The 57,305-nt window shown below is 46.5% G+C and carries 60 protein-coding genes and 1 pseudogene (1 of these 61 running past the window's edge); 24 read left to right on the forward strand and 37 right to left on the reverse strand.

Annotation, left to right across the window (positions count from 1 at the left end; genetic code table 11):
- Positions 1-111: 111 nt before the first annotated feature.
- Positions 112-660, forward strand: a complete 549-nt coding sequence (locus tag L3V31_RS19805) for a gamma carbonic anhydrase family protein (RefSeq protein WP_237318633.1) — start codon at positions 112-114, stop codon at positions 658-660.
- 16 nt (positions 661-676) lie between these two features.
- On the opposite strand, the gene L3V31_RS19810 is transcribed toward L3V31_RS19805, so the two are convergent.
- The 4 genes from L3V31_RS19810 to L3V31_RS19825 all read right to left on the reverse strand — a co-directional run bounded on the left by L3V31_RS19810 (position 677) and on the right by L3V31_RS19825 (position 3,403).
- Positions 677-940 (reverse strand): DUF1488 domain-containing protein, encoded by a 264-nt coding sequence (locus L3V31_RS19810; protein WP_237318635.1) that lies wholly within the window; start codon positions 938-940, stop codon positions 677-679.
- 3 nt (positions 941-943) lie between these two features.
- Positions 944-1,777, reverse strand: coding sequence for a shikimate dehydrogenase (gene aroE, locus L3V31_RS19815; RefSeq protein ID WP_237318637.1), 834 nt, complete (start codon positions 1,775-1,777; stop codon positions 944-946).
- A 102-nt stretch (positions 1,778-1,879) separates the two neighbouring features.
- Positions 1,880-2,797, reverse strand: coding sequence for an oxygen-dependent coproporphyrinogen oxidase (hemF, locus tag L3V31_RS19820; RefSeq protein WP_237318640.1), 918 nt, complete (start codon positions 2,795-2,797; stop codon positions 1,880-1,882).
- Between the two features lie 48 nt (positions 2,798-2,845).
- Positions 2,846-3,403: an L-threonylcarbamoyladenylate synthase gene (locus L3V31_RS19825; RefSeq protein WP_237318642.1), complete on the reverse strand. Its 558-nt coding sequence runs from the start codon at positions 3,401-3,403 to the stop codon at positions 2,846-2,848.
- A gap of 205 nt (positions 3,404-3,608) precedes the next feature.
- Between L3V31_RS19825 and purE the strand changes: the two genes are divergently transcribed.
- Together purE and L3V31_RS19835 are read left to right on the forward strand one after the other, a co-directional pair.
- The gene (gene purE / locus L3V31_RS19830; RefSeq protein WP_237318644.1) at positions 3,609-4,094 is read left to right on the forward strand and encodes a 5-(carboxyamino)imidazole ribonucleotide mutase; all 486 of its coding nucleotides are present in this window, start codon (positions 3,609-3,611) and stop codon (positions 4,092-4,094) included.
- A 4-nt stretch (positions 4,095-4,098) separates the two neighbouring features.
- Entirely contained in the window at positions 4,099-5,232 is a 1,134-nt protein-coding gene (locus L3V31_RS19835; protein ID WP_237318646.1) for a 5-(carboxyamino)imidazole ribonucleotide synthase, read from the forward strand.
- 61 nt (positions 5,233-5,293) lie between these two features.
- Here L3V31_RS19835 and L3V31_RS19840 read toward each other — a convergent pair whose 3' ends face one another.
- The 4 genes from L3V31_RS19840 to L3V31_RS19855 form a co-directional block, all read right to left on the reverse strand.
- The gene (locus L3V31_RS19840; RefSeq protein ID WP_237318648.1) at positions 5,294-5,863 is read right to left on the reverse strand and encodes a topoisomerase DNA-binding C4 zinc finger domain-containing protein; all 570 of its coding nucleotides are present in this window, start codon (positions 5,861-5,863) and stop codon (positions 5,294-5,296) included.
- 82 nt (positions 5,864-5,945) lie between these two features.
- The gene (locus L3V31_RS19845) at positions 5,946-6,425 is read right to left on the reverse strand and encodes a DUF494 family protein (RefSeq protein ID WP_275949734.1); all 480 of its coding nucleotides are present in this window, start codon (positions 6,423-6,425) and stop codon (positions 5,946-5,948) included.
- Between the two features lie 2 nt (positions 6,426-6,427).
- Positions 6,428-7,537, reverse strand: coding sequence for a DNA-processing protein DprA (gene dprA, locus L3V31_RS19850; RefSeq protein WP_237318650.1), 1,110 nt, complete (start codon positions 7,535-7,537; stop codon positions 6,428-6,430).
- Complete coding sequence (locus L3V31_RS19855) at positions 7,521-8,615, reverse strand: LysM peptidoglycan-binding domain-containing protein (protein ID WP_237318652.1); 1,095 nt, start codon at positions 8,613-8,615, stop codon at positions 7,521-7,523. Before L3V31_RS19855 ends, dprA begins: the two co-directional genes overlap by 17 nt.
- Before the next feature lie 138 nt (positions 8,616-8,753).
- Between L3V31_RS19855 and def the strand changes: the two genes are divergently transcribed.
- From def to L3V31_RS19885, 6 genes are all read left to right on the forward strand, one after another.
- Positions 8,754-9,272, forward strand: a complete 519-nt coding sequence (gene def / locus L3V31_RS19860) for a peptide deformylase (RefSeq protein ID WP_237318654.1) — start codon at positions 8,754-8,756, stop codon at positions 9,270-9,272.
- A gap of 34 nt (positions 9,273-9,306) precedes the next feature.
- Entirely contained in the window at positions 9,307-10,254 is a 948-nt protein-coding gene (gene fmt, locus L3V31_RS19865) for a methionyl-tRNA formyltransferase (protein ID WP_237318656.1), read from the forward strand.
- A gap of 83 nt (positions 10,255-10,337) precedes the next feature.
- Positions 10,338-11,621 carry a 16S rRNA (cytosine(967)-C(5))-methyltransferase RsmB gene (gene rsmB / locus L3V31_RS19870; protein ID WP_237318658.1) on the forward strand — a complete coding sequence of 428 codons (1,284 nt, stop codon included), beginning with the start codon at positions 10,338-10,340 and terminating at the stop codon, positions 11,619-11,621.
- A 62-nt stretch (positions 11,622-11,683) separates the two neighbouring features.
- Positions 11,684-13,060, forward strand: coding sequence for a Trk system potassium transporter TrkA (gene trkA, locus L3V31_RS19875; protein ID WP_237318660.1), 1,377 nt, complete (start codon positions 11,684-11,686; stop codon positions 13,058-13,060).
- A 9-nt stretch (positions 13,061-13,069) separates the two neighbouring features.
- The gene (locus L3V31_RS19880) at positions 13,070-14,515 is read left to right on the forward strand and encodes a TrkH family potassium uptake protein (protein WP_237318661.1); all 1,446 of its coding nucleotides are present in this window, start codon (positions 13,070-13,072) and stop codon (positions 14,513-14,515) included.
- Between the two features lie 25 nt (positions 14,516-14,540).
- A complete protein-coding gene (locus L3V31_RS19885; protein WP_237318663.1) occupies positions 14,541-15,134 on the forward strand; it encodes a DUF3157 family protein in 594 nt (197 codons plus the stop codon).
- A 36-nt stretch (positions 15,135-15,170) separates the two neighbouring features.
- Here the strand turns inward: L3V31_RS19885 and L3V31_RS19890 are convergent, their stop codons facing one another.
- Both L3V31_RS19890 and L3V31_RS19895 read right to left on the reverse strand, forming a co-directional pair.
- Positions 15,171-15,824 carry a hemolysin III family protein gene (locus L3V31_RS19890; RefSeq protein WP_237318665.1) on the reverse strand — a complete coding sequence of 218 codons (654 nt, stop codon included), beginning with the start codon at positions 15,822-15,824 and terminating at the stop codon, positions 15,171-15,173.
- 65 nt (positions 15,825-15,889) lie between these two features.
- Positions 15,890-16,702 carry a sporulation protein gene (locus tag L3V31_RS19895; RefSeq protein WP_237318667.1) on the reverse strand — a complete coding sequence of 271 codons (813 nt, stop codon included), beginning with the start codon at positions 16,700-16,702 and terminating at the stop codon, positions 15,890-15,892.
- Positions 16,703-16,999: 297 nt separating this feature from the next.
- Between L3V31_RS19895 and L3V31_RS19900 the strand changes: the two genes are divergently transcribed.
- The 5 genes from L3V31_RS19900 to L3V31_RS19920 all read left to right on the forward strand — a co-directional run bounded on the left by L3V31_RS19900 (position 17,000) and on the right by L3V31_RS19920 (position 20,962).
- The gene (locus L3V31_RS19900) at positions 17,000-17,167 is read left to right on the forward strand and encodes a hypothetical protein (protein ID WP_237318669.1); all 168 of its coding nucleotides are present in this window, start codon (positions 17,000-17,002) and stop codon (positions 17,165-17,167) included.
- Between the two features lie 151 nt (positions 17,168-17,318).
- Positions 17,319-17,585 (forward strand): YihD family protein, encoded by a 267-nt coding sequence (locus tag L3V31_RS19905; RefSeq protein WP_237318671.1) that lies wholly within the window; start codon positions 17,319-17,321, stop codon positions 17,583-17,585.
- 278 nt (positions 17,586-17,863) lie between these two features.
- Positions 17,864-19,285, forward strand: a complete 1,422-nt coding sequence (gene ccoG, locus L3V31_RS19910; RefSeq protein ID WP_237318673.1) for a cytochrome c oxidase accessory protein CcoG — start codon at positions 17,864-17,866, stop codon at positions 19,283-19,285.
- Positions 19,286-19,339: 54 nt separating this feature from the next.
- Positions 19,340-20,326, forward strand: a complete 987-nt coding sequence (locus L3V31_RS19915; RefSeq protein ID WP_237318764.1) for a serine/threonine protein kinase — start codon at positions 19,340-19,342, stop codon at positions 20,324-20,326.
- A 33-nt stretch (positions 20,327-20,359) separates the two neighbouring features.
- Complete coding sequence (locus L3V31_RS19920; protein WP_237318674.1) at positions 20,360-20,962, forward strand: thiol:disulfide interchange protein DsbA/DsbL; 603 nt, start codon at positions 20,360-20,362, stop codon at positions 20,960-20,962.
- A gap of 54 nt (positions 20,963-21,016) precedes the next feature.
- Here L3V31_RS19920 and L3V31_RS19925 read toward each other — a convergent pair.
- A pseudogene (locus tag L3V31_RS19925) lies at positions 21,017-21,124 on the reverse strand (acyltransferase); the annotation flags it as partial.
- Positions 21,125-21,240: 116 nt separating this feature from the next.
- Here L3V31_RS19925 and L3V31_RS19930 point away from each other — a divergent pair.
- On the forward strand, positions 21,241-22,197 hold the full coding sequence (locus tag L3V31_RS19930) for a DUF2860 domain-containing protein (protein ID WP_237318677.1): 957 nt from the start codon (positions 21,241-21,243) through the stop codon (positions 22,195-22,197).
- A gap of 49 nt (positions 22,198-22,246) precedes the next feature.
- Here L3V31_RS19930 and L3V31_RS19935 read toward each other — a convergent pair whose 3' ends face one another.
- The gene (locus L3V31_RS19935) at positions 22,247-23,770 is read right to left on the reverse strand and encodes a YifB family Mg chelatase-like AAA ATPase (RefSeq protein ID WP_237318678.1); all 1,524 of its coding nucleotides are present in this window, start codon (positions 23,768-23,770) and stop codon (positions 22,247-22,249) included.
- A gap of 466 nt (positions 23,771-24,236) precedes the next feature.
- On the opposite strand from L3V31_RS19935, the gene ilvG reads away from it, so the two are divergent.
- From ilvG to ilvA, 4 genes are all read left to right on the forward strand, one after another.
- Positions 24,237-25,883 carry an acetolactate synthase 2 catalytic subunit gene (gene ilvG / locus L3V31_RS19940; RefSeq protein ID WP_237318680.1) on the forward strand — a complete coding sequence of 549 codons (1,647 nt, stop codon included), beginning with the start codon at positions 24,237-24,239 and terminating at the stop codon, positions 25,881-25,883.
- A gap of 11 nt (positions 25,884-25,894) precedes the next feature.
- Positions 25,895-26,179, forward strand: a complete 285-nt coding sequence (gene ilvM / locus L3V31_RS19945) for an acetolactate synthase 2 small subunit (protein WP_237318682.1) — start codon at positions 25,895-25,897, stop codon at positions 26,177-26,179.
- Between the two features lie 214 nt (positions 26,180-26,393).
- Positions 26,394-28,235, forward strand: a complete 1,842-nt coding sequence (gene ilvD, locus L3V31_RS19950) for a dihydroxy-acid dehydratase (protein WP_237318683.1) — start codon at positions 26,394-26,396, stop codon at positions 28,233-28,235.
- Between the two features lie 5 nt (positions 28,236-28,240).
- Complete coding sequence (gene ilvA / locus L3V31_RS19955) at positions 28,241-29,785, forward strand: threonine ammonia-lyase, biosynthetic (RefSeq protein ID WP_237318685.1); 1,545 nt, start codon at positions 28,241-28,243, stop codon at positions 29,783-29,785.
- A 40-nt stretch (positions 29,786-29,825) separates the two neighbouring features.
- Here ilvA and punR read toward each other — a convergent pair whose 3' ends face one another.
- Entirely contained in the window at positions 29,826-30,728 is a 903-nt protein-coding gene (punR, locus tag L3V31_RS19960; RefSeq protein WP_237318687.1) for a DNA-binding transcriptional activator PunR, read from the reverse strand.
- A 153-nt stretch (positions 30,729-30,881) separates the two neighbouring features.
- Here punR and punC point away from each other — a divergent pair, with 153 nt between their 5' ends.
- Positions 30,882-32,087, forward strand: coding sequence for a purine nucleoside transporter PunC (gene punC / locus L3V31_RS19965; protein WP_237318689.1), 1,206 nt, complete (start codon positions 30,882-30,884; stop codon positions 32,085-32,087).
- 59 nt (positions 32,088-32,146) lie between these two features.
- On the opposite strand, the gene L3V31_RS19970 is transcribed toward punC, so the two are convergent.
- Positions 32,147-32,923, reverse strand: coding sequence for a transporter substrate-binding domain-containing protein (locus L3V31_RS19970; protein ID WP_237318690.1), 777 nt, complete (start codon positions 32,921-32,923; stop codon positions 32,147-32,149).
- A gap of 115 nt (positions 32,924-33,038) precedes the next feature.
- On the opposite strand from L3V31_RS19970, the gene L3V31_RS19975 reads away from it, so the two are divergent.
- Positions 33,039-33,782, forward strand: a complete 744-nt coding sequence (locus L3V31_RS19975) for an amino acid ABC transporter permease (protein ID WP_237318692.1) — start codon at positions 33,039-33,041, stop codon at positions 33,780-33,782.
- A 99-nt stretch (positions 33,783-33,881) separates the two neighbouring features.
- Here the strand turns inward: L3V31_RS19975 and glmU are convergent, their stop codons facing one another.
- The 23 genes from glmU to L3V31_RS20090 form a co-directional block, all read right to left on the reverse strand.
- A complete protein-coding gene (glmU, locus tag L3V31_RS19980) occupies positions 33,882-35,243 on the reverse strand; it encodes a bifunctional UDP-N-acetylglucosamine diphosphorylase/glucosamine-1-phosphate N-acetyltransferase GlmU (protein ID WP_237318694.1) in 1,362 nt (453 codons plus the stop codon).
- Positions 35,244-35,392: 149 nt separating this feature from the next.
- Positions 35,393-35,815, reverse strand: coding sequence for a F0F1 ATP synthase subunit epsilon (locus L3V31_RS19985; RefSeq protein ID WP_014233411.1), 423 nt, complete (start codon positions 35,813-35,815; stop codon positions 35,393-35,395).
- An 18-nt stretch (positions 35,816-35,833) separates the two neighbouring features.
- Positions 35,834-37,237: a F0F1 ATP synthase subunit beta gene (gene atpD, locus L3V31_RS19990; RefSeq protein WP_237318696.1), complete on the reverse strand. Its 1,404-nt coding sequence runs from the start codon at positions 37,235-37,237 to the stop codon at positions 35,834-35,836.
- Positions 37,238-37,272: 35 nt separating this feature from the next.
- Positions 37,273-38,139: a F0F1 ATP synthase subunit gamma gene (gene atpG, locus L3V31_RS19995; RefSeq protein WP_237318698.1), complete on the reverse strand. Its 867-nt coding sequence runs from the start codon at positions 38,137-38,139 to the stop codon at positions 37,273-37,275.
- Positions 38,140-38,183: 44 nt separating this feature from the next.
- Positions 38,184-39,725 carry a F0F1 ATP synthase subunit alpha gene (gene atpA / locus L3V31_RS20000; protein WP_237318700.1) on the reverse strand — a complete coding sequence of 514 codons (1,542 nt, stop codon included), beginning with the start codon at positions 39,723-39,725 and terminating at the stop codon, positions 38,184-38,186.
- A gap of 13 nt (positions 39,726-39,738) precedes the next feature.
- Positions 39,739-40,272 carry a F0F1 ATP synthase subunit delta gene (gene atpH / locus L3V31_RS20005; protein ID WP_237318702.1) on the reverse strand — a complete coding sequence of 178 codons (534 nt, stop codon included), beginning with the start codon at positions 40,270-40,272 and terminating at the stop codon, positions 39,739-39,741.
- Between the two features lie 14 nt (positions 40,273-40,286).
- The gene (atpF, locus tag L3V31_RS20010; RefSeq protein ID WP_237318704.1) at positions 40,287-40,757 is read right to left on the reverse strand and encodes a F0F1 ATP synthase subunit B; all 471 of its coding nucleotides are present in this window, start codon (positions 40,755-40,757) and stop codon (positions 40,287-40,289) included.
- A 71-nt stretch (positions 40,758-40,828) separates the two neighbouring features.
- Entirely contained in the window at positions 40,829-41,083 is a 255-nt protein-coding gene (atpE, locus tag L3V31_RS20015) for a F0F1 ATP synthase subunit C (RefSeq protein WP_002540812.1), read from the reverse strand.
- 55 nt (positions 41,084-41,138) lie between these two features.
- Complete coding sequence (gene atpB / locus L3V31_RS20020) at positions 41,139-41,948, reverse strand: F0F1 ATP synthase subunit A (RefSeq protein WP_237318706.1); 810 nt, start codon at positions 41,946-41,948, stop codon at positions 41,139-41,141.
- A gap of 8 nt (positions 41,949-41,956) precedes the next feature.
- Complete coding sequence (locus L3V31_RS20025; protein ID WP_237318708.1) at positions 41,957-42,346, reverse strand: F0F1 ATP synthase subunit I; 390 nt, start codon at positions 42,344-42,346, stop codon at positions 41,957-41,959.
- A 189-nt stretch (positions 42,347-42,535) separates the two neighbouring features.
- Positions 42,536-43,417, reverse strand: a complete 882-nt coding sequence (locus tag L3V31_RS20030; protein WP_237318710.1) for a ParB/RepB/Spo0J family partition protein — start codon at positions 43,415-43,417, stop codon at positions 42,536-42,538.
- 24 nt (positions 43,418-43,441) lie between these two features.
- Positions 43,442-44,215, reverse strand: coding sequence for a ParA family protein (locus tag L3V31_RS20035; RefSeq protein WP_237318712.1), 774 nt, complete (start codon positions 44,213-44,215; stop codon positions 43,442-43,444).
- A 12-nt stretch (positions 44,216-44,227) separates the two neighbouring features.
- Entirely contained in the window at positions 44,228-44,863 is a 636-nt protein-coding gene (rsmG, locus tag L3V31_RS20040) for a 16S rRNA (guanine(527)-N(7))-methyltransferase RsmG (protein WP_237318714.1), read from the reverse strand.
- On the reverse strand, positions 44,863-46,758 hold the full coding sequence (mnmG, locus tag L3V31_RS20045; protein WP_237318715.1) for a tRNA uridine-5-carboxymethylaminomethyl(34) synthesis enzyme MnmG: 1,896 nt from the start codon (positions 46,756-46,758) through the stop codon (positions 44,863-44,865). Before mnmG ends, rsmG begins: the two co-directional genes overlap by 1 nt.
- Positions 46,759-47,235: 477 nt before the next feature.
- Positions 47,236-47,670 carry an FMN-binding protein MioC gene (gene mioC / locus L3V31_RS20050; protein ID WP_237318717.1) on the reverse strand — a complete coding sequence of 145 codons (435 nt, stop codon included), beginning with the start codon at positions 47,668-47,670 and terminating at the stop codon, positions 47,236-47,238.
- 96 nt (positions 47,671-47,766) lie between these two features.
- A complete protein-coding gene (gene mnmE / locus L3V31_RS20055) occupies positions 47,767-49,128 on the reverse strand; it encodes a tRNA uridine-5-carboxymethylaminomethyl(34) synthesis GTPase MnmE (RefSeq protein WP_237318719.1) in 1,362 nt (453 codons plus the stop codon).
- Positions 49,129-49,258: 130 nt separating this feature from the next.
- On the reverse strand, positions 49,259-50,881 hold the full coding sequence (gene yidC, locus L3V31_RS20060) for a membrane protein insertase YidC (protein ID WP_237318721.1): 1,623 nt from the start codon (positions 50,879-50,881) through the stop codon (positions 49,259-49,261).
- Positions 50,882-50,883: 2 nt separating this feature from the next.
- A complete protein-coding gene (gene yidD / locus L3V31_RS20065; protein WP_005378822.1) occupies positions 50,884-51,141 on the reverse strand; it encodes a membrane protein insertion efficiency factor YidD in 258 nt (85 codons plus the stop codon).
- The gene (rnpA, locus tag L3V31_RS20070) at positions 51,108-51,431 is read right to left on the reverse strand and encodes a ribonuclease P protein component (protein WP_020333575.1); all 324 of its coding nucleotides are present in this window, start codon (positions 51,429-51,431) and stop codon (positions 51,108-51,110) included. Before rnpA ends, yidD begins: the two co-directional genes overlap by 34 nt.
- 46 nt (positions 51,432-51,477) lie before the next feature.
- On the reverse strand, positions 51,478-51,612 hold the full coding sequence (gene rpmH / locus L3V31_RS20075; RefSeq protein ID WP_005378825.1) for a 50S ribosomal protein L34: 135 nt from the start codon (positions 51,610-51,612) through the stop codon (positions 51,478-51,480).
- Positions 51,613-51,853: 241 nt separating this feature from the next.
- Positions 51,854-52,591, reverse strand: coding sequence for an amino acid ABC transporter ATP-binding protein (locus L3V31_RS20080; protein WP_237318723.1), 738 nt, complete (start codon positions 52,589-52,591; stop codon positions 51,854-51,856).
- Complete coding sequence (locus L3V31_RS20085; RefSeq protein WP_237318725.1) at positions 52,588-53,259, reverse strand: amino acid ABC transporter permease; 672 nt, start codon at positions 53,257-53,259, stop codon at positions 52,588-52,590. Before L3V31_RS20085 ends, L3V31_RS20080 begins: the two co-directional genes overlap by 4 nt.
- Positions 53,260-53,371: 112 nt before the next feature.
- Entirely contained in the window at positions 53,372-54,118 is a 747-nt protein-coding gene (locus L3V31_RS20090) for an amino acid ABC transporter substrate-binding protein (protein WP_237318727.1), read from the reverse strand.
- Positions 54,119-54,542: 424 nt separating this feature from the next.
- On the opposite strand from L3V31_RS20090, the gene dnaA reads away from it, so the two are divergent.
- From dnaA to recF, 3 genes are all read left to right on the forward strand, one after another.
- Positions 54,543-55,949: a chromosomal replication initiator protein DnaA gene (gene dnaA, locus L3V31_RS20095; protein ID WP_237318729.1), complete on the forward strand. Its 1,407-nt coding sequence runs from the start codon at positions 54,543-54,545 to the stop codon at positions 55,947-55,949.
- Positions 55,950-56,012: 63 nt separating this feature from the next.
- Positions 56,013-57,113, forward strand: a complete 1,101-nt coding sequence (gene dnaN / locus L3V31_RS20100; RefSeq protein WP_237318731.1) for a DNA polymerase III subunit beta — start codon at positions 56,013-56,015, stop codon at positions 57,111-57,113.
- 8 nt (positions 57,114-57,121) lie between these two features.
- On the forward strand, positions 57,122-57,305 hold the 5' portion of the coding sequence (recF, locus tag L3V31_RS20105; protein WP_237318733.1) for a DNA replication/repair protein RecF. It continues 896 nt past the right edge of the window; only the first 184 of its 1,080 coding nucleotides appear in the window; it begins with the start codon at positions 57,122-57,124; its stop codon lies off the right edge, out of view.

The following is a 57,305-nucleotide window of genomic DNA, read 5'->3' on the forward strand; positions in this document are numbered from 1 at the left end:
CAGGTTTTTTTTGATTTATTTATCGTTTGAGTGTTTTTTATTCTAAAAGGCGAGTTTTTACTACTCTTCTACCCCTAGATACCCTTTAATCGCCCACAATAAGGAGAAAAGATGAGTTCAATAAGAAGTTATAAAGGTATGAAGCCTCAGCTTGGTGAGCGAGTTTACGTCGATTCAACATCTGTTTTAGTCGGAGACATCATCATTGGGCACGACTCTAGCGTTTGGCCATTGGTTGCTGCGCGCGGAGATGTCAATCATATCCACATCGGTGAGCGAACAAATATCCAAGATGGTAGCGTGCTGCACGTTACACACAAAAATCAGGAAAACCCAAACGGCTATCCTTTGATTATTGGTAATGATGTCACTGTAGGTCACAAAGTCATGCTGCATGGATGTGAGATTCACGATCGCGTATTGGTGGGAATGGGAGCAATAGTTCTTGATGGCGCGATAATTCAATCTGAAGTGATGATTGGCGCTGGCAGCTTGGTACCACCAGGGAAAGTATTAGAAAGCGGTTATCTCTATGTTGGCAGCCCGGTAAAACAAGCACGCCCTCTGTCAGAAAAAGAGCGCGCCTTTTTACAAAAGTCTTCAGATAACTACGTACAGAACAAAAACGACTACTTAAATGAAGTCGAAATCATTCGTTAGTGATTCGATAACCTAATCATTCAATAACAATGTGGCCTTCTTCATCGAAGGCTTCATCTTCTATGAGTTCTTCGGCAATTTCCTCCAGGTCAAACCGTAAGGCTATAAATGCCTCTACCGCTTGTTGTTCACCTTCTACGTCCGAACCGCTCATTTTTGCTAACTTCTGCTTTGTTACATAGCATTCGATCAGTGCGCCTGACTGCTGCGCAGGAAAGTTGACTGATTGTAATGACTCATTCCAGGACTGGATATCTGGAAATAAAATGGACTGATTCATCGATTACTGACCTTCAAGGTTTTTTCTAAGCTCACGTAAAATCTGTTTGGCGCTAGGACGCAAGCCTCGCCATAACATAAAGCTTTCAGACGCTTGACCTACCAACATTCCCAGTCCGTCGTAGGAATGAACAGCACCATGCTCTTTAGCCCATTGGTTAAACTTAGTATCACCGCAGCCATACATCATGTCATAACTAGTACTGTTAGGCGCAAATATTGCTGACGATATTTCAGGAAGTGCTCCACTCAGCGAGGCAGAAGTTGAGTTGATAATGACATCGTATTCTTGAGTCACTCTATTCATCTCTTTCGCAGTCACTGGTCCATAAGCCGAAAACAACTCCGCCAATTCTTCAGCTTTAGAAAATGTACGGTTGGTAATAGTCAAAGAAGCAGGTTTTTGATCGAGTAACGGAAGGATTACGCCACGAGAAGCGCCACCGGCTCCGATGATAAGGATACGAGCGCCTTCTAAAACCACTTGATGCTGAAGTAAATCTTGTACTAGACCGGCACCGTCCGTGTTGTCACCGATGATATCACCATCATCAAGCTTCTTAAGTGTATTTACTGCTCCGGCAAGCTGGGCACGCTCAGTCAAACGAGTAGCAAATTGATACGCCTGCTCTTTAAAAGGCAAAGTAACATTACATCCTTTGCCACCTTCAGCAAAAAACTCGTTCACGGCGTCAATAAACCCGTCAACTGGGGCGCTTTCGGCTGTGTAAGTCAGTGATTGATTCGTTTGGCGAGCAAAGAGTGTGTGAATAAATGGCGACTTACTGTGCCCGATGGGATTACCAAACACGGCATAGCGATCAACTTGCTGAGTCATTTCCTTACCTTTATTCCTTACCTTAATATAGAGAAAAACAGGGCCATCTGATTACAGATGACCCTATCACTATCTTTCTATATAGAAAAGGAGATTCCGCGCTTACCAGTCACGTGGTTTTAGGTATCGCTCGTAAAGCTCAGCTTCAGGGGTTCCTGCTTCAGGTTGATAGCTGTACTCCCAGCGTGCTAATGGCGGCATCGACATAAGAATTGACTCGGTACGTCCGCCACTTTGCAAACCAAACAAAGTGCCACGGTCGTATACTAAGTTAAACTCAACATAGCGGCCACGACGGTACAGCTGAAACTCTCGCTCTCGCTCTCCAAACTCAATATCTTTGCGTCGCTCAACGATAGGTAGATACGCCAGACAGAAGCCTTCACCCACTGCCTTGATGTAATCGAAACACTTGTCGAACTCCCAGTGGTTCAAATCATCAAAGAACAAGCCACCAACACCACGAGTCTCGTTTCGGTGTGGGAGGAAGAAATATTTATCGCACCACGCTTTGTGCTCGGCATAAACTTCATCACCAAACGGTGCGCAGATAGTCTTCGCGGTATCGTGCCAAGACTGGCAATCTTCTTCGAAAGGATAGAACGGCGTTAAGTCGAAGCCACCACCGAACCACCAAATCGGGTCTTCTCCATCTTTTTCTGCAATAAAGAAACGTACATTGGCGTGAGAAGTCGGGACATAAGGGTTTTTAGGGTGAATAACCAAAGAGACCCCCATCGCCTCAAAGCGGCGACCCGCTAACTCAGGACGATGAGCTGTCGCTGACGCAGGCATTTCTTTCCCTTCTACATGAGAGAAGTTCACGCCACCCTGCTCAAAAACGTGGCCATCACGCAAAACACGTGAACGACCACCGCCACCAAGGCGCTCTCGCGGCTCACGATGCCACGCATCTTCGACAAAGACGGCCTTTCCATCTTCTTGTTCTAACTGCTGACAAATGGAATCCTGAAGTGACATCAGGAACTGCTTTACGGCATGCTTATCGATTGCTGACATACGTTATTACCTATTATCTGGTACCTATTTGAAGGCTGGTAGGCAGGTTTAGCCCTGTCTTAATATTTGCGAGGTTTTGGCGTCACGAATTTCACTTGGCTTATCACGACCACTGGTTTCACCGCGAAGAATAGCCACCAGCTGATCACCCAACTGTAGCTCTACTTCTTCCGTCGTCATGCACGGCGGCAAGCCTGAAAGGTTCGCGCTGGTAGAGGTTAACGGCTTTCCAAATGCATTACACATCTTTTGCACCAAAGGATGATCCGTTACACGAACTGCAATTGAATCAAACTGCCCTGAAACCCAATTAGATACTTTATCGCTCGCTGGCATGATCCAAGTGTATGGGCCAGGCCAAGTTGCATGAACGTTATCTAACTGCTCTTGAGTCAGCTGAGATTCGTCGATATAAGGTAATAACTGCTCGTAGCTGGCGGCGATAAGGATAAGTCCCTTCTCCACCGGACGCTGCTTCAGTTCCAGCAATTTTTGGATTGCTTCTGGGTTATCTGGATCACACCCAACACCAAAAACACCTTCTGTTGGATAGGCAATCACTTCGCCTTGCTGTAGTGCATTGAGCACCTGTTCAAAGTTATCCACCGATTACTTCCTGATTGTCTGACAGTATTATTTTCTCTGTACCTAAGTGTACAAAGATTCATTCTCAGAGACTAAAGCAATTTTTTTATAAAATGTATCAATAGCATTCACCAAGGCGCGCAAACGTTTGCTTGAGATAAAAATCCCCGTATAATGCGCACAAATTTATCAGCTCACCTAATTTTGCAGCTTGAAGGAGTTTGAGATGAAAGTCGGTATCATCATGGGTTCTAAATCAGATTGGCCAACCATGAAACTAGCAGCGGACATGCTGGATCAATTTGGCGTGTCTTACGAAACAAAAGTGGTGTCAGCTCACCGTACTCCTCAACTATTGGCTGATTACGCAAGCAGTGCGAAAGAGCGCGGCATCAAAGTAATCATCGCAGGTGCGGGCGGCGCTGCTCACCTACCAGGTATGGCTGCGGCATTCACCAGCTTGCCAGTACTTGGCGTTCCTGTTCAGTCACGAGCACTGAAAGGAATTGACTCTCTACTGTCTATTGTACAAATGCCAAAAGGTATCGCAGTCGGTACGTTAGCGATTGGTGAAGCAGGTGCAGCAAACGCTGGAATCCTAGCAGCACAGATTCTGGGTACTCACGATGAAATCATCATGGCGAAAGTGGAAGCATTCCGCAACGAGCAGACGGAAACGGTACTTGCTAACCCAAACCCAGCTGAGGATTAATCGGATGCACGTACTGGTTCTAGGAGCTGGTCAGTTGGCTCGTATGATGTCTCTGGCTGGTGCGCCACTGAATATTCAAATCTCTGCTTACGATGTGGGTAGCGGCGATATCGTTCACCCTCTTACTCAACATGTGCTTGGTCATGGTCTGGAAAATGCCATTGAGCAAGTCGATGTCATCACAGCAGAATTCGAACATATCCCTCATGATGTGCTCGACATCTGTGAAGAGAGTGGAAAGTTCCTTCCGAGTACAGAAGCGATCAAGGCAGGCGGTGACCGTCGTCTTGAAAAAGCCCTACTCGATAAAGCTGGCGTGCGTAATGCGAAATACTACGTGATTGAAACACGTGAAGATTTTGACCGTGCGATTGAACACGTTGGTATGCCGATGGTACTTAAAAGTGCATTAGGCGGTTACGATGGTAAGGGTCAATGGCGCTTGAAAGAAGCTTCTCAGGTAGACGCTATCTGGGTGGAAATGGCCGAGTGCATCGCAGCAACACCAACCCAAGCTATAGTAGCTGAAGAGTTTGTTCCATTTAACTGTGAAGTATCTTTAGTTGGTGCTCGTGGTAAAGATGGCAGCGTTGAAGTTTATCCACTGGCAGAGAACGTGCACACTGATGGTGTACTGAGCCTTTCTACCGCCATTGATGAACCTGAACTTCAAACGCAAGCCAAGCAGATGTTTACTGCGGTTGCAGACAGCCTAGATTATGTTGGTGTATTGGCTTTAGAATTCTTCAATGTTGATGGCTCTTTATTAGTGAATGAAATCGCTCCACGTGTTCATAACTCAGGTCACTGGACACAGCAAGGTGCGGAAACCTGTCAGTTTGAAAACCATTTGCGTGCGGTTTGTGGTATGCCGCTGGGCAGCACGAAACTGGTTCGTGAAACTTCAATGATTAATATTCTCGGTGAAGACACGTTACCAGAAGCGCTATTAGCGATGGATGGTTGCCATATTCACTGGTATGGCAAAGAGAAACGTGCAGGACGTAAAATGGGCCACATTAATGTGTGTGGAGACTACCCTGGCGAACTGCATCGCAGAGTATGTGCATTAGCTAATGTACTGGATGCACAAGCGTTTCCTGCCGTGCATGACTTTGCCAAGCAATCTCAGCGTTAGAATCCAGCAGAAAAACAACAAAGGGTCGCATTATGCGACCCTTTTTAATTTGTAGTTCTGTTTACTGAGCTTGCGTATGCTGACACTTGCGGTTGGCACACTGCAACTTAACCCCACTGGCGAGCTTCTTTTCAACCAGTAAAGTAAAGCCGCACTCTTCACAGCGGCCTTTGACCGGTGGCAGGTTCACGGCAAACTTACATTTCGGGTAGTTATCACACGCATAAAATGTTTTACCGAAGCGTGTCTTACGCTCGACTAAATGGCCTTTGCCACACTCAGGACAAGCATGCTGCTCTTGTGGTTGCTTTTCCGGCTCTGGCTGGTTAATAGACTCAATATGATGACAAGCCGGATAATGGCTGCATCCGACAAACATACCATAACGTCCCTGGCGCAATACCAGCTCATTACCACAGTCAGGACAAGGCACGCCAAGCTCTTTGACGATGTGTCCATCATTACTGTGCAGCGCTTTGATGTAATCACAGCTTGGATACTGACTACAACCGAGAAAGGGGCCGTGTTTACCGTGTTTAAGGATCAGCTCAGCGCCGCACTTTGGACACGGCTCATGTTCGAGCGCATGTTCATGGGCAGAGAAAAGGCTGTTGTCGATTTTACTACTCATACTTACCGTTTACTTGAAACATATACCAAATAGGTAGGTTCGAGTTCACATCCAACGGAACTCGAACTTACCGGGATTAGGCTTAGTGAAGGATCCCTTGTTCCTTGGTATATAACAACTCTTCCATCAGCGTATAAGCGTTTTCATTACCCGGTACATTAAACAGCACCATCAGAATGATCCATTTGAGGTCTTCAAGCTCAAATTCGTTGGTTTCCAGCCCCATCACTCGATCAATCACCATCTCACGAGTCTCTGTAGTCAGGACATTAATTTGCTCAAGGAATAACAAAAAGCCTCGGCATTCGAGATCCAAACGCTGCATCTCTTTCGATGTGTAGATACGAGTCGACGACGATGCACTACAAGCCGATATCGCAGAAGATGTTTCACTTTGCTGCAGTGCGGCAAGCTCTTCTAACCAGACAAGGGCTTTGTAGATATCTTTTTGTTGGAAGCCTGCACGAAGCAACTCATCTTCCAACTCGTCTTGTTCGACCTGTAACTCTGCATCGCTATGGATGTAGGTTTCGAATAGATACATCAGTATATCCATCATCATAGCTAGCCCCTCCCCTTTCGAATATAGCCACCTGAAACTGCAACAACATGCCCTGAGAGCTCAAGCTCTAAGAGCTGCATCATGACTTCCTGGACAGGTATATTGGTCCTGTTTGCAAGAATATCAACCGGTGTAGCTTCATTTCCTACGTTAGCTAACAGCAGAGGAAATGGCAATTCTTCTTCATCATTTAACGCAGAAAATAAATCTCTGCTCTGATTAACAGACCAGTCAAGTAATGATTGTATTTCATCGAGCACATCTTTAGTCTTTTCTACGAGGCAAGCACCATTACGAATCAAATGATTCCCACCACAGGCATTCTTCGCATTAATAGAAGCAGGCAAAGCAAACACTTCTCGTCCTTGCTCAAGCGCATAACGCGCCGTAATCAGAGAACCGCTTTTCTCTGCCGCTTCGACAACTAACACCCCCAGAGACAACCCACTAATAATTCGGTTGCGACGTGGAAAGTGCTCCGCTCTCGGCTTTGCATTGGGACGAAATTCTGAAATCAGTGCACCATTCTCTGTGACCCGATGTGCAAGTCCACGATGTCGGGCTGGATATATATGTGCCAAGCCGGAGCCAAGCACTGCAATTGTCTTACCACCCGCTTGTAGCGCACCATCATGTGCATGGCCATCAATTCCCAATGCTAATCCACTGGTCACAACGAGATCATTACCAACGAAGTCTGCAGCAAAGTGTCGAGCATACTGTAATCCGTCAACACTGGCATTACGACTTCCTACCATGGCAATCTGAGGCTGAGATAAACACGCAGGATCTCCTTCAACAAACAGCAAGGGTGGCGGTGCGCCAATCTGTTTTAGCAGTGGAGGATAAAGCGGATCATCTAAGGTCAAAATATGGTGATTCGAAGCGAGCGCTTTCCAGGCAAGACAAGCTTCAACCTCTTTATCGACCGACGTCCAAGCCTGAAGTTGCTTTTGACTTAAACCAAGGCGCTGTAGGTATTCATGAGAGGAGTTGATGATGTTTCGAGGAGTATCTTTAGCAAGTAACTGATTCAGTTTGACCCCACCTATGCCTGGCAAGCAACTCAGCTTTAGCCAGGCAACGAGGTCATTATCATTGAGTTGTTTCATCTAAGGCAGGCACTTCAGAAAGAGGCGAAACGACCGTTACCTCATTATTGATCGGTTTAGTACTCTTAGTGATCAAAGCTAAGCTGAAGTATTCATAAGGACGAATCACCAACAACTCACCGACTTTACTTTGTGGCAGGGTAATAGCCTTATCGAATAAACCCACCTCTTTTTTGAAACCATCACCATCTTGATAGACCGGATAAGCATTTTCTTTAAGATCAAAAACGCTGCCTTGTTTCAGCTTATCCGCTGTTCCTTTATCAATCACCACAACCTGATTGGTTGAACTGAAGCGGATACCTTCGATATTTCCCAACAGCTTTGCTGAGCTGCCTTGTGGCGCAGGAAGTGGGTAGAACGTCGTTGAAAGCTCCCTGCTCTCTATCATCTGGCTTGGTAAGGCGATGTCGTTACGAAGAACTTCCTGCAACTGAGCGGTGATTTTTAATCCTGAAAACTCTTCATACGCCTCCACTAAATCCCCTTTTGCTATCAAGCGTAATGCGGTAATTTCCTTTGAGAGTTCATCACGAGAGAAGGTCTCGACAGGACGGTAAACTGCCCATTTAGTCGCTGTTTGCTCACCGCTGATATACAGCACATCTTCTGTGGTCAGATACTGACTGCCTTTGGCGCTGCCAATCACTTTGGCTGCATTGTCGAGCGTCTCTGCATCTACCAATCGGTCAGAACTGAGATAAGGCATCACTAAGCCTTCCGCAACCGTCGGCACAGGCTTCTTTTCGGTAATGCGAGCCTGTGGACTCAGTTTTTTTACTGGCTTTAGGCTCAGAACTGGTTGACCGTTAATCCAAACCAGGGACAACTTATCACCGGGATAAATCAAATGTGGATTATCTATCTCTGGGTTTATTTGCCATAAGCGAGGCCACAGCCAAGGACTCTCCAAATACATCGCCGAAATGTCCCATAGGGTATCGCCTTTCACGACCACATAGGTTTGTGGAGCATCAGGTTTGACTGCGAGTGGTTTAGAGTCCGCATTTGCTGCTGCAGTGAAGGAGAATAATAACGGCAACATCATGCTGGAAACGTTGCGGAAAATGCGATTCATGACCCTCATCCTTGGTCTAATAAGCAATACTTGGTATGGAAATTAATGCAAGGATGCTGTCATTTAGGTCATAAAATGTCTAGAATTGAGCCAACAAGGTTTGTGCTGTTTCGGCACAGTTCAATATTTCGAGTGAATATGTCTGTATTACAAGTATTAACATTTCCAGATGATCGCCTGCGCACGGTCGCGAAGCCTGTTGAAGAGGTGACACCTGAAATTCAAAAAATCGTCGATGACATGATCGAAACCATGTACGACGAAGAAGGTATTGGTCTCGCTGCAACGCAGGTGGATATCCATCAGCGTATCGTAGTGATTGATATTTCAGAAACTCGTGACGAGCCAATGGTGCTTATCAACCCTGAGATTCTGGAAAAGCGTGGCGAAGATGGCATTGAAGAAGGCTGTCTATCGGTACCGGGTGCTCGCGCATTGGTACCTCGTGCGGCTGAAGTTACCGTTAAAGCATTGGATCGCGACGGCAAAGAATTTACCTTTGACGCTGATGATCTGCTAGCGATTTGTGTTCAGCACGAACTGGATCACCTACAAGGTAAATTGTTTGTTGATTATCTATCGCCGCTAAAGCGCAAGCGCATTCAGGACAAATTAGCGAAGATCAAACGCTATAACGAGAAGCAGCTAAGCGCTTAATCACGAACGATACCATTTTAGAAGGAAGTCTACCTTGAGTCAGTCTTTACGTATTGTCTTTGCAGGTACTCCGGATTTCGCCGCCCGTCACTTGGCGGCGTTGTTGTCTTCGGAGCACGAAGTAATTGCCGTTTACACTCAACCAGACCGCCCTGCGGGTCGCGGTAAAAAGTTGACTGCAAGCCCGGTTAAAAATATCGCGCTGGAACACGACATCCCGGTTTATCAGCCTGAGAACTTCAAGTCAGATGAAGCGAAGCAAGAGCTGGCTGATCTGAACGCCGATATCATGATCGTTGTGGCTTATGGTCTTCTGCTACCACAGGCGGTATTAGACACGCCTAAGCTCGGTTGTATTAACGTTCACGGTTCTATCCTGCCTCGCTGGCGTGGTGCGGCACCAATCCAACGTTCAATCTGGGCTGGTGATGCAGAAACTGGCGTAACCATCATGCAGATGGATATTGGCTTGGATACGGGTGATATGCTGAAAATCGCGACGCTACCAATCGAAGCGACAGATACCAGCGCGTCTATGTATGAAAAGCTGGCTGAGCTTGGTCCGCAAGCCCTGATCGATTGTCTGGCAGATATCGCTGCAGATAAAGCAGTGCCTGTTAAGCAAGACGATGAGCTCGCAAACTACGCGAAAAAGCTCAGCAAAGAAGAAGCTCGCATCAACTGGAGCGACGATGCCGCGCACATCGAGCGTTGCGTACGCGCATTCAACCCATGGCCAATGAGCCACTTTATCGCTGCCGAAAACAGCATCAAAGTATGGCAAAGCCGAGTAGCGGAACAAACCAGCGAGAAGCCAGCTGGCACGATTGTGCAGGCAGACAAAACCGGTATCTATGTAGCGACAGGCAATGGCGTATTAGTTCTGGAGCAGTTGCAGGTTCCGGGTAAAAAAGCCATGTCAGTTCAAGATATTTTGAACTCGCGCGCATCTTGGTTTGAAGTCGGCACCCAGCTGATTTAAGCCATACTAGGGTGAGTTATTCCCCCTAATAATACGAACTTTTAGAGGGCAGAGATGCCCTCCTTTACTTTAAGGTACTCATCATGAATGTTCGCGCTGCGGCTGCCAACGTCTTGTATCTTGTCGTCGACAAGGGCCACTCTCTTTCTAGCGCTCTTCCAGCGGCTCAACAAACCATCCGACCTCGTGATCACGCGCTTTTACAAGAGATCTGTTACGGAGCACTTCGCTACTTACCTCGTCTAGAAACCATTTCAAGCCAGCTAATGGATCAGCCTTTGAAAGGTAAACAGCGTGTTTTTCATCACCTGATCCTAGTCGGCATTTATCAACTTAGCTTTATGCGCATTCCTGCGCACGCAGCGGTTGGTGAAACCGTTGAAGGCACAAAAGATTTGAAAGGTCCTCGCTTGCGCGGTCTGATTAATGCGGTATTGCGTAATTACCAACGTAATCAGGAAGAGTTGGATGAGATTGCTGTTAGCCATAACGCTGGCAAATATGGCCACCCGAGTTGGTTACTAAAACTACTACAGGACGCTTACCCGCAACACTGGGAAAGCATTGTCGAAGCCAATAATCAGAAAGCGCCAATGTGGCTGCGAGTTAACCACCAGCACCACACGCGTGATGAGTATCTAGCGCTACTCAAAAATGAAAACATTGATAGCACGCCACATACCGAAGCAATGGATGCTCTAAAATTGGCAGCACCATGCGATGTGACCAAGTTGCCAGGGTTTGAGAAAGGTTGGGTATCCGTACAAGATGCTGCGGCTCAACTTTCAATTAACTACCTAAAACCAAAAGATGGTGAGCTGATTCTGGATTGCTGCGCAGCACCAGGTGGCAAAACCGCTCATATTCTTGAGCGTACCTATGGTAGTGAAGTTGTCGCGATTGACTGTGACGACACTCGCCTGAAACGCGTGCATGAAAACCTGAAGCGTCTCAATCTTCAGGCAAAAGTGGTTTGCGGTGACGCACGTAATCCTCAAGAATGGTGGCAAGGCGAACAATTTGACCGCATCTTGCTGGATGCGCCATGTTCTGCGACGGGTGTCATTCGCCGTCATCCCGATATCAAATGGCTGCGCCGTGCCGACGACATTGCAGCTTTAGCAGCACTGCAAAGCGAAATTTTCGATGCGATGTGGACACAGCTCAAACCTGGCGGCACAATGGTTTATGCAACTTGTTCAATCACTCCGCAAGAAAATGCGGAGCAAGTGAAAGCATTCCTGGCTCGCACCGCTGATGCGAAATTGCTGGATTCTGATCCCGAGCAACCTGGTCGTCAAATTTTGCCAGGTGAAGAAGATATGGATGGATTCTACTACGCCGTGCTGACTAAAACACACGCGTAACAGCTGGCTAAATAGGGCGATTGGAGGCATTCAATCGCCTTTTTCAGATAACGAGAAAGAGTATGAAGATCATTATTCTTGGTGCTGGTCAGGTTGGCGGCACACTGGCAGAAAACTTGGTTGGTGAGAACAACGACATCACCATCGTCGACAACAACTCTGACCGACTGCGTGAACTACAGGACAAATATGACCTGCGTGTGGTCAATGGCCATGCAAGCCATCCAGATGTACTACACGAAGCCGGCGCACAAGATGCCGACATGCTGGTTGCGGTTACCAACACTGACGAAACCAATATGGCGGCATGTCAGGTAGCCTTCACTCTGTTTAACACGCCTAACCGTGTTGCACGTATCCGTTCGCCAGAGTATCTGGCAGAAAAAGAAGCCCTATTTAAGTCTGGTGCGATACCTGTCGATCACCTTATTGCACCTGAAGAACTGGTAACCAGCTATATTGAGCGTCTAATTCAATACCCTGGCGCGCTACAGGTAGTCAGCTTCGCTGAACAGAAAGTCAGTCTGGTCGCCGTAAAAGCCTACTATGGCGGTCCGTTAGTGGGTAACGCACTCTCTGCGCTGAGAGAGCACATGCCACACATTGATACCCGTGTGGCGGCAATTTTTCGTCAAGGTCGCCCAATTCGTCCACAAGGCACGACTATCATCGAAGCTGACGATGAGGTTTTCTTTGTCGCGGCAAGTAATCATATTCGCTCAGTAATGAGTGAACTACAGCGACTTGAGAAGCCTTACCGCCGCATTATGATTGTTGGTGGCGGTAACATCGGTGCAAGCTTAGCCAGACGTCTAGAACAAACCTACAGTGTGAAGTTAATCGAGCGGAACTACCAACGAGCAGAAAGTCTTTCTGAGCAACTCGAAAACACCATCGTCTTCTGTGGTGATGCTGCAGACCAAGAGCTATTAGCCGAAGAAAACATCGATCAGGTCGACGTATTCATTGCGCTGACAAACGAAGATGAAACCAACATCATGTCTGCGATGCTTGCCAAACGTATGGGGGCTAAAAAGGTAATGGTACTGATTCAGCGCGGTGCCTATGTCGACCTTGTGCAAGGAGGGGTAATTGATGTCGCAATATCACCTCAGCAAGCCACTATTTCTGCTCTTTTAACTCATGTTCGCCGTGCCGATATTGTGAACGTATCTTCTCTACGCCGCGGTGCCGCCGAAGCGATCGAAGCTGTTGCCCATGGTGATGAAACAACATCGAAAGTGGTTGGTCGCGCCATTGGTGACATTAAACTTCCACCCGGCACCACCATTGGTGCCATTGTGCGTGGTGAAGAAGTACTTATCGCTCACGACCGTACTATCATCGAGCAAGATGACCATGTTGTGATGTTCCTAGTCGACAAAAAGTACGTTCCAGACGTCGAAGCTCTGTTCCAGCCGAGCCCATTTTTCCTCTAGGACTCTCTTATGGTCAATTTACGTCCCGTACTGTTTGTTATCGGGCTGGTTTTATCCAAACTGGCCCTTTTTATGTACGTGCCTACTTTGGTCGCTTTCTTTACTGGTACCGGCGGGTTTCTCGACTTCGCCCAAGCTGTGGTGATTACACACCTGGCTGCGTTTATCTGCCTGAGTATCGGCCGAACCGCTAAATTCAAACTCAGTGTGCGCGACATGTTCCTCATAACCAGCTTAGTCTGGACCATAGCGAGTGCTTTCGCGGCGTTGCCGTTTGTTTTTATTAACCACATCAGTTTTACCGATGCCTATTTCGAAACCATGTCGGGGATCACCACCACTGGTTCAACGGTTCTAAGCGGCCTGGATGACATGGCACCAAGCATCTTATTGTGGCGTTCAATCCTGCAATGGCTTGGTGGCGTGGGCTTTATCGTGATGGCGGTAGCCGTTTTGCCTATGCTTAACGTCGGTGGTATGAAGCTGTTCCAAACGGAATCTTCTGATTGGTCGGATAAAAGTAGCCCAAGGGCCAAAACGGTCGCTAAAAACATAGTGCTGGTTTACCTGATCTTAACCGGGCTGTGTATTGGCGGTTATATACTGACAGGCATGAGTGTCTTCGAGGCAATCAACCACGCGTTTACCACCCTGTCGACTGGTGGTTACTCGACATCTGATGGCTCAATGAACCATTTCTCTAACGGAGCGCACTGGGTAGCGACAACCTTTATGTTTCTGGGTGGATTACCTTTCTTGCTATTCGTTGCGGCACTGAGAAAACGTCGTATTGATATCCTACTTAACGATGCCCAGGTACGTGGTTTTGCTTACCTGTTCCTCTTCTCAAGTCTAGTTATTTCATGCTGGCTGGTTATTCGCGATGGTTACACCATACTCGATGCTTTGCGTGTGTCGATGTTCAATATCGTCTCAGTCGTGACGACGACCGGATTTGGACTGGAAGACTTCACTGCGTGGGGAGCATTACCAACCACACTGTTTGCCTTCCTAATGATTGCTGGAGCCTGCTCAGGTTCAACATCTGGTGGGATAAAAATATTCCGCTTTCAGGTTGCAATGACCCTACTGAACAAGCAGATGATGAAACTGGTGCACCCTTCTGGTGTTTTTGTCCAGCGCTATAACCAACGCCCGGTGAACGACGATATTGTGCGTTCCGTTGTCGCTTTTGTGTTGATGTTCTTTATCACCATCATCTTTATTGCTGGCTGCCTGAGTGCACTCGGTTTAGACCCAATCACCAGCATATCTGGCTCGATTACGGCAGTTGCTAACGTCGGTCCGGGTATGGGTTCGGTGATTGGTCCCACTGGTAACTTTGCTCCATTACCCGACTCCGCGAAATGGTTATTAAGTTTTGGCATGTTAATGGGCCGTCTGGAAATTCTGACTATTCTTGTATTGTTCTTTCCAGCCTTCTGGCGTCGTTAACGGCAATAAAATAAAAGGGACAACAATGAAAACTTGGATTACTTTGGCTACTCTGCTGGCCACTCCATCGGTTTATGCTGCCGAGGTAGTAACGTTAGCCGATGGAAGAAACGTAAAGTTAAATGATGACTTTACTTGGGAGTATGTGGTTGAGAACACAACACCAAAAGCGACTACAGTCTCCGCAACCAAAACGGTAACAGCGGCTACTGAACCTGTTGCTACTCCAGTAATAGCGACAATTCCTGCTGTCTCAAAAACCGTAGGCACGACGGTTACCGTCAATGCGAAAAAGCCAACCATGCAGCTGTCTGATTCTGGTGTGGATATATTGATTGGCTCTGCAAGCTACGCAGGTGGCGAACTGATCTTTCCTACTTCGATCACTAATCAAAGCTCGCAGTCAGTCGTTCAGATTGAAGTCGAAGTTCAGGTGTTCGATATGTCCGGAAAGGCGCTGGCAAAAGAAAAGGTCATTGTTTGGCAGTCGATCAAACGCATGGCTGATACCTATCTTCGTCCACAACAGGCTGAGCAAGGTAAAATTATCAAACTGGCAGTGCCACAATCGCAGCAATACCAGTTTTCAGCAACAGTGGTTGAAGTACAAACTCGTTAATACGTACGACAGTCGGGTCGGCTAAAGTAAGCTAACTTAGATCGGCTCGACAAAATAGTAGATAGCGAAGAAGTGACACACGCAACCCGCCAGAACAAAGCCATGCCAAATCGCATGATTAAATGGAATGCGCTTAGCCACGTAAAAAATAACCCCAAGAGAATAAATCAAGCCACCCACCGCTAGCAGAGTTAGACCACCAACATCCAAAGTGATCGCCAACTCATAAATAACAATCAGCGATAGCCAACCCATCACCAGATAGCTCGTCAGTGACAGATGCTTAAAGCGATGAATAAATGCCACTTTCATGATGATGCCTATTAAGGCAATGCTCCATATTACGATCATCAAACCAATTGCCAAAGGCGTACGCAAACTCACCAATAAAAATGGCGTGTAACTACCCGCTATCAGTAAATAGATCGCGCAATGGTCAAACGTTTTCAGCCAGCGTTTGGCTTTCGGATGCGGAATTGAATGGTACAGTGTTGATGCAAGAAACAGCACAATAATACTCGAACCATAGATAGCCATGCTGGTTATGGTCAAGGTATCCGCTTGCTGATCCAATGCTCTGATCAACAGCAGAATCAGCCCTACAATACCTAAAACCATCCCAAGGCCATGGGTGAGAGAATTGGCAAATTCTTCACTCTGACTGTATTCAGGTTTCTGTGGTGATGACATCGGAGCACCTATACTAGAGCGTGTGATTTCACTCTAGTATGGCACATTAGGCGTACACGTGTAAGCTAAAATTCAGGGTCATGGGTGGCCGTGGTTTGGTCGAGATAATTAAGTACGATCTCTCCCACGTCTTCAGGGCTGGTCGTCACTGGAATCGTCAGTTCTCGGTTAAGTTTACCACTCCCGAGTAGGCTCGCCAGCATCCCTCCAGCACCACTTCGCGTTCGGTCAACTTCAAACCATAGTTTCAACTCGTCCTCACTGCGATGGGCAACAAATTCCAATTCACGCCAAACGCCATGGTACGGCCCATCGGTTGGCACCATTTCAAATTCCTGAACAAATGGCAGGTCAAAGCCATTAACCTCTTCACATTCCACTTGACGAATACGTAACCCTTGAGCTTCAAACGCTGATAAAATGGCGTCCATAAGAGGATCGGGTCGAATGGTAAGTGTGTCTTTATCGGTGGGGTCAAGCGAGGTGGCAACGTCCAGTCCTGTTTCAAGCCACACTTTCGCATCGCCAATCGTAACTGGGGTATTCCAAGGAACGTCGATCTTCACATCAAAGGTACGCTCTTCTGCGGAATGAATGGTGAACGAGTAAGGGAGGCTCCATTCAGCCAAGACATGAGTCTGCGGTACTCGACGCATGTTATGCCCTTCTCGAGAACCTCGATCATCAGGTGCCTCTGCAATGTAGCGACAACAAAGCTTCATATCGATGTTATCGATCTTTTGTTCTGTCGCTCCACCATAAACATGGATAGACACATCCACACTCTGACCGGGATATATCACATCCTGATTGAGGATCGAATCGACCTTAGCACTGCCGATACCAAAACTCGCAAGTGTCTTCTTTATAAATGACATATGCACCTCCTTTGTAGAGATCTCATACTACTACCGCTGATCAGGGGATCAAAACAAATTTTTGCACTCATTTTCCGTTTAAAATGACAAAATAGAAAGAATTCGATTGCTCAAGTATCGACCAATTATAACAAGAGTGCTAACCTATTATTTGATATGCATGCATATCGTTATTCCTGACTCACTAACCGGACTGGCGTGAGCCAAAAGAGCGAAGCTTTAAGCAGTTCAAGATTAGCTCATAGTGATTCAGGGCATTAGAACGGCAATGGATATGCCTGACAGTTAGGTAATTAAATGCGCCCAACAACAGTCAGGTTCGCACACACCAATAATAGTGCAATGCGTCGCCGCAGTGGCTTTGCTGCTGCACCAAAGGCAAGCCAAGTTGCGCCAGCTATGACATTGGTTGAGAAAAAAGCGGTAACGTCGAAAGCTCCGTCCAAAGTTATCAAAGCAGCTTAATAAAAAGCGCGGCATCAGCTGCGCTTTTCTTTTCCCTATCTAGAACTTCAGAAAACTCTCAAACGATCAGTTTGTGCACGGACACCTATTTGTCTTATCAATGCAATTTGATACCTTAAACAAAATACCTATAAAATTTGTGGAGAAAGAAATGAAGTGTCATCGTATTGAAGAGCTGATTGAGCTATTGGAGCCAGAGTGGCAAAAAGACCAAGACATGAACCTGATGCAGTTTATTGTAAAACTGTCTTCAGAAGCGGGTTATGAGGGTAAACTGGAAGACCTCACCGACGATGTTCTGATCTACCATTTGAAAATGCGTAACAGCACTAAAGATGAAATGATCCCCGGTTTGAAAAAAGACCAGGAAGATGATTTCAAAACGGCTCTATTACGCGCGCGCGGCATCATCAAATAAACCATATACCTACAAGAATCCAAGCGACTCAAGTGAGTCGCTTTTTACAACCGAACGTAATAGATAACAGGAAGTTAGAACTGTTCAGCCAATTATCAGATTAACTGTGCTGACTTTTGTTGTTAAACATTGACTACGTTAAAGAAAAGAAAATGTTATTGGTTGTATAATCACCGTTTATCAGCATTAACTAAAATAGTTAACGAATTGCAATGTCATAGAGCGACATCATCAGAAATGACGCCGAACATTATAAAAAGCCTAAGAAGGATGAGTACATGAGTCAGGATAAGATCGACATTAAAGATGTGACTCCGAAAACTTTTAACCCCAAAACCCACAAAGGTAACGGGGACCGTTTTAACCCAAGCAACCGCATCTATGTACGTGAAAGTAAAGGAACCTATCAAAAACTAAGACGCTACGGCGGCTGGTTTTTACTGCTACTGTTTGCTTTGACCCCTTGGATTCCGTACGGAGATCGTCAAGCGATTTTATTAGATATCGGTAATCAACAGTTCAACTTTTTTGGTACCACACTCTATCCGCAAGATCTTACTCTACTTGCACTGCTGTTTGTTATCGGGGCGTTTGGTCTGTTCTTCATCACCACCTTTTTAGGTAGGGTCTGGTGTGGTTATCTGTGCCCACAAACCGTCTGGACATTTATGTACATTTGGTTTGAAGAAAAGCTTGAAGGCAGCGCGAATAAGCGTCGTAAACAAGACGCCAACACGCTAACCGCCAACTTAGCCATGCGTAAAACGCTCAAGCATGTTGCCTGGTTTTCGATAGCACTGATTACTGGATTCACCTTTGTCGGTTACTTTGTGCCAATGAAGCAACTGGTGATCGACTTCTTCACTTTTAACTCCAGCTTCTGGCCTGTTTTCTGGGTGATGTTCTTTGCAATCTGTACGTACGGTAACGCTGGTTGGATGCGATCTATCATGTGTATTCACATGTGTCCTTACGCGCGCTTCCAGTCTGCTATGTTCGACAAAGACACCTTCATTGTCGGCTACGATACCAAACGCGGTGAAAAACGAGGGCCGCGCTCACGTAAGGCTGATCCAAAACAACTTGGCTTGGGCGACTGTATCGACTGTGATTTGTGTGTGCAGGTCTGCCCTACAGGCATCGATATTCGCGACGGCTTGCAATATGAGTGCATCAACTGTGGCGCCTGTATTGATGCATGTGACAAAACCATGGATCGCATGGGTTATGAGAAAGGGTTAATCAGCTACACCACGGAGCACCGCTTATCTGGTAAACATACAAAGGTAATGCGTCCGAAACTGCTCGGCTATGGTGCGGTATTCCTGATTATGATCGGCTTATTCTTCGCTCAGGTTGCGTCCGTTGACCCAGCTGGTATGAGTGTGCTTAGAGACCGCAACCAACTGTTCCGCGTTAATAGCTCGGGAGAAGTCGAGAATACTTATACGCTCAAAGTGATCAACAAGACCCAGCAAGTGCAAGAATACCAACTGGATGTGACAGGCTTGAGCGATGTGAGCTGGTATGGAAAGCAGACCATTCAGGTACAGCCTGGTGAAGTATTGAACTTACCAATGAGTCTTGGCGCCGATCCTGACAAGCTAAACTCTGCGATAACCACAATTCAGTTTATACTCACCGATAAGAGCAATGAATTCACCATCGAAGTGGAAAGCCGGTTTATCAAGAAACTCTGATTTCAAATTCGATGACTAACGGAAAAAGGCTCAGCAATGAGCCTTTTTATTTATATGTCCCAAGGTACGTTTAACTTTAACGCCCTCACACCAGATTTTATGTGGTATGCGTTAGAAAGCATTGGTATTCGCGCGGAATCTGGCTTTCTTCCTCTCAACAGTTATGAAAACCGCGTTTATCAGTTTACCGATGAGGAGCGTCGCCGCTATGTGGTGAAGTTCTATCGCCCTGAACGTTGGAGCAACGAACAAATTCAGGAAGAGCACGATTTCACTTTGGAGCTAATCGAAAACGAAATCCCTGTCGCGCCACCCGTCATTCTTAACGGCCAAACGTTACATCACTACCAAGGCTACGGTTTCGCGCTGTTTGAAAGTGTTGGCGGACGCCAGTTTGAAGTGGACAATCTGAATCAACTGGAGGGCGTCGGTCGATTTTTAGGTCGAATCCATAAGGTTGGCGGTAAAAAGACCTTTCAACACAGACCAAGTATCGGCTTACAAGAATATCTCTACCAGCCTAGAGAGATTCTGCAAAACTCGAACATGATTCCCATGCATCTGGAGAACAGTTTCTTTAACGATCTGGATGTCCTGATCAAAGCCATCGAAGCCCACTGGCAGGACAGCTTTAACAGCATTCGCCTACATGGTGACTGTCACCCGGGTAACATTCTTTGGCGGGATGGACCGATGTTCGTCGACCTAGATGATTCCCGAAACGGACCCGCAGTACAAGACTTGTGGATGCTTTTGAATGGGGATCGACAAGATAAGCTGATGCAGCTGGATATCGTTCTGGAAGCTTATCAAGAGTTTTGTGATTTTAACTCCGCAGAATTGAAACTAATTGAGCCACTTCGCGGTCTACGAATGGTGCATTACATGGCATGGTTAGCAAAACGTTGGCATGACCCTGCATTTCCGTTGGCTTTTCCATGGTTTAATGAGCCAAAATACTGGGAAGGTCAGGTTCTTGGCTTTAAAGAGCAGATTGCCAACTTACAAGAAGCACCCCTTTCTTTAATGCCTCAATGGTAAGTCAGCCAACTCATTCAAAATGGAGATATATAAATGAAAAAGTTGTTCGTACTGTTTTCTATGTTGATGCTGAGCCTCTCAGCACAAGCCGCACAATTCAACCAAGGTGAACACTATAAAGTATTAGATCTAGAGGCGTCTAAGAAGCCTGTAGTGACTGAATTCTTCTCATTCTACTGCCCGCACTGTAATTCGTTTGAGCCGATTATTCAGCAACTTAAAAAGCAGTTACCTGAAGGCGTGAAACTACAAAAGAACCACGTATCCTTTATGGGTGGCAGCATGGGCCCTTCAATGAGCAAAGCATTCGCAACCATGGTTGCACTTAAGGTTGAAGATAAAATGGTACCTGTGATGTTTAACCGCATCCACAATTTGCGTAAAGCGCCGCGCGACGATGCAGAACTGCGTCAAATCTTCTTAGATGAAGGTGTGGATGAGAAGAAGTTTGACTCCGCATTCAAAGGATTTGCTGTCGACTCTATGGTTCGTCGTATGGACAAACAGTTTGAAGACAGTGGCCTGACAGGTGTTCCTGCGGTGATTGTAAACAACAAATACCTGGTACAAGCGCAAAGCATCAAAACCATGGATGAGTATTTTGCTCTGGTAAACTATTTATTAGAACTTAAGTAACCCATTCTAGATTGCGCAAAGGGGAGCTTCGGCTCCCTTTTGTTTTGTCTGTTTTTACCCGTGCATGTCTTGCAGTAGCTGGTCTTTCTCTTGCCAGACACCATCCAACCACTGCTGAAGCTAACGCTTGTATGGTTTATCGTTGAAGTAATCGCCTTGCACAATACGAAACATAGGGAATATATTTTCGTATTAGGAAAAGCAATTTAGCAACTCTCAACTGTAAAAAACACTCAATCATTGCTTAAACCATTCATTCACAAATAGGGAGATCATGAATGAAACCAAGATTAACGGTCCTGACCTTGGCCTTTATCGCCAGTTCAGCTCAGGCACAGCTCGCAGAAACCTCCGGATTCAGCGGCGAGATTTCACTGAACGCTGCCTTTATTGCGTCAGAATCTAACTTTAATACCAATAACAGCAGGACCATCGATTCACTCAATCACCGTGCTGACAGCGATAGCTCGGTAGTCGCAGCCCCTCTAGGAAAAATCGCCTATACCTTCGGTAAACAACTTAACCAGCAAGTATACGCTGGTACCACTCGTTCAGATGTGGCCATCGGTACACTGGCATTCCAGTTAGGGTATCAATATAAATTGCCTTCAGGCACGGTACTCGATGTATCGTACCTACCAACCGTGTTGAAAGGGGAAACCTGGCGTAATCCTTATCAGATCGGTGTCGCTCGACGCACAACCGATGAAGGCGGCAACGCTTATCGCTTTCAGGTCAAAGGGCTGATTGATAAAAGCTTCAACCTGGATCTTGCTTATGCCGACAAAGAAATTGATAAAGAGGAAGTGACGGATCACTCCCTAGCTCGTGATGCTGATATTTACTACATCAAAGGTGACTATCGAATTTCATTGGATCGCACATCAATACTGCAACCCGCGTTTACGTACATTAACCAAGATGCCGATGGTAAAGCAGAATCCTTTGATTCATATGGCTTTGAGCTTAGCTGGTTTAAATTCATCAATCGTCACCGCTTAGCACTTACCGGCGGATATACGCTTCAGGACTACCAATCTAAAAGCGCAACCTTCACCAAGACACGCAGTGACGACACGTTGAGCCTGTTTGCCGCTTACGAATACCAAAATGTGTTTGACTGGCAAGACTGGTCTTTCATTTCGTTCGCAGGCTATAGCCAAACAGACTCAAACATCACCTTCTATGACGAGAAGGAATACCTATTCTCGTTAGGCTTCAGCTATCGCTTTTAACTGGCTGTCTGCCCCTGCTATCAAGGATGGTTATCTTAGCTCGCATATCTCACACGGCCTGAGCAGTAATCTGTTTCAGTAACCGATCCATAGCACGATATCCAAGCGCTTCTGCCAAATGGGAGCGCTCAATCTGCTCTTCCCCATCCAAATCGGCAATAGTACGAGCAACTTTAATGATGCGATGATACGCGCGAATGGACAACCCCAGCCTGTGTAAGACAGTCTCCAGAAACTCAGCATCACTTTTTTGCAGTGGACAAAACGTTTCTATCTCGCGACTCCCCAGCAAAGCATTCACCTTGCCGCTGCGGCTTAACATGTTCTGACGAGCATCATTAACTCGCGCTTTAACTACCGCTGTAGTCTCACCTCGGTCACCTCCCTCCGATAATGTGCCCTTTGGCAACGCTGGGATTTCTAACGACATATCAAATCGATCAAGTAACGGTCCTGATAAGCGACCTAAATAGCGCAAAATCGCTTGTGGATTGGTACGAGCCTGATTGCCTTCATAATAACCCGTCGGACTGGGGTTGAGTGCACCCACCAGCTGAAATCGAGCGGGAAAACGGGTTTTGCCCTGAGCCCGAGAGATGATAATTTCTCCCGATTCCAGCGGCTCTCTCAGCGAGTCCAAAGCCTTACGATCAAACTCTGGCATTTCATCGAGAAACAATAAGCCATTGTGCGCCAAAGAAATCTCACCTGGCCTCGGCACTGAGCCTCCTCCAACTAATGCCGCCATAGAGCTGGAGTGGTGTGGAGAACGAAACGGTCGTCGCTTCCAGTTATGTTCATTGATTTCACTTTGGGTCAGTGACGCGACGGACGCAGTTTCCATCGCTTCTTCATCACTCATTTCGGGTAACAAATCGCATAAGCGCGATGCTAACATGGTTTTTCCTGTGCCAGGCGGTCCCAAAAATAACAGGTTATGGTTACCTGCCGCCGCGATCTCCAGAGCCCGCTTTCCCTGCTGCTGGCCGATAATGTCTTGCAGATCTCGGTTATGGTTTTCTGACACAATTCGCTTAGGTGCTTGATGCAAACTGAGCCGATGCTGACCGCACAATTCAGCGCATACCTCAAGCAACGACTGAGCAGACTTATGCTGCTCTTTAGCCACCAGCGCAGCCTGATCACCGTTCACATGCGGCACCACCAAATGACGCTGGACCTTGCTCGCAGCGAGCGCAGCAGGAAGCACGCCTTTCACAGGTCTTAAGCCTCCAGACAACGCTAACTCGCCAACAAACTCGTAGTTTTTGAGCTTATCTGTCGCGATTTGCTCTGAAGCAGCCAAAATCCCCAATGCAATAGGTAAGTCAAAGCGTCCTCCCTCTTTGGGCAGATCCGCAGGAGCTAAGTTGACCGTGATACGCTTGGCGGGAAATTGAAAATTGGAATTGATGATGGCACTGCGTACCCTATCTTTCGATTCTTTTACCGTGGTTTCTGGCAGCCCGACCAACGTAAAGCCCGGCATACCGTTACTAATGTGTACTTCTACACTTACTGATGGTGCCTGCACACCGACACTTGCCCGACTATAAATGATTGCCAGCCCCATACGCTCCCCAACGAGTTATTGATTGCTTTATAAACAAGTACTTTTCTATGTGGTTATGTTATATACCGCGTCTAAATTAGGAGTTAATGTGAAAAAAGAATGACTTTTTGCTTGTCATGCAGAGGAATTGTGTGATACCACTAATGACGCAAACAATTTCGTAGAACATTACACAACAAAATTTAACGAAAACAGAACGACAGACAGATGAATCTATTCGCTTACATTAACTCACTGCTAGCCCTGATTATCGTGGTCATTATTGGAACCGCGCGGGGTGTTGTGGGCGAAAGATAACCACAAATTATAAAAAACCCCCGCACTGAAAGGTCCGGGGGTTTTTTTACAACTACAAGTTGTCATCTGTCTAACCCTTGGACAGTTTAACGGGAAGAATGGGAGTGCACATGAAGTGCAAAACACATGGCGATAGCTACGAGCCACAACGTAGCAAAGGAGGTTTACGATGACCGGTGCACAACTTGTCGTAGCCGCTTTAAGACAGCAAGGCATCCAGACCGTGTTTGGTTACCCCGGTGGGGCCATCATGCCAATCTACGATGCTTTGTATGACGGAGGTGTCGAGCACATCTTATGCCGTCATGAGCAAGGCGCAGCCATGGCCGCTATTGGTATGGCTCGATCCACTCAAGATGTTGCCGTTTGTATGGCAACTTCCGGCCCTGGAGCCACAAACCTCGTTACCGGCCTGGCCGACGCTTTCCTTGATTCCGTTCCACTGGTTGCCATTACAGGTCAGGTTGCCAGTTCTCACATCGGTACCGATGCCTTCCAAGAAATGGATGTGATTGGTATGTCTTTAGCTTGTACGAAGCACAGCTACCTAGTTACTGAAATTGAAGATCTCGCTCCTACGCTAGCCGAGGCGTTTGAAGTAGCGAAAACCGGTCGTCCAGGCCCAGTCATTGTTGATATCGCTAAAGACGTTCAGCTTGCTCAAGCACCAACAGATTTGCTTACGCCATATGTTGCACCAGCAATCGAAGATGTCCCTACCGAAGACATAAAACGCGCACAAGAGGTGTTAGCCGCTTCTACTCGCCCTGTATTATACGTCGGTGGCGGTGTTCAGTTAGCGAAAGCGACCGATGTGGTACGAGAGTTCTTACGTCTGAATCCAATGCCAGCGGTAAGCACTCTAAAAGGCTTAGGCACCATTGAACGTCATGACCCTCATTACTTAGGTATGCTAGGCATGCATGGCACCAAAGCAGCGAACCTAGTAGTACAGGAAGCAGACCTACTGATTGTAGTCGGTGCGCGATTTGATGACCGTGTGACTGGTAAGCTTGATACTTTTGCGCCACATGCAAAAGTAATTCATATCGACATCGATGCCGCAGAAATCCATAAGTTACGCCACGCCAACGCACCACTACGTGGCGATATTAATACCATTCTTCCTCAGCTCGAACTGACCCAAGACATCACGCCATGGGTTCACCACAGTGAAAGCTTACGTAGTGGATTCAAGTGGCGCTACGACCATCCGGGTGAACTTATCTACGCGCCACTGCTGCTTAAGCAGTTGTCTGACATGATGCCGGATAGCTCTATCGTTTCAACAGACGTAGGCCAACACCAAATGTGGGCAGCGCAGCATATCCAGCCACGTGATCCGCAAAACTTCATCACTTCCGCCGGTTTGGGCACCATGGGCTTTGGCTTGCCAGCCGCAATGGGCGCTGCTGTTGCTCGCCCGGATGATCAGTCTATTCTTATTACTGGTGACGGTTCATTCATGATGAATGTGCAGGAATTAGGTACGCTAAAACGCCGCCAGATTCCGGTGAAAATTGTTCTTCTTAACAACCAACGTCTTGGCATGGTACGCCAGTGGCAGTCATTATTCTTTGATGGCCGACATAGTGAAACTATCCTTGATGACAACCCTGATTTCGTGATGCTGGCAAAAGCATTCGACATACCGGGCAAAACCATCACCAAAAAAGAAGAAGTGGCACCGGCTCTCAAAGAGATGCTGGAAAGCAAAACTTCTTACATGCTTCACGTGTTAATCGACGAAGAAGAAAACGTGTGGCCTTTGGTGCCACCTGGCGCATCAAACAGTGATATGTTGGAAAACACCTAGGAGACGATCACATGGACAGATATTTACTCGACATCAAAGCCGATGACAAACCGGTATTGTTAGAGCGCGTTTTACGTGTGATTCGTCACCGAGGCTTCGTGATCAAACAAGTGGCGGCGACTCAAAACCACGAAAGTAAAGTAGCCAGTGTAGAGATCATCGTCGACAGCGATCGACCAATCTCATTTTTGATCAATCAAATTGAAAAACTGTGGGATATTCGCAAAGTTGAGGTACTAAAAATCCGCAACGATGAACTGCCAAATCACAACTTACAACAACACGTAAATGCGTAAGGATAGCAACGCTGACTACCGATTTTATTCGGTTTAATGACGAAAGCTATACCTGTGGTAACAATCGAAAAAATGGAAATGGACAGCGCCAAGCGTTGTCCAGTCAATAAACTACTGCAAGAGGCCTACGATGGCCTATTTAACAGCACCACGGAAGAGAAGTGGGCTGATTAGACTGTGTGTACCCAGAGCAGAAGTAAGAAGGAATTAGGAAATGCCAAAATATAGATCAGCAACCACCACACATGGTCGTAACATGGCTGGCGCCCGCGCGCTTTGGCGTGCAACTGGTGTAAAAGATGAAGACTTTGGTAAGCCAATCATCGCTGTGGTGAACTCGTTTACTCAATTTGTACCTGGACACGTACACCTGAAAGATATGGGTCAATTGGTTGCCGGTGAAATCGAAAAAGCAGGTGGCATCGCAAAAGAATTCAATACCATTGCTGTCGACGACGGTATCGCAATGGGTCACGGCGGTATGCTTTACTCACTGCCTTCACGTGAATTGATTGCCGACTCTGTAGAGTACATGGTAAATGCACACTGTGCCGATGCCATGGTATGTATCTCTAACTGTGACAAAATCACTCCGGGAATGATGATGGCCGCTATGCGCCTAAACATTCCGGTTATCTTTGTTTCTGGCGGCCCAATGGAAGCAGGTAAAACCAAGCTTTCTGATCAAATTATCAAACTCGATTTGGTTGATGCGATGATCCAGGGCGCGGATCCAACCGTGTCGGATGAGCAAAGCGAACAGGTCGAACGCTCGGCTTGTCCAACCTGTGGCTCGTGCTCAGGCATGTTTACCGCCAACTCAATGAACTGCCTCACAGAAGCTCTAGGCTTATCTCAACCAGGCAATGGCTCGATGCTGGCAACACACGCCGACCGTGAACAATTGTTTATTAACGCTGGTAAACGTATCGTTGAACTGACTCGACGTTACTACGAGCAAGATGACGAATCCGCCCTACCACGCAACATTGCTAACCGCGACGCCTTTGAAAACGCAATGGCGCTGGACATCGCAATGGGTGGCTCAAGCAACACCGTTTTGCACCTTTTAGCCGCTGCGCAAGAAGGTGAAATAGACTTCGATATGAACGATATCGATGAAATGTCTCGTCGCGTACCACACTTATGTAAAGTGGCGCCATCGACACAGAAATACCACATGGAAGATGTACACCGTGCGGGTGGCGTAATGGCTATTTTAGGTGAGCTAGACCGTGCCGGTTTGCTAAACGGTAGCACGAGTACGGTATTAGGCATGACTTTGCAGCAGCAGCTTGCCGAGTACGACATCATGCAAACAGAAAACGAAGAAGTACTTAAGTTCTTCCGAGCAGGCCCTGCGGGTATTCGCACCACCAAAGCATTCTCACAAGACTGCCGCTGGGATCGTCTAGACGATGACCGTACCGGTGGCTGTATCCGTTCAAAAGAGAACGCATTCAGTCAAGAAGGTGGCCTAGCCGTTCTCTCAGGTAACATTGCGGTTGATGGCTGTATAGTAAAAACGGCTGGTGTTGATGAGGAAAACCTTAAGTTCCAAGGTCCTGCGATTGTATTTGAAAGCCAAGATTCAGCGGTTGATGGCATCTTAGGTGGTAAAGTTAAAGCGGGTGAAGTCGTTGTTATTCGTTATGAAGGCCCCAAAGGCGGTCCGGGTATGCAAGAAATGCTCTACCCAACCACTTACCTAAAATCGATGGGCTTAGGAAAATCTTGTGCCTTGCTAACGGATGGTCGCTTCTCTGGTGGAACATCGGGTCTGTCAATTGGTCATGCATCCCCAGAAGCTGCCAGTGGCGGTACGATTGGCTTGGTTCAAGATGGTGACATCATCACCATTGATATCCCAAGTCGCTCTATCACGCTCGATGTAGCAGAAGATGAGCTGGCAGCACGTCGTGCAAAACAAGACGAACTCGGTTGGAAACCTGCCGATCGTCAACGTGAAGTTTCTTTTGCACTTAAAGCGTACGCCAGCATGGCAACCAGTGCTGACAAAGGTGCAGTACGAGACAAATCTAAGCTAGAGGGCTAGCAGTGATGGAATCTCAACCCGCAAAGAAAGTAAATCAAACTGGCGCAGACTATCTGCGCCAAATCCTGCGCGCACCAGTTTATGAAGTTGCAACGGTTACGCCATTGCAAGATATGCCTCGCCTGTCGGCACGTATTGGCAATAACGTGCAAATAAAGCGTGAAGATCGCCAGCCAGTGCACTCTTTCAAGCTGCGTGGCGCTTACAACATGGTTGCAAGCCTGTCTGAAGAACAAAAAGCTGCCGGTGTCATTGCGGCTTCGGCAGGCAACCATGCTCAAGGGATGGCGTTATCTGGCACTAAGCTAGGCATCAAGACCACGATAGTAATGCCAAAAACCACACCAGACATCAAGGTTGATGCGGTGCGTAGCTTTGGTGGTAACGTTGTACTGCATGGCAGCAACTTTGATGAAGCAAAAGCTGAAGCAGAACGCCTTTCAGAAGAATATGGCTACACCTTTGTGCCACCCTTTGATCACCCATTGGTGATTGCTGGTCAAGGCACCATTGGTATGGAAATGCTGCAACAAAATGGTCACCTGGACTACATCTTTGTTCCGGTAGGCGGTGGTGGTCTGGCGGCAGGTGTTGCGGTATTGGTTAAACAGCTGATGCCGGAAATCAAAGTGATTGCTGTCGAACCAGAAGATTCTTCCTGTTTGAAAGCAGCCTTAGATGCCGGAGAGCCTGTCGTACTTGATCAAGTAAGTATGTTTGCCGATGGTGTGGCGGTAAAACGCATCGGTGAAGAGACATTCCGTTTGTGCCAGAAGTACATCGATGGACATATTGCGGTATCAAGCGACGAAATCTGCGCAGCCGTGAAAGATATCTTTGAAGATACACGAGCGATAGCAGAACCTTCAGGAGCCCTGGCTCTGGCAGGTTTGAAGAAGTTTGCAGAGCAGAACAAACTCAAAGACAAAAACCTCGGTACGGTGTTATCCGGTGCCAACACCAACTTCCATGGCTTACGTTATGTCTCTGAACGTTGTGAACTTGGTGAAAAACGCGAAGGCTTGCTTGCTGTCACTATCCCAGAACGACAAGGCGCTTTCTTTGAGTTTTGTAACTTGATTGGTGGTCGAGCTGTGACTGAGTTCAACTACCGTTACAACGACGATGAGCTAGCAAACATCTTTGTTGGTGTACGCCTTCAGGGAGGCCAGGAAGAGTTAGCGCATATTATTCGCGATCTACGCGAAGGTGGTTATCCGGTCGTGGATCTTTCTGACGATGAAATGGCGAAGCTACACATTCGCTATATGATCGGTGGCAAGCCATCCAAAAAGCTCAAAGAGCGTTTGTATAGCTTCGAGTTTCCGGAATATCCAGGCGCGCTGCTGAAGTTCTTAAGCACACTGGGTACCCACTGGAATATCAGCCTGTTTAACTACCGCAATCACGGTGCCGATTACGGTCGTGTTCTTTGTGGTTTCGAGCTAGATGATAGCGATTTAGCCCAGTTTTCGGCACATTTACGCGAACTTGGCTATCAGTGTAAAGACGAAACGGATAACCCATCCTATAAGTTCTTCTTATCATAAACGGCTCTAAAAACACCTCGCTAAAGTGAGGTGTTTTTATTTAAGCCTGCAGCCAATCCTGATGTAACTGACTGGATGATCCTAAGTAATCCACCATCCATTGGATCAACTTATGGTTTTCATCTTTACGCCATACCAAACAACAATGGCTTACAGGTTTGTCGTCCGGTAGGACCTTCTCCACCAGCACACCATCATTAATTAATGGCATCGCGATATGACGTGGCATAAACCCAACCCCAACCCCATTTTTCAGACACTCGATCGCCGCATACCAATTTGGCAGCAATAAACGGCGCTGATGAGGATAGTGACCAGTGTGTCGCTTAGGTAATACATTCGATGTGTCGTCCAGACAAATAGCTGGAAACTGGCTAACAAACGCTTCCGTTAACGCCTGCTGGCGTACACAGGGGTGCGCCGGTGACATGACAAATGCCCAGTCCAGCATTCCCATGTCTCTCACTTCAAAGTCTCCACCAACAGGGATAGCACTGGTTGCGCCAATGACAATATCCGCCCGCCCCTGTGCAATCGCCTCCCAGGAGCCGTTAAATACTTCCATATTGATTTGCAGCTCAGCAAACTCAAATTCACGATAAAAATCTTCAATTAGCGGTTTCAGCTTTTCCAGTTTTACCACGTTATCCAAAGTCAGTTTGAGTGTCGTCTGCCAGCCATGTGCCGCTCGACGGGTCTGAGCTTTAACCTCTTCCATTTGACGTAACAAAACACGCGCCTCTGAGATAAACAATTCTCCCGCAGGAGTCAGTTCTACCTTTCTTGGCAAACGTCGAAACAATACAACATCCAAATCCTGCTCTACCTGGCGAACACCATAACTGATTGCCGAAGGCACTTTGTGCAACACCTCTGCAGCCGCGGTAAAGCTCCCCAACCGGGCGACGGTATCAAGCATTTCTAATGAGGATTTGGAAAACATCGCGAAGTACCTTTCAAATTTTTTGATTGATAACTAACAATTTTAGCGTTTTATTTTTAGTAAATCGAAAAATAGAATGAAAGAACAAATAAATCAGGGTTGGCGCCGACTGATATTGGTTAAAAAGTAATTAAATAATTTGATTGGTTAATAATGAAAATATCAAAACTACAACTCGTTTACCTGGCAGCACTGTCGATGCTGGGCTTTATTGCCACGGATATGTATCTTCCGGCATTTAAAGCGATGGAAATCGACTTTGCGACCGGTCCGGAGCAAATCGCTCTGTCTCTCACCGTTTTTCTCGGCGGGATGGCATTTGGTCAGCTGATGTGGGGCCTGGCCTCCGATAAATTTGGCCACCGCAATACACTGGCCGCTGGTTTAATCGTATTTACCCTTGCTTCATTCGGACTGGCGTTCTGTGACCAGGTATGGCAACTGCTCACTCTACGATTTGTGCAGGCTATCGGCGTCTGCGCACCAGCCGTTATCTGGCAAGCCATGGTAATTAAACGTTACTCAAGTAGCAGCCAGCAGATTTTCGCCACCATTATGCCTCTGGTGGCATTGTCGCCAGCATTGGCACCACAACTTGGTGTGTTACTGGCAGATAGTTTTGGCTGGCACAGTATTTTTATCGCTTTAACACTGGTTGGTGTATTGCTTGTCGCGGCAACCATGATGCAAAAAGACCAAAAAGCGGAAGTAAAACAGACCAGTATCTCGTCAGATATTAAAGCACTACTCGGCTCTAAGACTTATCTTGGCAACGTCATCATGTTTGCCACCGCTTCCGCTGCCTTTTTTGCTTACCTGACCGGTATGCCGGAAATCATGGCGCAACTGGGTTATGAAGCCAAAGACATTGGTCTGAGCTTTATTCCACAAACCATTGCTTTTATGGCTGGTGGCTATTTAGGCAAAGTGGGTGTACGCAAATATGGCGATAAGAATGTTTTACGCCAACTGATCGGGTTATTTAGTGTCGCTGCACTGATGGTATTCGTTGCCTCACAATGGACGTTAACCTCCATCTGGCCAATTCTGACGCCTTTCTGTCTGATCGCAGTCGCAAACGGTGCGATGTACCCTATCGTTGTAAACCGAGCTCTGGCGAGTGCTCAGCAGAGCCCAGCAACCGCAGCGGGTTTGCAAAACAGCTTACAGATCTGTGTCAGTAGTCTCGCCAGCGCATTTGTTGCCGCGATGGCCAGCCAGGCTCAATCGGTCACAGGTATCGCAATTGTGATTTGTATGGGCGGTTTGTGGATCGGCTACATTCTGTCAAACCGAGAACTGATAAAACACTTCTCAGCACCAGACAACGCTCGCGTGGTCAGCGAAGAAGAACGCTAAATCAGAGATCGATTACAACCTAGTCATAACAAGAGCCGTACGACACGGCTCTTTGTATTTTATAGACTTTTTAATCCCCACTTTTCAGCAACTTGCTTAAAGAAACCTTGAGTTTCTTTAAGCTTCACCCAGTGATTGATATAGTTAATCCAGACTTGGTCATCTTGTGGCAGTAGCATGGCTATCGGTGTTGGCCGACGCGGTGTTTCAACTGGAACGATAGCCAGTTGATTAAATTTCTCCACCAGCGTGGCCGCTTCCACATTCGATGTCACTGACACATCGGCTCGGCGGGCAAGCAGCTCCTGAAAATCTCGTGCAGGCGCTTCTATCACAATATGCTGCGCAGAAGGAAAAAACTCTTTCACCATCTTTTCTTGTACCGTCCCTAATGTCGCCGCGACTTTCACCTCTGGGTTATCAAAATCGGCCCATTCGGTATATTTTCCGAGGTCGCTCTTCTGTACGACTGGCACAAACGCAAGATAAAAATAAGGCCGGCTATATCCCGCAACTTTGGCACGTGACATATTTAAAGATGCACTTCCGGTGATGTCATACTTATTGGCCGTAATTCCATTGACCAGCGTCTTCCAGTCTGTGGCAACGTATTCCACTTTCACCCCAAGATCTTTGGCCAGCTCTGTCATCACATCAATATCAAATCCTCGGTAGCTGTTCGTCGCTGGATCTTTCATTGTCATCGGATTCCAATCACCAGTAGTACCAACTCTCAATATCCCTTTGTCCAAAATATCTTGAAGACGACTCTGGGCGTACGCAACTTGAGTCATGGTGAGTAAACATATACCTAAAGCGAGCAAAATCTTTTTCATGTTTATTCCTTGAACATTAATGACCTTATACAGGTTACTGATTAACCTTTATTAAAACCCCATTGAAAAACATAGCAGTAACAATGGAAATATTTCGTTAATTTAGGAAATCAACGTGAACTATCGTTATCTATGGCTGACCACTTCAATACTGTTAATTACTGGCTGCTCTGATTATCAATGGGGTTGGTACGTGCTCGATCCTTCAACAGAACAAGGGCTTACGAATCTTCGATTCTTAGTGTCTGGATTTAATGACACGATTCAAGTATCACTTCTGAGCATGTTATTTGCCATGACTCTGGGCTTACTCATCGCCTTACCCGCCCTATCAACTTCTCCGGCTCTTAAATGGATAAACCGTATTTATGTAGAAGTGATTCGCGCGATCCCAGTCCTAGTCTTGCTGCTGTGGGTGTATTACGGCATGCCTACTTTGCTCTCGGTTTCACTCAATCATTATTGGGCTGGCGTGATCGCGTTGACCATTGCCGAGAGTGCATTTATGGCTGAGGTGTTTCGTGGTGGGATTCAGGCAATCAGTCGTGGTCAGCATGAAGCTGCGGAGTCGATAGGTTTGAATTACTGGCAAAAGATGCGCTTGGTTATTTTACCTCAGGCGTTCAGACAAATATTACCGCCGCTGGGTAATCAGTTTGTCTATATCCTCAAAATGAGTTCCCTGGTCAGTGTCATTGGATTGAGTGATCTCACACGTCGGGCTAACGAGTTGGTGGTCAATGAGTACTTACCATTAGAGATATACACCTTCTTAGTACTGGAGTACTTATTATTGATACTCTGTGTCTCTCAGGCAGTGCGCTGGCTGGAGAAACGCATCGCAATTCCAAGCTACTAGTCCAAACATCTGTACCCAGGAAATAAAAACAACAAAGCCGCTCAATTTGAGCGGCCTTGATTTAAATTTGTCTTAGCTAAATATTCACGCTGGAGTGCGTTACTTCTTCTTTACCGGACGCTGCCAGCCAGTGATTCTGCGCTCTTTAGCACGAGTAATCACTAACTCACCTTCAGCTACGTCTTTCGTCAAAGTCGTGCCAGCGCCAATAGTCGCACCATCAGCAATAGCAACTGGAGCCACTAACTGGCTATCCGAGCCAACGAAAACATCATCACCAATGATGGTTTTGAACTTGTTCGCACCATCGTAATTACACGTAATCGTACCTGCACCGATATTGGTACGCTGGCCGATTTCTGCATCGCCCAGGTAAGTCAGGTGGTTGGCTTTAGAGCCTTCACCAATGCGCGCATTCTTCACTTCGACAAAGTTACCTACGTGAGAGTCGTTACGCATATCCGCACCAGGACGCAAGCGAGTAAACGGACCAACAGTACAGTCCTCTCCAACAGTCGCACCTTCAATCACGCTATATGGACGGACGATCGTATTGTCATCAATCTCACAATCTTTCAACACACAGCCAGCACCGATAACGACGTTATCACCAAGCGATACACTGCCTTCGATGATCACGTTGACATCAATTTCGCAGTCCATGCCACATTGAAGCTCACCACGTAAGTCAAAGCGAGCCGGATCACGCAACATGACGCCCTGCTCCAGAAGCTTTTGCGCTTGCATCGATTGGAACGCACGCTCTAAACGAGCAAGTTGAGCACGGTCATTAACCCCTTCAACTTCAATCGCGTTAACAGGATGTACCGCCTCTACAGCACGACCTTCATCGTGAGCAGCAGCTATCACATCAGTAAGGTAGTACTCACCTTGCGCATTATTGTTGTTTAAGCCTGACAACCAGCGCTTCAGATCACCACCCGTCGCCACCATCACACCGGTGTTGATTTCTTTAATCTGTTTTTGTTCTTCGGTGGCATCTTTCTGCTCGACGATAGCGACCACAGGACCGTTCTTACGCACAATGCGTCCGTAGCCTGTTGGGTTATCCAGAACAACGGTCAGTAACGCGATACCCCCCGTTGGTTGAGCGTCAAGCAGGCTCTCAATAGTTTCCGCCGAAATCAGTGGAACATCCCCATACGAGACAAGGATTTTTTCATCATCTTCGAATTGCGCTGAGGCCTGATCCACCGCATGACCAGTACCTAACTGCTCCGCCTGAAGTACCCAGTTTACTGGTTCTTCCGCTAGCACCTGTTTCATTTGATCACCGCCATGACCATAAACCAGATGAATATTTTGAGCACCAAGACCTGTACATGTATCAATTACATGTTTTGCCATTGGCTTCCCTGCCAAAGTGTGAAGCACTTTAGGCATGTTTGAATACATACGGGTACCTTTACCCGCAGCAAGAATTACAGCACTGAATTTCATTGACAACCTATTGACGTTCTTTATTTAATTGGCGGATATTTTAGACAGCTTGAAGGAATAAGTTAATGGTGAAAGGTCAATTTCTAATGAAAATTAATCAAAAAGGCGACCATTTGGCCGCCTTTTTCATGCAACGTTGCTAATTGAGCTTAGCGACGCTTTTTGGTCAGCTCGATAACTCGTAGCTGAGCAATGGCTTTAGCCAGTTCACTGGCCGCTTGTGCGAAGTCCATATCGCCATGCTGGTTCTGGATATTCTCCTCAGCACGACGCTTAGCTTCTTCTGCCTTCGCTGCGTCTAGATCTTCACCACGAATCGCTGTATCAGCCAGTACTGTAGCAGTACCCGGCTGAACTTCGACCATACCACCAGAGACATAAATGAACTCTTCGTGGCCGTGCTGTTTCACAATACGCACCATACCAGGCTGAATAGCGGTCAGAAGCGGAGTATGGCCATGGAAAATACCAAGCTCACCTTCGCTACCGGTCACCTGAAACGTCTCTACACGACCAGAGAAAATGCGTTTCTCAGCGCTTACTACGTCTAGGTGAAAGGTTATTGGTGCCATATCGCCTCCTAGTTAGCCTTATAGCTTCTTAGCATTCTCAATAGCATCATCGATGCTACCGCAGTACATAAATGCCTGCTCAGGAATGTCATCGTATTCACCAGCTAGTAGACCTTTAAAGCCACGTAGAGTCTCTTTAAGAGATACGTAAACGCCAGGGTCACCTGTAAATACTTCCGCTACGTGGTAAGGCTGAGTAAGGAAACGCTCAATCTTACGTGCACGAGATACAACTTGCTTATCGTCTTCAGAAAGCTCGTCCATACCAAGAATCGCAATGATATCTTTCAGCTCTTTATAGCGCTGAAGCGTTTGCTGAACACCACGCGCAACATCGTAATGCTCTTGACCAACAACCAACGGATCAAGCATACGAGATGTTGAATCTAGTGGGTCAATCGCTGGGTATAGACCCATAGCTGCGATGTTACGGTTAAGTACAACGGTTGCATCCAAGTGCGCGAACGTTGTTGCCGGAGATGGGTCAGTCAAGTCATCCGCAGGTACGTATACCGCCTGTACAGACGTGATAGAACCCGTTTTAGTTGACGTGATACGTTCCTGAAGAACACCCATTTCTTCAGCAAGTGTAGGCTGGTAACCTACCGCTGATGGCATACGACCTAGAAGTGCTGATACCTCTGTACCCGCAAGCGTGTAACGATAGATGTTATCGATAAACAGCAGTACATCACGGCCTTCATCACGGAAGCGCTCTGCCATTGTTAGACCAGTCAGTGCAACACGTAGACGGTTACCTGGTGGCTCGTTCATCTGACCGTAAACCATTGCTACTTTAGATTCTTCAGGCTTCTCAACGTTTACAACGCCCGCTTCCTGCATCTCGTAGTAGAAATCGTTACCTTCACGAGTACGTTCACCAACACCAGCAAATACTGATAGACCAGAGTGCTGAAGTGCGATGTTGTTGATAAGTTCCATCATGTTAACGGTCTTACCTACACCTGCACCACCGAATAGACCGATTTTACCACCCTTAGCGAATGGACAAATTAGGTCGATTACTTTAACACCCGTTTCTAGAAGTGCTGTTTCGTTTGATTGCTCTTCGTAGCTTGGTGCTGCACGGTGGATAGAGTAAACCTCTTCCGCACCGACTTCACCGCGCTCATCAATCGGGTCACCTAGGACGTTCATGATACGACCTAGAGTTTTAGTACCTACTGGTACTGAAATTGGAGAGCCAGTGTTAACCACTTCTACTCCACGACGTAAACCATCAGAGCTACCCATTACGATACAACGAACTACGCCACCGCCTAGCTGTTGTTGAACTTCAAGAACTAGACGCTCTTTTGAGTCCGTTACGTTTAGAGCGTCATATACACTAGGTACATCGCTCTGTGGGAACTCTACGTCGACTACCGCACCGATGATCTGTACGATCTTACCTGTAGCCATCGTTAATCCTCTAAACTATTTCGTTTAACCTAAGCTTAAACCGCAGATGCACCACCAACGATTTCCGACAGTTCTTGTGTGATCGCAGCCTGACGGGCTTTGTTGTACACAAGTTCCAAATCATCAATCAAGTTGGTTGCGTTATCCGTTGCAGCCTTCATCGCAATCATTCGAGCCGCTTGCTCACAAGCAAGGTTCTCTACCACACCTTGGTATACCTGAGACTCTACATAACGCACTAGTAGCGTATCCAGTAGAGGTTTTGGCTCAGGCTCATAGATGTAGTCCCATGAGTGCTCACGCTGCATCTCTTTGCTGTCCGATTTAGGCAAAGGTAGCAATTGATCGATCGTTGGTTGCTGAACCATAGTGTTTACAAACTTGTTGAACACTACGTATAGACGGTCCAGTTCACCTTCATCGTATTTCTTAAGCATTACGCCAACAGAACCGATTAGGTCTTCCAGGCTTGGGTTATCGCCAAGGCCAGAAACCTGTGCCGCAACTTTTGCGCCACCATGTTTAAAGAAACCGGTCGCTTTTGAGCCAATAACAGCTAGCTCAACTTCAGCACCTTTTTCTTTCCATGCTTGCATGTCTGTAACGGCTTTCTTGAACACGTTAATGTTCAAACCACCACACAGACCACGGTCTGTCGAAACGATGATGTAACCAACACGTTTAGCTTCACGCTCTTCTAGGTACGGATGACGGTACTCTAGATTTGCGTTTGCCACATGACCGATCACTTTACGCATTGTTTCAGCGTATGGACGAGAAGCTTCCATTGCATCTTGAGAGCGACGCATTTTTGAAGCTGCTACCATTTCCATCGCTTTCGTAATTTTCTGCGTGCTTTTAACACTACCGATTTTATTACGTATCTCTTTTGCGCCGGCCATCGTTACTCTCCGTTAGTTGGTGGCAGAAACTGCCACCGACCTAATTACCAAGTTTGGGTTGCTTTGAAGTCGTCAGTCAGTTTCTTCAACTGAGCTTCGATTTCATCGTTGTAAGCACCAGACTTGTCGATCTCAGCTGCTAGTTCAGCGTATTGACCGCGAGCGTACGATAGTAGAGCCGCCTCAAAATCTAGAACTTTACTTAGTTCTATATCATCAAGGTAACCGCGCTCTGCCGCGAAGATAGTTAGCGCTTGGTCAAATACAGACATTGGAGCGTACTGCTTCTGCTTCATTAGTTCTGTAACTTTTTGACCATGGTCTAGCTGTTTCTTCGTTGCTTCATCAAGGTCAGAAGAGAACTGAGCAAATGCGGCTAGTTCGCGGTATGCAGCTAGTGCTGTACGGATACCACCTGATAGTTTCTTGATGATTTTCGTCTGAGCTGAACCACCTACACGAGATACTGAGATACCTGGGTCAACAGCCGGGCGTACACCTGCGTTGAATAGCTCAGTTTGTAGGAAGATCTGACCATCGGTAATCGAGATTACGTTAGTCGGTACGAATGCTGAAACGTCACCTGCTTGAGTTTCGATGATAGGAAGAGCAGTCAAAGAACCAGTCTTACCTTTCACTTCACCGTTAGTGAAACGCTCTACGTACTCTTCGCTTACACGAGCTGCACGCTCTAGTAGACGAGAGTGTAAGTAGAATACGTCACCTGGGAATGCCTCACGGCCTGGTGGACGTTTAAGTAGTAGAGAGATCTGACGGTAAGCTACTGCTTGCTTAGATAGATCATCGTAAACAATCAGTGCATCTTCGCCGCGATCGCGGAAGTATTCACCCATCGCACAACCTGCGTAAGGCGCTAGGTATTGTAGCGCTGCAGATTCAGAAGCTGATGCAACTACAACGATAGTGTTTTGTAGTGCGCCGTGCTCTTCTAGTTTGCGAACCACGTTAGCAATAGTCGATGCTTTCTGACCAATTGCTACGTAGATTGAGAAAATACCAGAGTCTTTCTGGTTGATGATCGCATCGATCGCCAGTGCTGTTTTACCAATCTGACGGTCACCGATGATAAGCTCACGCTGACCACGACCGATTGGGATCATTGAGTCAACTGACTTATAACCAGTTTGCACAGGTTGGTCTACCGATTTACGGTCGATTACACCTGGTGCGATCACTTCTACAGGTGAAGTCATTTTCGCTTCGATTGGACCTTTACCATCGATAGGCTCACCCAGCGTGTTTACTACGCGGCCTAGTAGTTCTGGACCAACTGGCACTTCAAGAATGCGGCCAGTACCTGTAACTTTCATGCCTTCCCTAAGGTCAGCATATGGGCCCATTACAACCGCACCAACCGAGTCACGCTCTAGGTTAAGTGCCAGTGCAAAACGGCCACCCGGTAATTCAATCATTTCACCTTGCATCACGTCCGCTAGGCCGTGGATGCGGATGATACCATCGCTTACCGATACGATAGTACCCTCGTTACGAGCTTCACTAACAACTTCGAAAGATTCGATACGTTGTTTGATCAGATCGCTAATTTCCGTGGAATTAAGTTGCATGCTCCAATCCCCATTAAGACTGCAATGCATCGCTCAGGCGGTTCAAACGACCACGCGCTGAGTCATCGATGACTAGGTCTCCGGCTCGAATAATAACCCCACCAAGTAGGGTCTCATCTACACTGCAATTCAGCTTCACTTTGCGTTCAAGACGCGCTTCAAGTTTGCTGCCGATATTTGCAAGCTGTTCATCAGAAAGTTCTGATGCTGAAATAACTTCAACATCGATTTCTTTCTCATGCTCTTTCTTCAAAATGAAGAATTGCTCACAAACATCGGGAAGGGTCGTCAAACGACCATTCTCAGCCATTACCTTTAAAAGGTTTTGACCGTGTGCATCAACTTGGTCACCACAAACAGCAACAAATATTTCTGCCATTTTTTCGGCAGAGAATGAACTGGTTAGTAGTTCACTTATTTGTTCGTTTTTGGCAACTTCAGCAGCAAAAGACAACATTTGACCCCATTGGTCTAGTTGGCCTTTTTCTACCGAAAAGTCGAAGGCTGCTTTAGCATAGGGGCGTGCGATTGTAGTCAAATCAGACATATGCGCCCCCAGACTTAAAGTTTTGCAGTAATGTTGTCGAGAATATCTTTTTGCGCATCTTTATCGATAGTACGCTCAAGGATTTTCTCAGCACCAGCTACAGCCAGAGTAGCAACTTGTTTGCGCAGCTCATCGCGTGCACGATTGCGCTCGGCTTCAAGTTCAGCTTCCGCTTGCACTAGGATTTTCTGGCGTTCTGCCTGAGCTTCCTCGCGAGCTTCTTCTAAAATTTGAGACTTACGCTTATTCGCTTGCTCGATGATCTCAGTTGCTGTGCGCTTCGCTTCTTTCAATTGATCAGAAGCGTTGGCTTGTGCTAGATCCAAGTCTTTTGCAGCACGTTCTGCTGCTTGAAGGCCGTCAGCGATTTTCTTCTGACGTTCTTCAATCGCTTGCATCAATGGTGGCCATACATACTTCATGCAGAACCACACAAATAGTGCGAACGAGATTGCTTGACCTAGCAGAGTTGCGTTTATGTTCACAACAGCTACCCCTCTATTTGGACTTAGTGTTAATCAGTGACAAGCCAAGGCTCGTCCCGAGTTAAAGGTGATTAACCTAGTTGACCAACGAATGGGTTTGCGAAAGTGAATAGTAGCGCGATTACGATACCGATCATTGGAACCGCATCAAGTAGACCTGCGATGATGAACATCTTAACTTGTAGCATAGGAGCCATTTCTGGTTGACGTGCTGCACCTTCTAGGAATTTACCACCTAGTAGTGCGAAACCAATCGCTGTACCAAGAGAAGCAAGACCGACGATAATACCTACGGCGATTGCAGAAAAGCTCAGTAAAGTTTCCATTACTATCTCCAATTTATAGTTGTTGGCTTAGTGCCCAAATAAAAAGCTAAAAAAATTAATGATCAGGATCTTCGTGTGCCATTGACAGGTAAACAATTGTCAACATCATAAACACGAAGGCTTGAATCGTAATAACCAAGATATGGAAGATTGCCCACGGTAGTGAACCCATCCATTGTAAGTACCATGGTAGCATTGCCGCACAAAGAATGAATACAACCTCACCCGCGAACATGTTACCGAATAGACGCATACCAAGTGATAGAGGTTTCGCAAGTAGCGATACCACTTCAATCAGTAGGTTAAACGGAATCATCAGTGGGTGATTGAATGGATGTAGTGCAAGTTCTTTTGCGAATCCACCTAGACCTTTTACTTTGATGCTGTAGAAAATCATCAATGCAAAAACGCCTAGAGCCATAGCCATGGTGATATTCACATCAGCAGACGGTACGACCTTAAGGTAAGGAATACCAAGCCAATGCTCTGCTGGGTATGGTAAGAAGTCGATCGGGACTAAGTCCATCACGTTCATCAAAAATACCCAACAAAAGATAGTCAGTGCTAAAGGCGCGATCAGTGGGTTGCGTCCATGGAACGTATCTTTGACGTTATCAGCGACAAATTCTACGATCATTTCTACAGCACACTGAAGCTTACCCGGTACACCCGCTGTTGTTCTCTTCGCTACTTTGTAAAAGATTCCGAGGAAAATTAAACCAGTAAACCAAGAAAAAAACAGGCTATCGATATGTACGTTCCAGAAACTTGCTTCTTCCACTAGACCTAACTTAGCTAATGATAAGTTGGTAAGGTGGTGGGCAATGTATCCGGACGATGTTAGCGCTTCACCTGGCGCAGCCATAACTCATCCTATTTTTTGTTGTTAATGAATAGCACTGGTGCAAAGATATTAATACCTAGTACCAGCAAATAGGTTAGTTTGAGGGGAACAAGTTCCACCTGCATATACATGTAGGCAACATAGAACAGTGCAACCGTGATGAGAATTTTCAGTACTTCGCCCGTATAGAAAGAAGCCGCGATGCGCTTGGCAGCGCGAGCCCCACTAAACATAAAAGCACATAGCGCGAACACTGCATTGGCAATGACAAAAATGCCCCCACCAATCAACGCGGAAAGTCCCCAATCAGGATTTACGGCTACCGCCATTCCTGCTGCCACAAAAATAACCGCGCCAGACTGGATCATTAACAATTGCCTTGCAAGCTCTCGTCCTGGTCTAGCTAACGCAGCTACCATGTATTCGTACCTCTAGTAATATCCACTTCGCACTAAACTCACTGTGCAGTGAAATTGGCGAAAATTATACGTTCAGTCCAACCGAATGCAATTAAATTGCATCAAAAACTTACAGTTTTGTTTACAAAACGACAACTTTCGCACAAAATTCGAATTATTCATTTAATTGACCTAAATCAATTATCTCACTTAGGCCTCAAGCTTGGCAATAACTTGCTCTAATTTGTGAGGTTCATCAAGACTTATCGTCAGTTTCGCTTTTCCACTTGCAGAACGAACCAAAGAAACTTTTGCGTCAAGCTTCTGGCTTAATTTATGCGACATTTGCATAGCTTCGGTATCTTCTTGTTGCGCTTTTTGCTCATTTTGTGGTGCTAAACACTTTTTTACTAACTGTTCGGTTTGACGAACGTTCATTTGTTTATTTGCAACCTGCAGAGCAACTTCAATCTGCTGCTCACCTTCAAGAGCCAACAGCGCACGGGCATGGCCCATCTCAAGTTTTTTATCTGCAACTAGGCGCTTTACTTCAAGCTCAAGTTGATTCAAACGCAGTAAGTTACTGACCGTCGTTCTTGATTTACCAATCACGTCAGCAACCTGCTGGTGAGTCAAGGTAAACTCGTCCTGCAAACGCTCTAGAGCTTGTGACTCTTCGATGACATTGAGGTCTTCACGTTGAATGTTCTCAATCAACGCCATCGCAATCGCAGCACGGTCTTCTACCTTTTTCACCAAGCACGGAACACGCTTCAATCCCGCTTGCTTAGCGGCACGCCAACGTCGCTCACCTGCAATGATCTCGTATTGGCCACTATCTACCTGACGGACCACAATCGGCTGAATGATGCCTTGTGATTGAATTGAAGCGGCCAATTCTTCCAGCGCTTCTGGTGCCATATCTTTACGCGGTTGGTAGACACCCGGCTGCAATTGACTAATCGCGAGTTCAATTAACTCACCGTCTGCTGATAAGGCTTGGCTTTGCGATGCAATATGCTGTTTCTCACGAGCAAATGAACTGGTCGACAACAACGCGTCCAGTCCTTTTCCTAAACCACGCTTAGACATGGGTTTGAATTCCTTAGGTTAGAGTTAAACTGGGATTTCTTCGCGGCGAAGCATCTCACCCGCTAAGGCAAGATACGCTTTGGCACCAGCAGAGTACTTATCGTAATACATGGCAGGTTTACCATGGCTAGGCGCTTCGGCCAGACGAACATTACGTGGAATCACTGTGCGATAAACTTTCGTACCAAAGTGCTTTTTAAGTTGATCGGATACTTCATTCGATAAGCGGTTACGCGGATCGTACATCGTGCGTAACAAACCTTCAATTTTCAGATTTTCATTCACTACCGCTGCTAGTTTGCTAATCGTATCCATAAGAGCAGTTAAACCTTCTAACGCAAAGTATTCACATTGCATTGGCACCAACACTGAATCAGCTGCAGCCATAGCGTTGATTGTAAGAAGGTTTAGAGAAGGGGGACAATCGATAAAGATGAAATCATAGTTATCGCGAACTGACGCTAACGCATTTTTAAGGCGAACTTCGCGCGCGAATACTTCCATCAGTTTGATTTCTGCTGCGGTAACATCACCGTTTGCAGCGATGAGATCATACTTTCCGGTTGTTTCAGAACACACCACTTGCTCAAATGGCGTGTCTTCCACCAAAAGATCGTATGCAGTGGCATCCACCATGTACTTATCAACACCACTAGCCATCGTAGCATTACCTTGAGGATCAAGATCGATAACCAAAACTTTGCGCTTTGTTGCCGCCATCGAAGCCGCTAAGTTAATGCACGTTGTTGTTTTGCCGACCCCACCTTTCTGGTTGGCGATTGCTACAATTTTACCCACACGACTACCTCGCTAATTTTCCTTGCGCGATAAGATTACTAGATGACGATCCCCTTCCAACTCAGGAACAGTCAAAGATACGACATCGGTCACATAACACCACTCAGGAAGCAGATCTATTTCATCTTTAGGGTGCTGTCCTTTCAATGCAAAAAACAATCCATTTTCCTGTTTCGGTAGATGGTGACACCATTCCACCATATCGGTCATTGAAGCAAAAGCACGGCTTAAAACACCATCGAATTTTTCTTCAGGTTGGAACTCTTCTACACGGCTTTGGACCGGAGTTACATTCTTAAGACCTAATGCATGTACAACCTGTTTTAGAAAACGAATGCGTTTACCCAAACTATCGAGCAGGTAGAATTCTTTTTCCGGATTCATGATCGCCAATGGAATACCCGGTAATCCTGGGCCAGTACCAACGTCGATAAAGCGCTTACCTGGTAAGTGAGCGCTAACCACTATACTATCAAGAATATGTTTCACTAACATCTCAAGTGGATCACGTACTGAAGTTAAATTGTACGCTTTGTTCCATTTATCGAGCAGTTCAACATAACCGACAAGCTGTTCACGTTGCTTCTCTGATACTTCTAGGTCGGTTTGAGCAATCAATGCATCCAGTTTGGTTCGAAGTACACTCATTACTCATCCTCACCTTTTTTCAGTAAGCCATGCTTCTTCAGGTGAACCAGTAGAATCGAAATCGCCGCCGGTGTAATCCCTGAAATACGAGAAGCGATACCAATACTTTCAGGTTTCGCTTCGCTTAATTTTGCTACCACCTCGTTCGATAGACCTTTCACTTGTTTGTAATCCAGATCAACCGGTAACTTAGTGTGTTCGTGGCGGAGCGACTTCTCGATCTCGTCTTGCTGACGCTTGATGTAGCCATCGTATTTCACCTGGATTTCAACCTGCTCAGCAGCCTGTTGATCGTCCAAAGCTGGTGCAAATGCGTCTAATTGAGTCAACTGAGAATATGAGATCTCTGGACGACGTAACAGATCCTCACCACTGGCTTCACGCGCCATTGGCGTTTTCAACAGTTTGTTCAGCTCATCGATACCCGCCGATTTTGGATTCATCCAAGTTGACTTCAGGCGTTGACGCTCCGTTTCCATGTTGTCGATTTTTTCATTGAATCGTGCCCAACGCACATCATCAACCAGCCCAAGTTCACGCGCTTTTTCGGTTAAGCGCAAATCAGCATTGTCTTCACGAAGCAAAAGGCGGTATTCCGCGCGAGACGTGAACATGCGGTACGGTTCTTTGGTGCCCATGGTGGATAAGTCATCAATCAATACGCCCATGTAAGCCTGATCGCGACGTGGGTTCCAGCCCTCTTTGTCCTGGCTGTACAAACTGGCGTTCAAACCTGCCATCAAACCCTGAGCTGCCGCTTCTTCGTACCCGGTTGTACCGTTAATTTGGCCAGCAAAAAACAAACCATGGATAAATTTCGTTTCGTACGTCTGCTTCAAGTCTCGTGGATCAAAGAAATCGTACTCAATCGCGTAACCCGGACGAACAATGTGTGCATTCTCAAAACCTTTCATTGAACGAACAATTTGCACCTGCACATCAAACGGTAAGCTGGTCGAAATACCATTCGGGTACAGCTCGTTGGTTGTCAGGCCTTCTGGCTCAATAAAAATCTGGTGACTGTTTTTGTCAGCGAAACGCATCACTTTGTCTTCGATAGACGGACAGTAACGAGGACCAATGCCTTCAATAACGCCAGCATACATTGGACTGCGATCAAGGTTAGCACGGATCACATCGTGTGTGCTTTCGTTGGTGTGCGTAATGAAACACGGTATTTGACGCGGATGTTGCTCACGCTTGCCGAGGAATGAAAATACCGGGGTCGGATTATCACCGTGTTGCTCTTCCAGTACGGAGAAATCAACAGTACGTGCATCAATACGTGGTGGTGTCCCTGTTTTGAGACGATCCACGCGGAATGGCAGCTCACGCAGACGATCAGCAAGTGCGATCGATGGTGGATCACCTGCACGGCCACCTGAAGAACTTTCCATACCGATATGGATCTTACCGCCTAGGAACGTACCAACCGTCAACACAACCGATTTGGCGTGGAATTTAAGACCCATTTGAGTCACAACGCCAATCACATGATCCTGTTCAACAATCAGATCATCAACCGATTGTTGGAAAAGAGTTAGGTTGGGTGCATTTTCTAATGCACTGCGAACGTAGGCTTTGTAAAGGGCACGATCGGCTTGAGCACGAGTTGCTCGTACCGCTGGACCTTTAGAGGCATTGAGCGTTCGAAATTGAATACCTGCATGATCAATAGCTTGCGCCATCAAACCGCCCATTGCATCCACTTCTTTGACTAAATGACCTTTGCCAATACCACCAATCGCCGGATTACAAGACATCTGGCCTAATGTATCGATGTTATGGGTAAGGAGAAGCGTTTTTTGTCCTGTACGTGCAGATGCGAGTGCGGCTTCCGTTCCAGCATGTCCGCCACCAACAACAATGACGTCAAAATTTTCGTGATAAAGCATGAACCGACCTCAGGTATTCAAAGGATTTATTGGACAGATAAAGGAGCAGCATTTTACCTGCTTTATGCCACAGAGAAAATCGTTTTCTCGCTTTATCCATTTTAAGCTCCAAGAGTTATATATATAAGATCTATATATATGATCTTTTATTAGATCTATTATTAGGATCGACCGTTTCTGTGGATAACCGAGAAATGATCAACAAGATCATGGATCTTGTTTGGATCATATCTTGTGATCTTGCTTGGATCAGATCGAGTATTACCTGGGATCAAAATGGGTAGTTATACACAGGGGGGTAAAATGATCAAAGTTGTTCTTTGGATAACTAAAGGAAAATAACTGGATATTAGCATGCTTATCCACAGCTCAAGTGCTCGTTTTTTAATCAACTGATTGGCTGTTTAGAGAGAAAGTTATTCACATTGAGGGTGACAGAGCCGCAATGCGACTCTGTTAAGTAGGAGAAAGTGGCAGTTAAAATTGTTCGATGTGCTCTTTTAGCCATTCTTCTGCGGCGTCTTCTGGCACTTCGTGGCTAAGGACATCAATCTTGAAGCAGTCTGTAATTGGTGTGGCACCAATGTCTTCCAGTAAATCATACGCATGCTGGCCAGCGGCACAGAACGTATCATAGCTAGAGTCACCAATTGCAATCACGGCAAACTTCACATTCGCCATTTTCGGTGGGGTATTTTGCAACGCAGCAATGAACGGCTGAATATTGTCTGGATACTCACCGGCACCATGGGTAGAGGTGATCACCAGCCAGGTACCTTGATTGTCAATAGAGGCCAATTCTGGCTGGTTGTGGATCGTGGTTTCAAATCCGTTCTCGATGAGTAGATCACTCAGGTGATCCCCCACGTATTCAGTGCCACCCAGGGTACTGCCTGTAATAATATGGATCATTTATCTTCCTTATAAGCCATACCTGCGCTCGTACAGATGAGCGAGTGTACAAAAAGAAACGCGGTGGTAAACCTAAGCTTAACACCGCGCGTTATATTATTTGCCGATACAGAATGAAGAGAAAATACGACCGAGCAGATCGTCTGAACTGAACTCCCCGGTAATCTCATTCAGATGTTGCTGAGTGATGCGCAGCTCTTCTGCGAGTATCTCACCAGCCATATAACCTTCAAGCTGCTCCTGACCAATTTGTAGGTGCTGTGCAGCGCGTTCTAATGCATCCAGATGACGGCGACGAGCCATAAAGCCACCCTCGGTGTTGCCTGAGAAGCCCATGCACTCTTTTAAATGTGCACGCAAGGCGTCAACACCGGTCCCTGTTTTTGCCGACAGGCGGATCAGAGTAGGGTTGTTGACATGACAGATACCCATTTCTTCACCGGTTTGATCCGCTTTGTTGCGGATCACTGTCATACCAATGCTGTCAGGTAGGCGATCAACAAAGTCAGGCCAGATGTCTTTAGGATCGGTCGCATCGGTTGTGGTGCCATCGACCATAAACAGCACTCGGTCTGCTTGTGCTATTTCATCCCAAGCGCGTTCGATACCAATTTTTTCTACTTCATCGGAGGCGTCACGTAAGCCTGCGGTATCGATGATGTGTAACGGCATTCCATCAATATGGATGTGTTCACGCAGAACGTCACGAGTGGTACCCGCGATATCAGTCACGATGGCGGACTCTTTACCCGAGAGTGCATTCAACAGACTGGATTTACCCGCGTTAGGGCGACCCGCGATAACAACCTTCATACCCTCACGCATAATTGCGCCCTGATTGGCTTCACGACGCACGGCATCAAGGTTATCGATAATTGCTTGCAGATCCCCAGCCACTTTACCGTCGGCAAGAAAATCAATTTCTTCTTCTGGGAAATCAATTGCGGCTTCGACATAGATGCGTAGGTGAATCAGTGATTCCACCAGCGTTTGAATGCGTTGAGAGAACTGACCTTGCAGTGACTGTAGGGCAGATTTCGCCGCTTCTTCAGAACTGGCGTCAATTAGGTCGGCAATCGCCTCTGCTTGAGTCAGGTCCATTTTATCGTTGAGGAATGCACGTTCAGAGAATTCCCCCGGACGCGCAGCACGCACGCCTTCAATGCCCAGGATACGTTTAATCAGCATGTCCATGACGACAGGGCCGCCGTGGCCTTGCAGTTCAAGTACATCTTCGCCTGTAAACGAATGTGGGTTAGGGAAGTACAGAGCGATGCCCTGGTCAAGCACTGTCCCATTCTCTGCCTGAAATGGCAGATATTCTGCGTAGCGAGGCTTGAGTGTTTTACCTGTCACTTCCTCTGCCACCAAATTGGCCTTCGGGCCGGAAACACGAATAATGCCGACACCGCCACGACCAGGTGCGGTCGCTTGAGCGACAATCGTATCTGTAGTCATAATCTTGCCTTTTGAGCTGGGCTATAAGGTATGTTGACCCTAGGGAGCCATCATTTGTTAGCTGAATTGTAATCAGCCAAAAACAAAAAGGCGACCTTTTGGCCGCCTTTCTCAATCATTTCCTAAAGGATTACTTAGTGTGTAAGCCTTTTTTCTCTAATCCTTTATAGATCAGAGTTTGCTGGATAAGCGTAACGATGTTCGAAACCAACCAGTAAAGAACGAGACCTGATGGGAAGAACAGGAAGAAGAAAGTAAACATAACCGGCATAAAGGTCATGATCTTCTGTTGCATCGGATCCGTTACTGTTGTCGGGCTCATCTTCTGGATCATGAACATTGAAGCACCCATCAGTAGTGGCAGGATGTAGTATGGGTCCTGCGCTGAAAGGTCATGAATCCAACCGAAGAATGGAGAGTGACGTAGCTCAACCGATTCCATCAGTGCCCAGTATAGTGAGATGAAGATTGGCATCTGTAGGATAAGAGGTAGACAGCCACCAAGTGGGTTTACTTTCTCTTTCTTGTACAGTTCCATCATCTCTTGGCTCATACGCTGACGATCATCGCCGATGCGTTCACGCATTGCTTGCAGCTTAGGCTGTAGCATACGCATTTTCGCCATAGACGTGTACTGAGCTTTTGTTAGTGGGTACATTGCACCACGAACCACGAAGGTCAACAGGATGATTGCCACACCCCAGTTAGACACTAAGCCGTGAATCATAGATAGTAGCCAGTGTAGTGGCTTCGCGATGAACCATAGCCAGCCGTAATCCACAACAAGGTCTAGGTTAGGCGCAACCGCTTCCATTTGGTCCTGAAGTTTAGGGCCTACCCATAGCGTTGCTTCAAACTTCGCTTGATCGCCATTTGCAATTGTCTTGTTCGGCATACGAACACCGATATCGCCTAGGTTACCGATCACACGAGTGTAAAGATTTGTTCCTGGTTCGTTACGTGGAATCCAAGCAGCGGCGAAGTAGTGTTGGATCATTGCTGCCCAACCTTGGCCGTCTACTAGATTGATAGACAGGTTACGATCCTGCATATCATCAAAGCTGTATTTTTTGTAACGAGTATCTTCTGTTGAGAAAGCACCGCCGCGGTATGTCGGCATAGTGATGCTGCCGCCATCGTCCATTAGGTTTTGACGCAAATGAGCGTACATACCAAATGTTGCGTTGTTACCTGAGTTGTTGACGACATCGTACTCAACATTAAGTGCGTAGCTGCCGCGCTTAAAGATGTAAGTCTTAGTGTACTCAATACCATTTGCTGTGAAAGTCATTGGAACGCGTAGTTCGTCTTGACCATCTGTAAGCGTAAAGCTGTCTGCACTTACATTGTAGTGAGGGCGGTTAGTGCTGCTAAGGTCGATACCCTGTGGACCCACAAGGCCGCTTTGCGCGATGAACTGGTGACCTTGAGTGTCTTTTAGCAGAACAAACGGGTCAGCAGAATCAAGTTCAGCAGAATATTCATTTAGGTCGGCATGTACCACATCGCCACCAACGGTGTCGATCGACAGAGTTAAAACATCAGTCGTTACTGTGATAGTTTTTGCAGAAGCTTGCTGGTGTCCCGGAGCTGGGTCTAGATCATCAGCAAAAGATGGTGCAGGTAGACTGCTGTTTGATTGAGCCTGTTCAACTGCTTGAGGTTCTGGATTCTTCGCTACTTGCCATTGTTGAAACAGCAAGAAAGAAACCAGAGCCAAACCGATGAGCAGGATATTACGTTGAGAATCCATCGTTAGTTATCTCTGTCTTGTTTTTGGACTGGTGGAACGGGGTCATACCCCCCTTCATTCAAAGGGTGGCATTTTAATAGACGTTTGCCTGATAACCAACATCCTTTTACAAAACCGTGAGCTCTCAAAGCTTCTAGCGCGTAAGTGGAACAAGTTGGTGTGAACCGGCAACGAGGACCAATCAAAGGGCTGATAAACCAGCGATACAGATAAACGAGCCCAATGGCTATCCACGTGAAGGGCGAGACAGGCGTTGCCATAGCTTATCAAACAATTTAAATAATTCCTCATTGCTTAAATCTTGCGCGCTTTTCTTCGCGATCACAACAAAATCTTTGTTTGGAAGTTGATGTTGTTTATTACGAAAGCTTTCACGAGCCAGGCGCTTAAATCGGTTACGACCGACGGCAGTTTTTATCTGCTTTTTCGGAACGGCTAGACCTAATCGTGGATGAGAAAGAGTGTTATTGCGAGCAATGATGGTGAAATGAGGCGAGCCAGCACGATGAGCTTGCTGGAAGACGTTTTGATAATGCTCGGGAGTTAACAAACGTAACTCCCGATTAAACGCGTACGTGTTCAAAATAAACTAGCGATTATTTTGATAGGCGCGCACGGCCTTTTGCACGACGTGCGTTGATAACTTTACGACCGTTCTTAGTTGCCATGCGAGCACGGAAGCCGTGAGTACGCTTGCGCTTTAGAACTGTAGGTTGAAAAGTGCGTTTCATGATAATTACCTTTACTGATCAGTAGTTTTAGGTTCTTGTTAAACCCGGCGTGGGTACATGCTTTCTTATATAAAGAAGCTCTTTACATAGAGAAGGCAACCGACGCCTCTCAACAAAGAGGCGGAATTGTAATCACACTCACATTATGTGTCAATGACTCAATGCGTATGAAATTCCGGCCGGGCGATTATACGTAGTGTGAGTAAAATCTCAAGGATCAATCGATCCTATACCTTGATCGTTACTCTATTCCTACTTGGTTAAGGAATTTTTTCAAACGAGGATCTTGTGGATTATCGAATATATCCTGTGGAGAACCTTGTTCAACAATATTGCCTTCCGCCATGAAGATCACCCGGTCGGCGACTTCTTTGGCAAATTGCATTTCGTGTGTCACCACCAGCATGGTTTGGTGCTGATTGGCTAACTTCTTCATTAATGACAACACTTCGCCAACCCACTCCGGATCCAGAGCGGAAGTTGGTTCATCGAAGAGCAAAAGCTCAGGTTGTAGTGCCATGGCTCGGCCAATACCCACACGCTGCTGTTGGCCACCAGATAGAGCTGCAGGGTAGCTGTCGCCTTTCTCACCAAGGCCAATATCATCCAGAATCTGCTGAGCACGAGTCAGTGCTTCCTGTTTCTTCCAGCCACGCACGGTAATCAAACCTTCGGCAATATTCTGGCGAGCGGTCATATGAGCAAATAGCGCGTAGTTCTGGAACACAAACCCTGTGCGGCGGCGTAAAGCCAGCACTTCCGCTTTGGTGTGTTTATTGACATCTACCGACACATCATCAATCGTGATGCGCCCTTCGTCAGCTAGTTCTAAAAAGTTAACTGTGCGTAATAAGGTGGATTTACCGGTACCACTGGAGCCAATGATAACGATGATTTCACCTTGTTTGATGTCGATATCGATGCCTTTGAGTACCTCGGTATCACCAAAGCGCTTATGAATATTCTCTAATTTAATCATCGAACGTACGCCTTATTCAGTTTCGCTTCAGCCCAAGTTTGAACGCGGGTCAGAATCACTACCACGCCCCAATAAATTAGTGCGACGGCTAGGAAGGCTTCAAAGAATCGGAAGCTAGAGGATGCTTCCATCTGCGCTTTAGCCATGATTTCTGCCACGCCGAGCGTAAAGGCGAGGGAGGTAGACTTAATCATATCGATGAAGTAGTTCATCAGGGATGGCAACGCGACACGAGTTGCTTGTGGCAAGATCACACGACGCATTGCTTGCGTAGTCGTCATGCCTACGGATAAGCTCGCTTCCATCTGACTGCGATCAATACCGATGATTGCCGCTCGAATACTCTCCGCCATGTATGCGGCAAAATGGAGCGTTAAACCGATCACGGCCGCTGAGAAAGCGTCGAGACCAACCATAAATGGGAAGATTTGCGGTAAGCCGTAATAAAGCAGGAACAGCTGCACTAAAAGTGGGGTTCCTCGGAAAAAGCTGATGTACAGTTGGCTCAACTGATCGAGTACTGGAACCTTAAAAACGCGGATATTGGCTAAAATGATGGAAAGAATCAGTGAGAACACCAATCCCCATGTTGCCATTTCCATGGTTGTGCCAAGATATTTGAGCAATATCGGCAACAATTCCAACATGTAATTAAAATCAAATCCCATTCGGCTTACCTGAACGCTAGAGAAAAGAAAAGGTGGAAAACAATGTTCCACCTTCACATAAATTTATAGAGGTGAGGAGGGTATATCTCCGCACCTTATATTTCAAAGTGTTTTATTTACTAATGTCAGCACCAAACCACTTCACGGAAATTTTCTCAACGGTACCGTCTGCACGCATTTCTGCAAGTGCTTTATTTACTTCTGCTTGTAGCTTCTGACCTTTTTCATTGTTTACGAAAGGCCAAGCGTTTTGAATGGTTTCAAACGGTTCGCCAGCTAGTTCCAGTGGAAGGCCTGTTTTCTTGATCAGTTCCAACGCTGATAGACGGTCCATTACGAAAGCGTCCGAGCGACCCAATGCAACATCGTGCTCGATACCAGTGTCGTATGTCTTGATGTTGATTTTGCCGTCTTTATCGTATTGACGAAGAAGCTGCTCAAAGTTAGAACCTAGGTTAACTGCAACCGTTTTGCCAGCAAGATCATCGATGCCTTTGATGCTGTCATTGCCTTTACGTACCGTGATTTGTGCACCGTCAATCACGTATGGGTCTGCAAACAGGTATTTTGCTTTACGTTCTTCTGTCATGGTGATCTGGTTTGAGATCGTATCAATACGCCCCGTTTCTAACAGACCAAACAAACCAGAAAAGTTTGCAGTGACGTATTCGATCTTGTAATCGTTACGCTTACCAATTTCGTCCCACATATCCACTTCAAAGCCTTGAAGCTTATCTTGCTTAACAAAAGTGAATGGGAAGTAGCGGCCTGACATGCCGACTTTTACTTCAGTTGCTGCTTGAACCGTCGCTGCTGATAGTGCAATAGCTGCCACGGCAACCTTAATCCAGTTTTTCATCATAAATCTCCACAATTTTATGGTTAGTTATACTACTGTTAATTAACATAATTAAATATAACCAAGTGCGATAATCTAGATCTTAGTGTAATAAGCTCTCTATCTACTCAATCATAAATGTAATTTTACAAAGTATTAATAAAAACGATCTCACCAATGAATGGGGATCGAAAAATCACGGGTGGAAATAAAATAATACACAGAGTTATCACCAATCATATGATCAGGAAGTTTTTGCCCAATTGTGGATCGTTATGTGGGCAACGTTGGGGCAAGGTGTGTTGATCTCACTATGTTTGACGAAATAATTGTGAATAACTTCGATCTTATTCACTGGATCGTCGATCAATTGCTGGCGATCTTGGTTATCAACAGGTAAAATTGCCAGTCTTTTCCGATAATTCAATTACTCCGTGGGGGCGCCGTGTCATCTTCGCTTTGGCTGCAATGTTTGCAGCAGCTTCAAGAAGAGCTACCAGCAACAGAATTCAGTATGTGGGTTCGTCCGCTACAAGCGGAGCTCAATGACAATACGCTCACTCTATTCGCACCAAACCGTTTTGTGTTGGATTGGGTACGTGATAAGTATCTGAACAGTATTACCCGTTTACTGCAGCAATATTGCGGTAACGATATCCCGAACTTACGTTTTGAAGTGGGTAGTCGTCCTGTTTCAGCACCTAAGCCTGTACCAAAACGTACGCCCGCTGATGTTGCTGCTGAATCTTCAGCGCCAGCACAGTTACAGGCTCGTAAACCGGTTCATAAAACCTGGGATGATGACGCACAAGCGATCGCAGACATCAATCACCGTTCTAATGTGAACCCAAAGCATAAGTTCAATAACTTCGTAGAAGGTAAATCGAACCAGCTGGGTTTGGCGGCGGCACGTCAGGTATCGGATAACCCGGGCGCAGCGTACAACCCATTATTTCTTTATGGTGGTACAGGCCTAGGTAAAACTCACTTGCTTCACGCGGTGGGCAATGCGATTGTGGATAACAATCCGAACGCGAAAGTGGTGTACATGCACTCTGAGCGTTTCGTACAAGACATGGTAAAAGCGCTGCAAAATAACGCGATTGAAGAGTTCAAACGCTACTACCGCAGCGTTGATGCGCTTCTTATCGATGATATCCAGTTCTTTGCCAATAAAGAGCGCTCACAGGAAGAGTTCTTCCATACCTTCAATGCGTTATTGGAAGGCAATCAACAGATCATCTTGACTTCTGATCGTTATCCGAAAGAGATCAGTGGGGTAGAAGATCGCTTGAAATCTCGCTTCGGTTGGGGTCTGACGGTCGCGATCGAGCCGCCTGAACTGGAAACGCGCGTGGCGATTTTGATGAAGAAGGCCGAAGATCACCAAATTCATCTGGCGGATGAAGTGGCGTTCTTTATTGCTAAGCGTCTGCGTTCCAACGTTCGTGAGCTGGAAGGCGCACTGAACCGCGTAATCGCTAATGCTAACTTCACCGGGCGTCCAATCACAATTGATTTCGTACGTGAAGCGCTGCGCGACTTGCTGGCGCTGCAAGAAAAGCTGGTTACGATCGACAACATTCAAAAGACAGTTGCGGAATACTACAAAATTAAAGTCGCGGATCTGCTGTCTAAGCGTCGTTCTCGTTCGGTCGCGCGTCCTCGTCAGCTGGCGATGGCATTAGCGAAAGAACTGACTAACCACAGCTTGCCAGAAATTGGCGATGCGTTTGGTGGTCGTGACCACACCACGGTACTGCACGCATGTCGCAAGATTGAGCAGCTGCGTGAAGAGAGCCACGATATTAAGGAAGATTACTCTAACTTGATTCGCACCCTGTCCTCTTAATCGGTTAGAATAACAGTATTCTAAGCAAATCATTTATTGAGCTGACAGCGTAAAGAGCCAAGCATGAAATTTACTATTGAACGTAGTCATTTAATCAAACCGCTACAACAGGTTTCGGGTGCGTTAGGTGGCCGACCAACCCTACCTATTCTGGGTAACTTACTACTTAAAGTAGAAGAGAACGTGCTATCGATGACTGCGACCGATTTGGAAGTGGAATTGGTAAGCAAAGTGACTCTGGAAGGGGATTTTGAAGCGGGCAGTATTACCGTTCCTTCGCGTAAGTTTCTCGACATCTGCCGCGGTTTACCTGACGATGCGATCATCACCTTTGTATTAGAAGGCGATCGCGTACAAGTTCGCTCTGGCCGCAGTCGTTTCTCATTGGCGACGCTACCAGCGAACGATTTTCCAAACATTGAAGACTGGCAAAGTGAAGTAGAAGTCTCACTGAACCAGGCTGAGCTGCGCACGCTGGTCGAAAAAACCCAGTTCTCAATGGCCAATCAGGACGTTCGTTACTACCTCAACGGTATGTTGTTTGAAATTGATGGTACGACACTGCGTAGCGTAGCAACTGATGGCCACCGTATGGCGGTATCACAAACAGAATTGGGCGCGGACTTTGCACAAAAGCAAATCATTGTGCCACGTAAAGGTGTTCAGGAATTAGTTAAGTTAATGGATGCACCGGAGCAACCAGTTGTATTGCAAATTGGTAACTCTAATGTTCGTGCTGAAGTGAACAACTTTATCTTCACTTCTAAGCTTGTGGACGGCCGTTTCCCAGATTATCGCCGTGTATTGCCGCAGAATACCAACAAAACTTTAATCGCGAGCTGTGACGAGTTGCGCCAGGCATTTTCACGTGCTGCGATTTTATCCAATGAAAAGTTCCGTGGCGTACGAGTTAATCTCGCGGATACGGAAATGCGCATTACTGCCAACAACCCAGAGCAAGAAGAAGCTGAAGAGATGCTGGACGTTAGCTTTGATGGTGAACCAATCGAAATCGGCTTCAACGTCAGCTACGTATTGGATGTGCTGAATACGCTACGTTGTGAAAATGTGCGTGTGTCGATGTCGGACGCGAATGCGAGTGCACTGATTGAAAATGCCGACGATGACAGTGCCATGTATGTGGTGATGCCAATCCGTCTATAAGCGAACAGATGCCTCTTTCTCGCCTTATTATTCAGCAGTTTCGAAACATTAAAGCCTGTGATATTCAGTTATCAGTAGGCTTTAACTTTCTTATTGGGCCTAATGGCAGCGGTAAAACCAGTGTTTTGGAAGCGGTCTATTTACTTGGACATGGTCGCTCGTTCAAAAGCGCTCTGACTGGCCGAGTGATTC

It is taken from the genome of Vibrio sp. J1-1 (assembly GCF_021728395.1).
GTDB lineage: Bacteria > Pseudomonadota > Gammaproteobacteria > Enterobacterales > Vibrionaceae > Vibrio.

What these genes read in the sequence shown, in the direction of transcription:
- L3V31_RS19905 (WP_237318671.1), top strand. Translation starts at nt 17,319, where the DNA reads ATGAAGTGTCATCGTATTGAAGAGCTGATTGAGCTATTGGAGCCAGAG.
- L3V31_RS19930 (WP_237318677.1), top strand. Translation starts at nt 21,241, where the DNA reads ATGAAACCAAGATTAACGGTCCTGACCTTGGCCTTTATCGCCAGTTCA.
- L3V31_RS19805 (WP_237318633.1), top strand. Translation starts at nt 112, where the DNA reads ATGAGTTCAATAAGAAGTTATAAAGGTATGAAGCCTCAGCTTGGTGAG.
- L3V31_RS20025 (WP_237318708.1), bottom strand. Translation starts at nt 42,346, where the DNA reads ATGGTAGCTGCGTTAGCTAGACCAGGACGAGAGCTTGCAAGGCAATTG.
- trkA (WP_237318660.1), top strand. Translation starts at nt 11,684, where the DNA reads ATGAAGATCATTATTCTTGGTGCTGGTCAGGTTGGCGGCACACTGGCA.
- aroE (WP_237318637.1), bottom strand. Translation starts at nt 1,777, where the DNA reads ATGACTCAGCAAGTTGATCGCTATGCCGTGTTTGGTAATCCCATCGGG.
- L3V31_RS19885 (WP_237318663.1), top strand. Translation starts at nt 14,541, where the DNA reads ATGAAAACTTGGATTACTTTGGCTACTCTGCTGGCCACTCCATCGGTT.
- L3V31_RS19855 (WP_237318652.1), bottom strand. Translation starts at nt 8,615, where the DNA reads ATGAATCGCATTTTCCGCAACGTTTCCAGCATGATGTTGCCGTTATTA.
- atpH (WP_237318702.1), bottom strand. Translation starts at nt 40,272, where the DNA reads ATGTCTGATTTGACTACAATCGCACGCCCCTATGCTAAAGCAGCCTTC.
- mnmG (WP_237318715.1), bottom strand. Translation starts at nt 46,758, where the DNA reads ATGCTTTATCACGAAAATTTTGACGTCATTGTTGTTGGTGGCGGACAT.
- atpB (WP_237318706.1), bottom strand. Translation starts at nt 41,948, where the DNA reads ATGGCTGCGCCAGGTGAAGCGCTAACATCGTCCGGATACATTGCCCAC.
- ilvD (WP_237318683.1), top strand. Translation starts at nt 26,394, where the DNA reads ATGCCAAAATATAGATCAGCAACCACCACACATGGTCGTAACATGGCT.
- punR (WP_237318687.1), bottom strand. Translation starts at nt 30,728, where the DNA reads ATGTTTTCCAAATCCTCATTAGAAATGCTTGATACCGTCGCCCGGTTG.
- L3V31_RS19985 (WP_014233411.1), bottom strand. Translation starts at nt 35,815, where the DNA reads ATGGCACCAATAACCTTTCACCTAGACGTAGTAAGCGCTGAGAAACGC.
- L3V31_RS19920 (WP_237318674.1), top strand. Translation starts at nt 20,360, where the DNA reads ATGAAAAAGTTGTTCGTACTGTTTTCTATGTTGATGCTGAGCCTCTCA.
- L3V31_RS20080 (WP_237318723.1), bottom strand. Translation starts at nt 52,591, where the DNA reads ATGATTAAATTAGAGAATATTCATAAGCGCTTTGGTGATACCGAGGTA.
- yidD (WP_005378822.1), bottom strand. Translation starts at nt 51,141, where the DNA reads ATGGCAACGCCTGTCTCGCCCTTCACGTGGATAGCCATTGGGCTCGTT.
- atpA (WP_237318700.1), bottom strand. Translation starts at nt 39,725, where the DNA reads ATGCAACTTAATTCCACGGAAATTAGCGATCTGATCAAACAACGTATC.
- dnaN (WP_237318731.1), top strand. Translation starts at nt 56,013, where the DNA reads ATGAAATTTACTATTGAACGTAGTCATTTAATCAAACCGCTACAACAG.
- atpD (WP_237318696.1), bottom strand. Translation starts at nt 37,237, where the DNA reads ATGGCTACAGGTAAGATCGTACAGATCATCGGTGCGGTAGTCGACGTA.
- L3V31_RS19915 (WP_237318764.1), top strand. Translation starts at nt 19,340, where the DNA reads ATGTCCCAAGGTACGTTTAACTTTAACGCCCTCACACCAGATTTTATG.
- rpmH (WP_005378825.1), bottom strand. Translation starts at nt 51,612, where the DNA reads ATGAAACGCACTTTTCAACCTACAGTTCTAAAGCGCAAGCGTACTCAC.
- L3V31_RS20030 (WP_237318710.1), bottom strand. Translation starts at nt 43,417, where the DNA reads ATGTCTAAGCGTGGTTTAGGAAAAGGACTGGACGCGTTGTTGTCGACC.
- L3V31_RS19810 (WP_237318635.1), bottom strand. Translation starts at nt 940, where the DNA reads ATGAATCAGTCCATTTTATTTCCAGATATCCAGTCCTGGAATGAGTCA.
- L3V31_RS19840 (WP_237318648.1), bottom strand. Translation starts at nt 5,863, where the DNA reads ATGAGTAGTAAAATCGACAACAGCCTTTTCTCTGCCCATGAACATGCG.
- rsmG (WP_237318714.1), bottom strand. Translation starts at nt 44,863, where the DNA reads ATGAGTGTACTTCGAACCAAACTGGATGCATTGATTGCTCAAACCGAC.
- L3V31_RS19970 (WP_237318690.1), bottom strand. Translation starts at nt 32,923, where the DNA reads ATGAAAAAGATTTTGCTCGCTTTAGGTATATGTTTACTCACCATGACT.
- ilvG (WP_237318680.1), top strand. Translation starts at nt 24,237, where the DNA reads ATGACCGGTGCACAACTTGTCGTAGCCGCTTTAAGACAGCAAGGCATC.
- purE (WP_237318644.1), top strand. Translation starts at nt 3,609, where the DNA reads ATGAAAGTCGGTATCATCATGGGTTCTAAATCAGATTGGCCAACCATG.
- def (WP_237318654.1), top strand. Translation starts at nt 8,754, where the DNA reads ATGTCTGTATTACAAGTATTAACATTTCCAGATGATCGCCTGCGCACG.
- glmU (WP_237318694.1), bottom strand. Translation starts at nt 35,243, where the DNA reads ATGAAATTCAGTGCTGTAATTCTTGCTGCGGGTAAAGGTACCCGTATG.
- L3V31_RS20090 (WP_237318727.1), bottom strand. Translation starts at nt 54,118, where the DNA reads ATGAAAAACTGGATTAAGGTTGCCGTGGCAGCTATTGCACTATCAGCA.
- L3V31_RS19835 (WP_237318646.1), top strand. Translation starts at nt 4,099, where the DNA reads ATGCACGTACTGGTTCTAGGAGCTGGTCAGTTGGCTCGTATGATGTCT.
- mnmE (WP_237318719.1), bottom strand. Translation starts at nt 49,128, where the DNA reads ATGACTACAGATACGATTGTCGCTCAAGCGACCGCACCTGGTCGTGGC.
- punC (WP_237318689.1), top strand. Translation starts at nt 30,882, where the DNA reads ATGAAAATATCAAAACTACAACTCGTTTACCTGGCAGCACTGTCGATG.
- ccoG (WP_237318673.1), top strand. Translation starts at nt 17,864, where the DNA reads ATGAGTCAGGATAAGATCGACATTAAAGATGTGACTCCGAAAACTTTT.
- L3V31_RS19845 (WP_275949734.1), bottom strand. Translation starts at nt 6,425, where the DNA reads ATGATGATGGATATACTGATGTATCTATTCGAAACCTACATCCATAGC.
- L3V31_RS19900 (WP_237318669.1), top strand. Translation starts at nt 17,000, where the DNA reads ATGCGCCCAACAACAGTCAGGTTCGCACACACCAATAATAGTGCAATG.
- L3V31_RS19935 (WP_237318678.1), bottom strand. Translation starts at nt 23,770, where the DNA reads ATGGGGCTGGCAATCATTTATAGTCGGGCAAGTGTCGGTGTGCAGGCA.
- L3V31_RS19880 (WP_237318661.1), top strand. Translation starts at nt 13,070, where the DNA reads ATGGTCAATTTACGTCCCGTACTGTTTGTTATCGGGCTGGTTTTATCC.
- rsmB (WP_237318658.1), top strand. Translation starts at nt 10,338, where the DNA reads ATGAATGTTCGCGCTGCGGCTGCCAACGTCTTGTATCTTGTCGTCGAC.
- atpG (WP_237318698.1), bottom strand. Translation starts at nt 38,139, where the DNA reads ATGGCCGGCGCAAAAGAGATACGTAATAAAATCGGTAGTGTTAAAAGC.
- L3V31_RS19895 (WP_237318667.1), bottom strand. Translation starts at nt 16,702, where the DNA reads ATGTCATTTATAAAGAAGACACTTGCGAGTTTTGGTATCGGCAGTGCT.
- L3V31_RS19890 (WP_237318665.1), bottom strand. Translation starts at nt 15,824, where the DNA reads ATGTCATCACCACAGAAACCTGAATACAGTCAGAGTGAAGAATTTGCC.
- hemF (WP_237318640.1), bottom strand. Translation starts at nt 2,797, where the DNA reads ATGTCAGCAATCGATAAGCATGCCGTAAAGCAGTTCCTGATGTCACTT.
- dprA (WP_237318650.1), bottom strand. Translation starts at nt 7,537, where the DNA reads ATGAAACAACTCAATGATAATGACCTCGTTGCCTGGCTAAAGCTGAGT.
- atpE (WP_002540812.1), bottom strand. Translation starts at nt 41,083, where the DNA reads ATGGAAACTTTACTGAGCTTTTCTGCAATCGCCGTAGGTATTATCGTC.
- yidC (WP_237318721.1), bottom strand. Translation starts at nt 50,881, where the DNA reads ATGGATTCTCAACGTAATATCCTGCTCATCGGTTTGGCTCTGGTTTCT.
- mioC (WP_237318717.1), bottom strand. Translation starts at nt 47,670, where the DNA reads ATGATCCATATTATTACAGGCAGTACCCTGGGTGGCACTGAATACGTG.
- ilvM (WP_237318682.1), top strand. Translation starts at nt 25,895, where the DNA reads ATGGACAGATATTTACTCGACATCAAAGCCGATGACAAACCGGTATTG.
- ilvA (WP_237318685.1), top strand. Translation starts at nt 28,241, where the DNA reads ATGGAATCTCAACCCGCAAAGAAAGTAAATCAAACTGGCGCAGACTAT.
- L3V31_RS20085 (WP_237318725.1), bottom strand. Translation starts at nt 53,259, where the DNA reads ATGGGATTTGATTTTAATTACATGTTGGAATTGTTGCCGATATTGCTC.